This window comes from Spongiimicrobium salis (genome assembly GCF_043678055.1).
GTDB classification, from domain to species: domain Bacteria; phylum Bacteroidota; class Bacteroidia; order Flavobacteriales; family Flavobacteriaceae; genus Spongiimicrobium; species Spongiimicrobium salis.
Genome location: NZ_JBHEQA010000005.1, coordinates 115,344 through 173,014, shown reverse-complemented (window position 1 = coordinate 173,014; position 57,671 = coordinate 115,344). Strand labels below are relative to the sequence as shown.

Annotated in this window: 54 protein-coding genes (2 of these 54 cut by a window edge); 29 read left to right on the top strand and 25 right to left on the bottom strand. The window is 39.2% G+C overall.

What is annotated here, in order from left to right; translation table 11 throughout:
- The 6 genes from ACEXOE_RS19635 to ACEXOE_RS19610 form a co-directional block, all read left to right on the top strand.
- Positions 1-340, top strand: partial view of an amidase gene (locus ACEXOE_RS19635; RefSeq protein WP_394750561.1) — the 3' portion only. It extends 1,199 nt beyond the left edge of the window; only the last 340 of its 1,539 coding nucleotides appear in the window; its start codon lies off the left edge, out of view; it ends in the stop codon at positions 338-340.
- Positions 341-394: 54 nt separating this feature from the next.
- The gene (locus ACEXOE_RS19630) at positions 395-1,645 is read left to right on the top strand and encodes a metal-dependent hydrolase family protein (protein WP_394750560.1); all 1,251 of its coding nucleotides are present in this window, start codon (positions 395-397) and stop codon (positions 1,643-1,645) included.
- Positions 1,646-1,780: 135 nt separating this feature from the next.
- Positions 1,781-2,572, top strand: coding sequence for a LytTR family transcriptional regulator DNA-binding domain-containing protein (locus ACEXOE_RS19625; RefSeq protein ID WP_394750559.1), 792 nt, complete (start codon positions 1,781-1,783; stop codon positions 2,570-2,572).
- A gap of 61 nt (positions 2,573-2,633) precedes the next feature.
- Positions 2,634-3,707 (top strand): serine hydrolase domain-containing protein, encoded by a 1,074-nt coding sequence (locus tag ACEXOE_RS19620; RefSeq protein ID WP_394750558.1) that lies wholly within the window; start codon positions 2,634-2,636, stop codon positions 3,705-3,707.
- Between the two features lie 108 nt (positions 3,708-3,815).
- A complete protein-coding gene (locus tag ACEXOE_RS19615) occupies positions 3,816-4,622 on the top strand; it encodes a PhzF family phenazine biosynthesis protein (protein ID WP_394750557.1) in 807 nt (268 codons plus the stop codon).
- A gap of 6 nt (positions 4,623-4,628) precedes the next feature.
- Positions 4,629-7,355 carry a DEAD/DEAH box helicase family protein gene (locus tag ACEXOE_RS19610; RefSeq protein ID WP_394750556.1) on the top strand — a complete coding sequence of 909 codons (2,727 nt, stop codon included), beginning with the start codon at positions 4,629-4,631 and terminating at the stop codon, positions 7,353-7,355.
- Between the two features lie 40 nt (positions 7,356-7,395).
- Here ACEXOE_RS19610 and ACEXOE_RS19605 read toward each other — a convergent pair whose 3' ends face one another.
- Positions 7,396-7,848: a hypothetical protein gene (locus ACEXOE_RS19605; RefSeq protein ID WP_394750555.1), complete on the bottom strand. Its 453-nt coding sequence runs from the start codon at positions 7,846-7,848 to the stop codon at positions 7,396-7,398.
- 94 nt (positions 7,849-7,942) lie between these two features.
- Between ACEXOE_RS19605 and ACEXOE_RS19600 the strand changes: the two genes are divergently transcribed.
- From ACEXOE_RS19600 to ACEXOE_RS19590, 3 genes are all read left to right on the top strand, one after another.
- Positions 7,943-8,476 (top strand): hypothetical protein, encoded by a 534-nt coding sequence (locus tag ACEXOE_RS19600; protein ID WP_394750554.1) that lies wholly within the window; start codon positions 7,943-7,945, stop codon positions 8,474-8,476.
- Positions 8,473-9,069, top strand: coding sequence for a helix-turn-helix domain-containing protein (locus ACEXOE_RS19595; RefSeq protein WP_394750553.1), 597 nt, complete (start codon positions 8,473-8,475; stop codon positions 9,067-9,069). The genes ACEXOE_RS19600 and ACEXOE_RS19595 overlap by 4 nt, the downstream gene beginning before the upstream one ends.
- A gap of 87 nt (positions 9,070-9,156) precedes the next feature.
- Entirely contained in the window at positions 9,157-10,800 is a 1,644-nt protein-coding gene (locus tag ACEXOE_RS19590) for a serine hydrolase (RefSeq protein WP_394750552.1), read from the top strand.
- A 303-nt stretch (positions 10,801-11,103) separates the two neighbouring features.
- Here the strand turns inward: ACEXOE_RS19590 and ACEXOE_RS19585 are convergent, their stop codons facing one another.
- The 5 genes from ACEXOE_RS19585 to bla form a co-directional block, all read right to left on the bottom strand.
- Positions 11,104-14,346: a S41 family peptidase gene (locus tag ACEXOE_RS19585; RefSeq protein WP_394750551.1), complete on the bottom strand. Its 3,243-nt coding sequence runs from the start codon at positions 14,344-14,346 to the stop codon at positions 11,104-11,106.
- 110 nt (positions 14,347-14,456) lie between these two features.
- Positions 14,457-15,083 carry a CatA-like O-acetyltransferase gene (locus ACEXOE_RS19580; protein WP_394750550.1) on the bottom strand — a complete coding sequence of 209 codons (627 nt, stop codon included), beginning with the start codon at positions 15,081-15,083 and terminating at the stop codon, positions 14,457-14,459.
- A 13-nt stretch (positions 15,084-15,096) separates the two neighbouring features.
- On the bottom strand, positions 15,097-16,191 hold the full coding sequence (locus tag ACEXOE_RS19575) for a serine hydrolase domain-containing protein (RefSeq protein ID WP_394750549.1): 1,095 nt from the start codon (positions 16,189-16,191) through the stop codon (positions 15,097-15,099).
- A gap of 1 nt (position 16,192) precedes the next feature.
- On the bottom strand, positions 16,193-16,699 hold the full coding sequence (locus tag ACEXOE_RS19570) for a cupin domain-containing protein (RefSeq protein ID WP_394750548.1): 507 nt from the start codon (positions 16,697-16,699) through the stop codon (positions 16,193-16,195).
- 2 nt (positions 16,700-16,701) lie between these two features.
- A complete protein-coding gene (bla, locus tag ACEXOE_RS19565; RefSeq protein ID WP_394750547.1) occupies positions 16,702-17,436 on the bottom strand; it encodes a subclass B1 metallo-beta-lactamase in 735 nt (244 codons plus the stop codon).
- Between the two features lie 212 nt (positions 17,437-17,648).
- On the opposite strand from bla, the gene ACEXOE_RS19560 reads away from it, so the two are divergent.
- The 7 genes from ACEXOE_RS19560 (at position 17,649) to ACEXOE_RS19530 (ending at position 25,820) form a co-directional block, all read left to right on the top strand.
- On the top strand, positions 17,649-20,849 hold the full coding sequence (locus ACEXOE_RS19560) for a WD40/YVTN/BNR-like repeat-containing protein (protein WP_394750546.1): 3,201 nt from the start codon (positions 17,649-17,651) through the stop codon (positions 20,847-20,849).
- 159 nt (positions 20,850-21,008) lie between these two features.
- Entirely contained in the window at positions 21,009-21,722 is a 714-nt protein-coding gene (locus ACEXOE_RS19555) for a DUF2490 domain-containing protein (RefSeq protein ID WP_394750545.1), read from the top strand.
- Positions 21,723-21,791: 69 nt separating this feature from the next.
- Positions 21,792-23,006, top strand: a complete 1,215-nt coding sequence (locus ACEXOE_RS19550) for a bifunctional alpha/beta hydrolase/OsmC family protein (protein WP_394750544.1) — start codon at positions 21,792-21,794, stop codon at positions 23,004-23,006.
- Between the two features lie 70 nt (positions 23,007-23,076).
- The gene (locus tag ACEXOE_RS19545; RefSeq protein WP_394750543.1) at positions 23,077-23,562 is read left to right on the top strand and encodes a YdeI/OmpD-associated family protein; all 486 of its coding nucleotides are present in this window, start codon (positions 23,077-23,079) and stop codon (positions 23,560-23,562) included.
- Positions 23,563-23,622: 60 nt separating this feature from the next.
- Positions 23,623-24,144 carry a superoxide dismutase family protein gene (locus ACEXOE_RS19540; RefSeq protein ID WP_394750542.1) on the top strand — a complete coding sequence of 174 codons (522 nt, stop codon included), beginning with the start codon at positions 23,623-23,625 and terminating at the stop codon, positions 24,142-24,144.
- A gap of 328 nt (positions 24,145-24,472) precedes the next feature.
- Positions 24,473-25,003 (top strand): RNA polymerase sigma factor, encoded by a 531-nt coding sequence (locus tag ACEXOE_RS19535; protein ID WP_394750541.1) that lies wholly within the window; start codon positions 24,473-24,475, stop codon positions 25,001-25,003.
- Between the two features lies 1 nt (position 25,004).
- The gene (locus ACEXOE_RS19530; protein WP_394750540.1) at positions 25,005-25,820 is read left to right on the top strand and encodes an anti-sigma factor; all 816 of its coding nucleotides are present in this window, start codon (positions 25,005-25,007) and stop codon (positions 25,818-25,820) included.
- A gap of 822 nt (positions 25,821-26,642) precedes the next feature.
- Here ACEXOE_RS19530 and ACEXOE_RS19525 read toward each other — a convergent pair.
- The gene (locus tag ACEXOE_RS19525) at positions 26,643-27,941 is read right to left on the bottom strand and encodes a tetratricopeptide repeat protein (RefSeq protein WP_394750539.1); all 1,299 of its coding nucleotides are present in this window, start codon (positions 27,939-27,941) and stop codon (positions 26,643-26,645) included.
- Between the two features lie 349 nt (positions 27,942-28,290).
- Between ACEXOE_RS19525 and ACEXOE_RS19520 the strand changes: the two genes are divergently transcribed.
- On the top strand, positions 28,291-29,475 hold the full coding sequence (locus ACEXOE_RS19520) for an LETM1-related biofilm-associated protein (RefSeq protein ID WP_394750538.1): 1,185 nt from the start codon (positions 28,291-28,293) through the stop codon (positions 29,473-29,475).
- Between the two features lie 202 nt (positions 29,476-29,677).
- Here the strand turns inward: ACEXOE_RS19520 and ACEXOE_RS19515 are convergent, their stop codons facing one another.
- From ACEXOE_RS19515 to ACEXOE_RS19485, 7 genes are all read right to left on the bottom strand, one after another.
- Entirely contained in the window at positions 29,678-30,433 is a 756-nt protein-coding gene (locus tag ACEXOE_RS19515; RefSeq protein WP_394750537.1) for a LytR/AlgR family response regulator transcription factor, read from the bottom strand.
- 96 nt (positions 30,434-30,529) lie between these two features.
- Entirely contained in the window at positions 30,530-30,883 is a 354-nt protein-coding gene (locus ACEXOE_RS19510) for a 2TM domain-containing protein (protein WP_394750536.1), read from the bottom strand.
- Between the two features lie 28 nt (positions 30,884-30,911).
- On the bottom strand, positions 30,912-31,250 hold the full coding sequence (locus ACEXOE_RS19505; protein ID WP_394750535.1) for a 2TM domain-containing protein: 339 nt from the start codon (positions 31,248-31,250) through the stop codon (positions 30,912-30,914).
- A gap of 22 nt (positions 31,251-31,272) precedes the next feature.
- Positions 31,273-31,581: a 2TM domain-containing protein gene (locus ACEXOE_RS19500; protein ID WP_394750534.1), complete on the bottom strand. Its 309-nt coding sequence runs from the start codon at positions 31,579-31,581 to the stop codon at positions 31,273-31,275.
- Complete coding sequence (locus ACEXOE_RS19495; RefSeq protein ID WP_394750533.1) at positions 31,572-31,874, bottom strand: 2TM domain-containing protein; 303 nt, start codon at positions 31,872-31,874, stop codon at positions 31,572-31,574. Before ACEXOE_RS19495 ends, ACEXOE_RS19500 begins: the two co-directional genes overlap by 10 nt.
- 125 nt (positions 31,875-31,999) lie before the next feature.
- Positions 32,000-33,340, bottom strand: a complete 1,341-nt coding sequence (locus ACEXOE_RS19490) for a 2TM domain-containing protein (RefSeq protein ID WP_394750532.1) — start codon at positions 33,338-33,340, stop codon at positions 32,000-32,002.
- Between the two features lie 8 nt (positions 33,341-33,348).
- The gene (locus ACEXOE_RS19485; RefSeq protein ID WP_394750531.1) at positions 33,349-33,972 is read right to left on the bottom strand and encodes a hypothetical protein; all 624 of its coding nucleotides are present in this window, start codon (positions 33,970-33,972) and stop codon (positions 33,349-33,351) included.
- 286 nt (positions 33,973-34,258) lie between these two features.
- On the opposite strand from ACEXOE_RS19485, the gene aqpZ reads away from it, so the two are divergent.
- From aqpZ to ACEXOE_RS19470, 3 genes are all read left to right on the top strand, one after another.
- Entirely contained in the window at positions 34,259-34,948 is a 690-nt protein-coding gene (gene aqpZ / locus ACEXOE_RS19480; RefSeq protein WP_394750530.1) for an aquaporin Z, read from the top strand.
- A gap of 100 nt (positions 34,949-35,048) precedes the next feature.
- Positions 35,049-36,602 carry an NAD(P)/FAD-dependent oxidoreductase gene (locus ACEXOE_RS19475; RefSeq protein WP_394750529.1) on the top strand — a complete coding sequence of 518 codons (1,554 nt, stop codon included), beginning with the start codon at positions 35,049-35,051 and terminating at the stop codon, positions 36,600-36,602.
- 78 nt (positions 36,603-36,680) lie between these two features.
- Positions 36,681-37,103 carry a DoxX family protein gene (locus ACEXOE_RS19470; RefSeq protein ID WP_394750528.1) on the top strand — a complete coding sequence of 141 codons (423 nt, stop codon included), beginning with the start codon at positions 36,681-36,683 and terminating at the stop codon, positions 37,101-37,103.
- Positions 37,104-37,353: 250 nt separating this feature from the next.
- Here the strand turns inward: ACEXOE_RS19470 and ACEXOE_RS19465 are convergent, their stop codons facing one another.
- Both ACEXOE_RS19465 and ACEXOE_RS19460 read right to left on the bottom strand, forming a co-directional pair.
- Positions 37,354-37,848: an FAD binding domain-containing protein gene (locus ACEXOE_RS19465; protein ID WP_394750676.1), complete on the bottom strand. Its 495-nt coding sequence runs from the start codon at positions 37,846-37,848 to the stop codon at positions 37,354-37,356.
- A 151-nt stretch (positions 37,849-37,999) separates the two neighbouring features.
- Entirely contained in the window at positions 38,000-40,159 is a 2,160-nt protein-coding gene (locus tag ACEXOE_RS19460) for a TonB-dependent receptor (protein ID WP_394750527.1), read from the bottom strand.
- A 453-nt stretch (positions 40,160-40,612) separates the two neighbouring features.
- Between ACEXOE_RS19460 and ACEXOE_RS19455 the strand changes: the two genes are divergently transcribed.
- Both ACEXOE_RS19455 and ACEXOE_RS19450 read left to right on the top strand, forming a co-directional pair.
- Positions 40,613-41,920, top strand: a complete 1,308-nt coding sequence (locus ACEXOE_RS19455) for a hypothetical protein (protein ID WP_394750526.1) — start codon at positions 40,613-40,615, stop codon at positions 41,918-41,920.
- Between the two features lie 194 nt (positions 41,921-42,114).
- Positions 42,115-42,534 carry a DUF2141 domain-containing protein gene (locus tag ACEXOE_RS19450; protein ID WP_394750525.1) on the top strand — a complete coding sequence of 140 codons (420 nt, stop codon included), beginning with the start codon at positions 42,115-42,117 and terminating at the stop codon, positions 42,532-42,534.
- Positions 42,535-42,584: 50 nt separating this feature from the next.
- Here ACEXOE_RS19450 and ACEXOE_RS19445 read toward each other — a convergent pair whose 3' ends face one another.
- Together ACEXOE_RS19445 and ACEXOE_RS19440 are read right to left on the bottom strand one after the other, a co-directional pair.
- Entirely contained in the window at positions 42,585-42,932 is a 348-nt protein-coding gene (locus ACEXOE_RS19445) for a nuclear transport factor 2 family protein (protein WP_394750524.1), read from the bottom strand.
- Positions 42,933-42,947: 15 nt separating this feature from the next.
- Positions 42,948-44,375, bottom strand: coding sequence for an amidohydrolase family protein (locus tag ACEXOE_RS19440; protein ID WP_394750523.1), 1,428 nt, complete (start codon positions 44,373-44,375; stop codon positions 42,948-42,950).
- 274 nt (positions 44,376-44,649) lie between these two features.
- On the opposite strand from ACEXOE_RS19440, the gene ACEXOE_RS19435 reads away from it, so the two are divergent.
- Positions 44,650-45,588 (top strand): LysR substrate-binding domain-containing protein, encoded by a 939-nt coding sequence (locus tag ACEXOE_RS19435; protein WP_394750522.1) that lies wholly within the window; start codon positions 44,650-44,652, stop codon positions 45,586-45,588.
- Between the two features lie 73 nt (positions 45,589-45,661).
- Here ACEXOE_RS19435 and ACEXOE_RS19430 read toward each other — a convergent pair whose 3' ends face one another.
- Positions 45,662-45,859: a hypothetical protein gene (locus ACEXOE_RS19430; protein ID WP_394750521.1), complete on the bottom strand. Its 198-nt coding sequence runs from the start codon at positions 45,857-45,859 to the stop codon at positions 45,662-45,664.
- Between the two features lie 88 nt (positions 45,860-45,947).
- Between ACEXOE_RS19430 and ACEXOE_RS19425 the strand changes: the two genes are divergently transcribed.
- Entirely contained in the window at positions 45,948-47,282 is a 1,335-nt protein-coding gene (locus ACEXOE_RS19425) for a D-alanyl-D-alanine carboxypeptidase (protein WP_394750520.1), read from the top strand.
- Positions 47,283-47,389: 107 nt separating this feature from the next.
- On the opposite strand, the gene ACEXOE_RS19420 is transcribed toward ACEXOE_RS19425, so the two are convergent.
- The 5 genes from ACEXOE_RS19420 to ACEXOE_RS19400 all read right to left on the bottom strand — a co-directional run bounded on the left by ACEXOE_RS19420 (position 47,390) and on the right by ACEXOE_RS19400 (position 52,314).
- Positions 47,390-48,847 (bottom strand): lactonase family protein, encoded by a 1,458-nt coding sequence (locus tag ACEXOE_RS19420; RefSeq protein ID WP_394750519.1) that lies wholly within the window; start codon positions 48,845-48,847, stop codon positions 47,390-47,392.
- A 478-nt stretch (positions 48,848-49,325) separates the two neighbouring features.
- The gene (locus tag ACEXOE_RS19415) at positions 49,326-49,979 is read right to left on the bottom strand and encodes a DUF2461 domain-containing protein (RefSeq protein WP_394750518.1); all 654 of its coding nucleotides are present in this window, start codon (positions 49,977-49,979) and stop codon (positions 49,326-49,328) included.
- A gap of 56 nt (positions 49,980-50,035) precedes the next feature.
- Entirely contained in the window at positions 50,036-50,827 is a 792-nt protein-coding gene (locus ACEXOE_RS19410) for a TIGR00266 family protein (RefSeq protein WP_394750517.1), read from the bottom strand.
- A 165-nt stretch (positions 50,828-50,992) separates the two neighbouring features.
- Entirely contained in the window at positions 50,993-51,736 is a 744-nt protein-coding gene (locus ACEXOE_RS19405; RefSeq protein ID WP_394750516.1) for a DUF2927 domain-containing protein, read from the bottom strand.
- Between the two features lie 122 nt (positions 51,737-51,858).
- The gene (locus ACEXOE_RS19400; protein ID WP_394750515.1) at positions 51,859-52,314 is read right to left on the bottom strand and encodes a DUF4442 domain-containing protein; all 456 of its coding nucleotides are present in this window, start codon (positions 52,312-52,314) and stop codon (positions 51,859-51,861) included.
- Positions 52,315-52,547: 233 nt separating this feature from the next.
- Here ACEXOE_RS19400 and ACEXOE_RS19395 point away from each other — a divergent pair, with 233 nt between their 5' ends.
- From ACEXOE_RS19395 to ACEXOE_RS19375, 5 genes are all read left to right on the top strand, one after another.
- On the top strand, positions 52,548-53,030 hold the full coding sequence (locus tag ACEXOE_RS19395; RefSeq protein WP_394750514.1) for a DUF4870 domain-containing protein: 483 nt from the start codon (positions 52,548-52,550) through the stop codon (positions 53,028-53,030).
- Between the two features lie 195 nt (positions 53,031-53,225).
- The gene (locus tag ACEXOE_RS19390; protein WP_394750675.1) at positions 53,226-53,561 is read left to right on the top strand and encodes a PadR family transcriptional regulator; all 336 of its coding nucleotides are present in this window, start codon (positions 53,226-53,228) and stop codon (positions 53,559-53,561) included.
- A gap of 2 nt (positions 53,562-53,563) precedes the next feature.
- On the top strand, positions 53,564-55,294 hold the full coding sequence (locus tag ACEXOE_RS19385) for a PspC domain-containing protein (protein WP_394750513.1): 1,731 nt from the start codon (positions 53,564-53,566) through the stop codon (positions 55,292-55,294).
- 99 nt (positions 55,295-55,393) lie between these two features.
- Positions 55,394-56,116, top strand: coding sequence for a head GIN domain-containing protein (locus ACEXOE_RS19380; protein ID WP_394750512.1), 723 nt, complete (start codon positions 55,394-55,396; stop codon positions 56,114-56,116).
- Positions 56,117-56,841: 725 nt separating this feature from the next.
- The gene (locus ACEXOE_RS19375) at positions 56,842-57,288 is read left to right on the top strand and encodes a hypothetical protein (RefSeq protein WP_394750511.1); all 447 of its coding nucleotides are present in this window, start codon (positions 56,842-56,844) and stop codon (positions 57,286-57,288) included.
- 67 nt (positions 57,289-57,355) lie between these two features.
- On the opposite strand, the gene trxB is transcribed toward ACEXOE_RS19375, so the two are convergent.
- On the bottom strand, positions 57,356-57,671 hold the 3' portion of the coding sequence (gene trxB / locus ACEXOE_RS19370) for a thioredoxin-disulfide reductase (RefSeq protein ID WP_394750510.1). It continues 650 nt past the right edge of the window; only the last 316 of its 966 coding nucleotides appear in the window; its start codon lies off the right edge, out of view — the gene reads right to left on this strand; its stop codon occupies positions 57,356-57,358.

Here is a 57,671-nt window from a genome sequence, read left to right as displayed (position 1 = left end):
GCCTTGTGGTAATCTGTATGAAGATGCAAAAAGCATTGCTTTGAGAGAAGCTATTGAAAACACTATGGACAAATTACAGTTAGATGCCATTGTATACCCTTCTTGGAACAATAAACCAGCAAGGATTGCTCATTTTAGGGAGGAATATAAAGGCGATAATAGTCAGATCATTGCGCCTCATACGGGGCAACCAGCCTTTAGTGTGCCCATGGGTTTCACTTCAGGAAACCTTCCTGCCGGCCTCCAATTTTTAGGACGCATGTTCAGTGAACCCACGCTTATTAAATTAACCTATGCCTATGAGCAGGGAACCCAACATAGAAAACAACCCGATATCTAATCCAAAGAATAGTAGTTTGCAAAAAAATAAAATAGAAACTAGAAATAAAAACTGATGAGAACTGTATTGACCATTTTTGCTTTATGCGTTTTTTCCATAGGAACTGCCCAAACCTTGCTGCGGCCGGATCGTGTTTTCGATGGCATGGAACTACATGAGGATTGGGCCGTTTTAGTTGAAGGAAACCAGATTAGTGCCGTTGGCCCTATAGCAAGTATCAAAACCCCTAGGAGGACCAAAGAAATTATTTTAAAAGGAACAACACTTATGCCCGGACTTATTGAAGGACATTCGCACGTATTGTTGCATCCCTATAACGAAGCCAATTGGAACGATCAGGTTTTAAAAGAATCTCCGGTAGAACGGGCAGTACGGGCTACAGTCCATGTAAAAAACTCCTTAATGGCAGGAGTAACTACCTTGCGCGACTTGGGTGCCGAGGGTGCGGGGTATACTGATGTATATTTGAAAAAGACCATTGAAGACGGCATTATTCCAGGGCCTCGAATGTTGGTGGCAGGGCCAGCCATCGTAGCCACAGGAGCATATGGTCCGAAGGGGTTTCACGATGGCGTAATAGTACCCTTAGGAGCCGAACCGGCCAGTGGTGTTCCCGAAGTCATTAAAACGGTAAGAAGACAATTGGGGAATGGGGCCGATTTTATAAAAATCTATGCGGATTATCGCTGGAGCAGCGGTGCTCCTTCCCAACCTACTTTTTTACAGGAGGAAATTGATAAAATGGTAGAAACCGCTACCAGTGCCGGGAAGTATGTAGTAGCCCATGCCAGTACTCCAGAAGGAATGCGAAGAGCCATAAATGGTGGTGTAGAGACCATAGAGCACGGGGACGGGGGTACCTTGGAAATATTTAAATTAATGAAGGAAAAAGGAGTTGCCCTATGTCCTACCCTAGCAGCAGGCGACGCCATTACACAATATGGGGGTTGGAAAAAAGGGATTGATCCAATGCCTAGCCGTATCAAAAATAAAAGAGCTTCTTTTAAATTGGCTTTAGAGTCTGGTGTAGATATCGTTTTTGGTGGGGATGTAGGTGTTTTTACCCATGGTGAAAATTATAGGGAATTGGAATTAATGGTAGACTATGGCATGTCTTCCCTAGATGCACTTCGAGCTGCGACTGCTGTGAATGCACGAGTATTTCATTTGGATACCTTAGGAAAGCTCCAAAAAGGTTTTTTAGCCGATATCATCGCGGTAGAGGGAAATCCTATAAAAGATATTTCGGCTATGCGCAATGTACGATTTGTGATGAAGGACGGCATTATCCATAAAGTGGAATAGTTTTCAGTTATATTTTGCAAGTTTACTTCATGCCTTAATCGCTTGGAGCTAATCTTAGGATACCAAAACTAACAAAAGATATCTTAAATTTACGGAGACCATCATGAAACGTACCCTAAGAATCAAGTATCACCAATGCCGTCATTGCAGCTAAATACTTCATATAAACATCATATTGCCGTTGGCTTGATTACCGGAATATGGCTTGTTGTGTTTTTAGTACTGATCGCTCCCTTTGACATTGCCGAATTGCCTTTTGAAATACGCCTACAAATTCTACCTCCATACGGAGCAATTTCACTACTGGGTTACCTAATGGTCATTCCATTTCAAAATGGCTTATTAAAAAAGTATGCTCATTGGACCATAGGATTGGAAGCTGTGGTTATTGTACTATTCAACCTCCTTGTCTTGGCTGGTAGTTATGCGTATTACAAATCTTCAATCATCAATGGGGATTATGATTTTGCAAAATTTACACTACAAGTCTATTATCCTATCTTTTTTGTACAACTTCCGGTTATCATTTTTGCCCGATGGTTTCTAAATAGAACCGCTTCAAAACAGGAATTGGGAAAAATTGTACTTACCGGAGAGAACAAATTTGACATCTTGCATATCAAGGAATCCGATTTAATTTGTATTTCCAGTGCCGATAATTATGTTGAAATAGCCTATTTAATACACCAAGTACTTCATAAAAAATTATTGCGAACCACTTTAAAAAAAATACATCTGCAGCATCCTAGCCTACTCAAAGTGCATCGTTCGCATCTTATTAACCCAACTCATTTTATGTCTTGGAAAGATGCAAATACCATCCTATTGACGCAATTGGAAGTTCCAGTTTCAAAAAACTACAAACATGAAATCTTGGCCTTGGATCATTCACCCCTAAAATCAAAGGGTTTATCCCAAACCCCTTAAAACATGGTGTTTCAATATCGGATGTGCTTACTTTTGAGAAAACTTTTAACATCCAAGAGGTATGAAAAATTATATGGTTTTACTCATTGTATTAAATGTATTCCTTAGCTTTTCTCAAAATCAGAATGCGGAAGCCCAGAAACTCCTTACCAGCCTTATTACTAAAAATAACATCGTAGGAGCTTCAGCCGGTTATTCCATTAATGATAGCATCATATGGCAATCTGCTGCTGGCTATGCTGATAAAAAGTCGAATACAAAGTTCACTTTAGAGACCAAAGTAAGGATTGCTTCCATTGCAAAATCCATGACTGCTCTAGCTGTAATGCAATTGGTGGAGCAAGATCTAATAGCTATTGATGTCCCCATTCAAACCTATATTCCAGAATATCCCAAGCAAGGAACAAATCCGATAACTACCCGACATTTATTATCCCATACTTCGGGGATTTCAGGATATAAAGACGGAAAGGAAGCTGAGACCAAAATCAATTATCCCAACTTGACCGCAGCTTTGGATATCTTTAAGAACAGGGAGCTTAAGTTTACACCGGGAACACAGTTCCATTATACCACTTATGGATATACGGTACTAGGTGTTATTATTGAACGCGTATCTGGTCTAAGTTTCGAGGAATATATGCAACAGCATATCTGGGACAAGGCCGGGATGTCTCATACCGGAGTTGAAAAATTTGAAACTACAATAGATCATCGCTCCAGGCTGTATCATCAAAATAGAAAGGGAAAGACCAAAGAAGGCAAAGAAAACAATCTGAGCAATCGTATCCCTGGCGGAGGAATGTACTCTACCCTTGGAGATATGTTAAAATTTGGAAATGCTGTTCTGAACCATGTCTTTGTGCAAGAAAGCACATTAGATCTTATGCGGGAACACCATAGTCTGGAAAAAGAAGCCAACGCTTACGGTTTTGGATGGTTCTTGTACAACCCCAAGCCTAACGAAGGAGCCATTATAGGTCACAATGGGGAGCAAACGGGAGCCTGTAGTCAATTGGTTATTGTTCCAAGCCTTGGGATAGTGACCGTGCTTCTTTCCAATACTTCGGGGACGTATAAATATGTGACACCTGCCACATTCAACTTATTTGCTCTGGCACAAAAAGAAAAATAGTAGATGGTTCCCCAAGATAGGCCATTGGTATGCAGAAAGTATATTCCATAGTACCTGAAGACTACAATAAGGCGTATCTTAGACAGAAATTAAAGATCCCTAGTTGCCATGGAAACCTATCTTGTAGATTCCTTTACCGACACTCTTTTTAAGGGTAACCCTGCAGGCGTTTGTATCTTGAAACGTGCGATTACTGACGAACAAATGCTTGCTATTGCGCAAGAATTGGGTTTATCCGAAACCGCTTTTATAAAGGCTACTGGTCAGGAAAACACCTTTAGCATTCGCTTTTTTTCCCCTAAAATGGAAATTCCACTTTGCGGACACGCTACCTTGGCTGCCGCTAAAATACTTTTTGAAAAAAATAGTAGTATAGATCATATCCATTTCACCAATATTCAGCATCTTGATCTAAAGATTGAAAAAAAAGCGGATAAAATCAAAATGCTATTTCCCATATATACCACAGTGCCGATGCTTGCTTCAAAAAGCTTATTGCGAGCCTTAGGCCTATCGGAAATTTTGCATAGTGCATACAACAAAGAAACCAAAATACTATTACTTGAAATTAGCGATAATCAAGTATTACGGAATATGACACCCAATTTTGAGGCGCTGGTACGTTCTCATGATGCTTTAAATGGGGTTTTGGTCACTACAAAATCGGATCAAAAAGAATATGATTTTGAGTCAAGATATTTCTGGCCCTGGAGTGGCACCCCAGAAGACCCGGTTACGGGGGCAACGCACACTTTTCTGGCTCCATATTGGGCCAAAAGACTCCATAAAAGCAAAATGAAATCGTTTCAATGTTCTGAAAGAACAGGTTTTATGGATGTGGAACTGAAAGACGATACCACCTTAATCATTTCCGGCACAGCTAAGATTGTGTTGGAAGGAACATTAAATCTATAATTCTTTTTGAGACAATTTCCACCCAACATCATATTCAAATTTCCCTGGCGTAGTTATCAAAAGAGAGTGCTAGAGGAGTTGGCAGCGCATTTAGAGGATGATCATTTGCACATTATTGCCCCTCCCGGTTCCGGCAAAACGGTATTGGGCTTGGAAGTCGCCCTTCAATTGAACAAACCTACTCTGGTTTTTGCCCCTAGTATTGCTATACGTAACCAATGGATACAGCGCTTTTGCGAATTGTTTTTACAGGTAACAGAAACACCGGATTGGATTTCCCGGGACATCAAAAATCCCAAATTTCTAACAGTATCTACCTATCAGGCCTTGCATGCCGTCTGTTCTGGAGACGTGGAAGAGGAAGATGGGGAATGGGAAGAAGAATTGGAAAATGATCCTGTTGAAAAGTCCGTTTCCAATACAAGAACGGAGGTACTCATTGCGCAATTGCAGGCTATTAATATCGGAACTATTGTCGTTGATGAAGCACATCATCTCAAAAATGCATGGTGGCAATCATTGACTACCATTAAGAAAGCTTTAAATCCAACAGTGGTAGGACTTACCGCAACTCCCCCCTATGACGTTTCCGCATTGGAATGGCAACGCTATACCCAGCTCAACGGCCCCGTGGATACTGAAATATCCATTCCAGAACTGGTGGTTGAAGGGGATCTTTGCCCCCATCAGGATTATGTCTTTTTTTCCCATCCAACAGCCAAGGAAAAGAAGACCATAGGTCACCATCGTCAACGTATTGATCGCTTGTTCGAGGAAATTAAAACGGATGATATGCTAATTAAGGGATTCTTGCAGCATCCAACCTTTACCACTCCTTTAGAAAATATAGAATGGATTTATTCAAATCTAGAATACTATTCGGCCATGCTCATTTTTCTTCATGCCATTGGAGAAGAAATTACAGCAACACATTTAGAAGTAATTGGCGATGCCCACTTTAAAATTCCAAAACTCAATTACGATTGGATCGAAACACTTTTGACATTTTATCTCTATAAAGATCCTGACAATTTTAAGGGGTTTGAAGCCCATCAGGAAAAATTGAGCCATCAATTAAAGCGAAATGGTGCCATAGAGCGTCGGGCCATCAATTTTAAACATCATCGGAAAATCAATCGATCCTTAAGCTCTAGTATCAGCAAATTAAAAAGTATTGAACGTATTGTATCTTTTGAACATGGTCAGCTCAACGAAGCATTACGAATGGTAATTTTAACCGATTATATCCGTAAGGAATTTTTAATTCATGAAACATCCAACACCTTGGAATTGGATAAAATTGGGGTACTCCCTATTTTTGAACAACTCCGAAGAAATAATACCCAAAATCTTCGAATGGGGGTATTGACAGGTTCCCTGATCATTATTCCAGTTATGGCCCTTTCAGCTTTTAACGCCATTGCGGCTACCTATGGTCTTCATGAGGTGTCTAACACTAGGCTCCCCTTTGATCAAAGTTATGTCATTATCCATCCAAATGAACAGATCAAACACGATATTGTACATATCATTACCCAAATATTCCAAACAGGACATATCCAAGTTTTGATAGGAACAAAATCCTTATTGGGAGAAGGTTGGGACGCTCCTTCGATCAATGCTTTGATATTGGCCAGTTTTGTGGGTTCCTACGTACTTTCCAATCAAATGCGGGGACGTGCCATTAGAACAGCACGTCAGAACAAAGAAAAGACCGGAAATATATGGCATTTGGTATGCGTGGACCCCTCGGCTGCAGATGGTGGGGATGACATTCGATTATTAAAAAGACGATTTAAAGCTTTTGTTGGAGTGTCCCTAAAAAAAGAAGCCCGTATAGAAAATGGGGTGGATCGTTTAGGTATTCCCGAACAATTGCATACCCGCGAACATATTCAGGAAATCAATACCAAAATGTTTTTAAAAGCGGGGCAACGAGAACATTTAAAAGCGCGTTGGCAAGATGCTTTAACTCATGGGGTATCCTTAGTAGAGGAAATCAAAATTGCGACGCCTAAAGAAATTAATTATACACAAAATAAATCCCTATACTACAAAAAAACGATTGGCTACCTCGTTGGCACTTTGACCTCTTTACTATTCAGTCTTTTTATTTTCCTATACGGAGGATTACTACTATCGGCCGATTTGGTTAGTAATGGCGAAGCACTGTCGTCCTGGATGATCGGGATTGGAATGGTAGCATTTTTGCTTTTTGGAAGAACTTTATATAAAGTCGCCAACATCTATATAAAATACAGGGATATTGCAGCGGACATTGAAAATATAGGAAAGGCACTCCTAGCCACTTTATTAAAAATTGGTGTGATCCATACGGAACACCAGCAATTGAAGGTTATCGCTCATTTAGATGAGTCTGGCGCCATTTATTGCCACCTCAAAGGAGGAACTACCTATGAAAAATCAGTATTCATTGGTGCTTTACAGGAAACCATAGGTGCTGTAGATAATCCTAGGTATATTATTATCCGTAAGAGTTTTTATCTGAAAATGTTTTCACAAAAAGATTATCATTCCGTGCCTGATACTATTGGTAAAAAAAAGGCATACGCCCTATATTTCGACAAGCAATGGCGACGTACCGTAGGGGCCTGTGAATTGGTCTATACCAGAACCCTTGAAGGTCGAAAGTTATTGCTAAAATCCAGAATTCAATCTTTAGCAGCAACTTTGGGCGAAGAAAATGCCGAAAGAATAAATAGATGGCGCTAAATGAGGGGTTGTTGTTTTTAATCACCCGGCATAGCATTGATCAAACTCGACTCCTATTTCTAAGTTCGATCAAAGTTTGTTCGGCATCTTTATTTTCAAAAGACAGCAATGCCCTAGAATTGAGAATAAGATATTTTTCCAAAGTACCGTCTCCATTCTTCATTTCAACCGTGATGTATCTTGTGGTCTTTAACTGAAATGAAGTGGGATAACCAATGGCATCAAAAGTATATTTCTTCTCAGGTCTAAATTTTTTCTTTAAAACTAATACATCCCCTATAAGCTGTGCATTACAGACATAAAGGAATTGATAGATAACACCGCCAAGGAGTACCATTAATATAATTGGTGCGATAAGCATTCCCATATGCAATTCCTGGTTTTTCCAAACCAGCCATAATAAAGGAATGCTTAGGATACATAATAAGGCTGTACCATATAAACTTATATTGGTCCATTGGGAAGATAGGGTGATGGTCTTATTTGTACTCATAAAAGCAGGATTCGGTCTGTTGTGAACTAGAAAACGAAAAAAAAACTTTTATTATTTGATGCGAACCGCATAAGAGTGTTCTTCTGCAAAAAGCATGAATAAAATTGTACATTTGGCAGGATACAGTTACCTTATGAATGGCATATTTAAGGAAATTCAATACTTTAGACAATGGTGGTTATGGCTTATTTTACTGGGCATAGGAATCATCCCCACCTTAGGGATCTACAAACAATTCGTTCTTGGTGAAACCTTTGGGTCTCATCCCATGTCTAATATAGGACTTTTGGTTTTTGCGTGCATTGTATATGGTTTTATAGGTTTATTTTGGTGTATGCGATTGCGGACAGAAATCAATAGTTCCGGTATCCACTTTGAATTTCTTCCTTTTGTCCGTAAAAGCATTTTATGGGAACACGTAGAAAAGGCCGAGCTTATTGATTATGGTTTTGTAGGAGGTTGGGGGATTCGATGGCCTACGGCATATGGCACGGTATACAATGTTAAAGGAAGAAAGGGGCTTGCCATTCAGTTAAAAACAGGAAAAAAGATGGTCATCGGCACACAAAAAGAAAAAGAACTTCTTGTTTTTATGGAACATTTCTATAGCAATACATTAAACAAATGAAAAATATCAATCAAAAAATCTTAGCAGAAAAAATAAAAGAGGCCCGACTGAATAAGGCCTTATCCCAAGAATCATTAGCTGAAATTTCACACATTTCCTTGAGAACCATACAGCGTATTGAAAAAGAAAATGTGGTCCCGCGACTGTATACCTTACAGACGCTGGCCAAGGTTCTGGACCTCAAGCTTACTGATTTCGCTTCCGACGCTACAGAAAGGGCTCAGATGCCTCGGGAAAAAAGGATATTGAATAAAATGAACTTGTTCATATTACTTACCCTTGTTATTCCTTTGGGCAATATTCTTTTGCCTTTCGCCTTATGGAAACGAAACCAAAAATCTGAAATTGTAAAACGGCTCGGAGGAAAAATCATCAGTTTTCAGATTCTATGGACAATATTTTCCATGATGCTCTTTTTCTTATCCATTGCCTTAAACAACCTCTTCTCCGGGGATGCTGGAAACGCGCTTTATGTGGCTATGATCGTCTATGTTTTTTGCTTAATTTTTAATTTGATCATGGTCTCCAAAAACACATTACAATTAAACCAGGGAGATAAGAATACTTTGGCTTTTGTACCCAACTTTTTCTAGAATGACATAAGAATGCCGCAAGGATGGCACCCTTAATCTTGGGGTCGGTACATACATTTGTGCTATTCATCATAAAATAGAACAATCATGATTTATCGCCTTAGTAAACCGGCCTGGAAGCTAATCTTTCTTCTTAGTATATCCCTTATCTTAAGCTCTTGCAGTAATGAACCTATACCTATTTCCGATATCATGGAAGAATGGGCAAAAAATGGACGACGAGAAATTGGTAGCCCTTTCAATGGAGCGGTACTGATTGCAAAAAACGGTCAAGTCCATTTTAAAAATGCCTATGGTTTTAAGCATCGTGAATCGGAGACCCCAAATAATGTGCAGACCAAATTTCCCATTGGATCGATCACCAAACAATTTACGGCCATGTTGATCATGCAAATGGTAGAAGAAGGAACTTTAAGTTTAGAGGCGAGTATTGATACTTATTTGCCTTATTTTCCCCAAGAGCTCGGAAAAGAACTCACCCTACACAGGTTATTATCCCATACTTCGGGCTTGCCACATTATGAAGGCTTGCTGCGAAATGGTTTGGATGAGGCTACTTTTTCTTCTTCATCCTACACTCCACAAGAATTGGCAGTGTTGGTCAGTAAGGTATCTTTGGCTCATCAACCTGGGACGCGATACCATTACAGTAGTTTGGGCTACATGCTTCTGGGAGCACTGCTGGAAGAAGTTTCCGGAAAGTCGTATGCTATCTTATTGAAAAATCGCATTACAGAACCCCTGGGCCTCAAACATACAGGTTTTGCCGACAATACTTTCATCAAGCAACATACTGCTCCAGGATATGCTTTTATAGAAGACGAAAGTTTCCGTATGCTGTTTAGGGCTTATGGAGGTGATTTTAAAGCGGTTCCTTTTAGAGATCAATCCAATAAATTTAGCACTGGCGGAATGCATTCTACGGTTGAAGACCTTTTTATTTGGAGCGAAGCCTTACGGAATCATAAACTTTTATCCCCTAGTGCCACGAAAAAAATGTGGACTCCCAATAAAGAGGGCTATTGTTATGGATGGATCAGGAACTGGGATGATTTGGTGGAACGGAATGTCAACGTCAGAATGTATACCCATGGAGGAGCATTACGTGGACACCGTTCATCCATTACATTATTTGATGACGGTACCACCATTATTTTTTTAGCGAATGTGAATCCTATAAAAGACCCCAATTTGATACATCAGCTCTATTTGACGACCCATGGTCTTGAAGATGACTATGGCATCCAGGGATATCCCGATCGGAGTTCTTTGAAAGAATTTGAAAGTGAAGGAGGCATCAAAGCCCTACAACGTTATTTTGACAAATTATCCGATGCCTGTGGTTATGAGGTATTGCCCTCCGATAGTTCCATTGCCCGTATCATGTACTTATACTATGAGGAAGGGAATACAAAAATTGGCGATAGCCTAAAAGAAGCGTACTTCAACTTGTATGCGCCTTCAGAAAATGCCATAAACCGCATTGGATACAATCTATTAAAAGACAATTGTGAGGCTGCGATTGCCTTATTTAAGGAAAACACTGAAAGACATCCACAATCTGCCAATGCTTGGGACAGTTTAGGGGAAGGCTATTTGGGTTGTAAGAATGCAGCGCAAGCAATACCTTGCTTTACAAGAGCTGTGGAAATCGCAAAAGCAGACCAGGATTCCAACCTAGCCCTATTCCAACAGCACCTTCAACGGGCAAAGACCACAAAAAATCCTTAGCTTTTTTCATGGAAACTTAGGTTTCAAAGCAATATTTCATACCGTTTCTAAATTGTATCTTTGAATGCTAAGAGAATTTATTTTTTATGGTTATACGGGCTTTAGTCCTTCTGCTCGTCGTAGGAGGCATCTATTATTTGTATCAGAAATCCCAGGATAAATCCCCTTTTATAAAATGTGGAAAATGCGAGGGCAAAGGATATTGGATTGCCATGCGCGGAGGGAAAGATAAATGTGATAATTGTGGAGGTTCCGGAAAAGTAGCGCGTTAGTCTTTTCCGGATTACTAGCAATTATTCTAAATTATTCCACTTCTTTGAGCAATTCTTCAATGGAACGTTCTAATTGTTCGTCCCGCCCTTTGTCAATTATATTGGGCGTGTTTTTTACTTGAATCATGGGATCGGTTTCATTGTTTTCTAGCCATTCCCCTGCCTTATTCTTGGCGCTAACGGGAACAACACCCCAAACAATACCATTGGGAAGACGTTCCCAACCTGCAAAACTGCAGGTTCCCGGTACCGGCATCCCCACGGTCTTCCCTATTTTCAGGTCTGTATATCCACTGGCGAAACAGGAACCATCACTATACATAGATTCATTGAACATGGCCAAAGTAGGTTTGGTCCAACGCGATGTAGGCTCTCCTCCTACTTTCCGCGCCTCCGTTTCATAGGATAAAAATGGGATTCCTGTAAAGAACATGGCCAAATCGGCCACTAAATCGCCCCCTCCATTAAATCGGGTATCTACGATTACCGCTTTTTTGTCGTTGAATTTCCCCATCATGCGTTCATATATAGAACGGTATGGTCCATCACTCATACCAGGTATATGAACATAACCTAAAGTGCCTTTGCTCTTTTCGGCAACTTCTTTTTCATTTTGCTTTACCCATCGCGTGTATAATAAGCCATTCTCTTCTCCCAAAGAAATTGGTTTTACCGTAATTTGCTTGCGATTTCCTTTTTCATCCACGATATCCAATAAGGTAAAAGTATTGGCTATTCTATTCAAGTAGGTAGCTACATCCCTATCCGGGGAAACAAGGGTTCCATTGATTTTTTCAATAATCATTCCGGCTTTCAACTTATACGAAGCTTTATCCAAAGGACCTCCTTTTATCACCTCAGCGATTTTAATACCGTTTCCCTCATGGCCATAATCCATAAAAATACCCAAAGAGGCCGTGGCATCACCATTGGGCATAAATCCCCGGTAGCGTCCCCCGGCATGGGAAACATTTAATTCCCCAAGGAGTTCAGAGGCCATTTCAGCAAATTCGTGGGAATTTCCAATATGGGGCAAATACTTCTCATATTCCTTGCGCATGGCTTTCCAATCAATGCCGTGAAAATTGGAATGATAAAAAATGGCATTGGTCCGCAACCATATATGATCAAACATATACGCGCGTTCCGCCTCGGTATCCAAACGCATTTCAGATTGAATTTTTACTGGCTTTTGTTTGGCTCCGGCAAGATTAATTTTTGAAATCCTCCCATCGCTCAATAGAAAAAGATTTTCCTGTTTGGAATCCCATTGCAAACTTCCTGAACGGGCCCCTAAAGAAATTAGTTTTTTGGTATTCTTCGTTCTCAATTCCGTTTCCCATAAGTTCAAATCTTTTTCGAATCGGGCGAGATAATACAATTTTTCACCATCTTTGGACAACACGGCATCGCCCAAAAAGGAGGAGTGAATGGTCAATCGTGATTTTCGTGTTTGGAGGTCCTCCCAATCAAAAGTCAAGGCTTTAGGGGTCGCTTTTTTATCAGCATCGGCTTCCTTTTTCCCTTTCTTTCCTTTTTTCTTCGAATCTTCTTCCTTTTTTGGTTTTTCTTGTGTTTTTTCTATTTGTTTCATCAAGTCATAATCCTCTTTGGACATATTGAACTTGTCCCAACTATCTTTGGTGAAGAACATACTGTACACATCGGATTCCGAACGTCCACTGGTTGCATAACTTTTTAGACCGTTTCGATTACTAAACCACAACATTTGTTTTCCACCATTGACCCATTTTGGAGCGTAATCATAATATCCACTTTCATTGAGATTGACTCTTTTGGACCCATCCGCCTTCAACAACAACACATCGCTATTGCTCAAAGACACTCCCCAATCGACCAACAACCACTTGCTATCCGGACTCCATTTAAAATACTGATCTCCATCCTGAAAATGATACAGATCATCTGGTGTCAATAGTGTCGTAACCGCTTTGGTTTTAAGATTCAATACCTTTAAGGTCCTTCTCCCTGCTATAAACGCCATAAAATTTCCATCTGGTGAAAACTCGGGCAAGTAATTGTCTTCCGTATTGGACAACAACACCTCTTCTTTTAAGGTGGTAGCCGCAAAGAAAAAGGGTTCTTCACTGCGTATTTTTTTGGTTTGATAAATGTTCCATTTCCCCTCCCGTTCACTGGCATAAGCTACTGCCTTGCCATCGTGGGTAAACTTTACAAAACGCTCTTGTTCCGGAGTATTCGTCAATCGTTTCGTCAGCGCTCCTTCTACAGAAGTCACAAAGACCTCCCCTCTAGAAATAAAGGCAATCTGTTTTCCATCGGGAGAAATATCCATTTCCCGTACCCCCCCGTTCACAGAAACAAAACTATCCGAATTGCTTCCTTGCTGTGTTCTAATGACAATGGGGATTTTTTCGGCAGAACCACCCTCCTTTAGCGTATATAGCTCTCCGTCATAACTAAAAGACAAGATGCCGTTCCCAATACTCAAGGAACGAATAGGGTGTGTCTTAAAAGTGGTGAGTTGTTCCTTATTATTAGAATCGCCCAAGTTCATTTTATGAATATTGAAAGAACCGCTTTCCTCACTTAAATAGTACATGGATTGTTGATCCTGGGAATATACAGGATTACGATCTTCTCCGGCAAAACGGGTCAGCATGGTATGTGTATCCGTAGCTACATCATATTTCCATATGTCCCGAGCAATGGCCGATACATGGTGCTTTCTAAATTCATCTTCATATCCTTTTCTATCATGATAGAGTATCTGAGTTCCGGTGGCATTGAATTGCGCATCTTCAGCAGGAACCGTAAGAATTTGTCCAATACGCCCTCCTTTTAACGGTACTTTATATAGTTCTGGTTGAGTGCCCGTAGGATATTGACGGTGCAATACATCATCTTGACGACTAGCCCCAAAAACTACATCCTTCCCATCTGCCGAAAAACTAAAAGGTCGTTCATCAGTGCTATGGAAGGTCAATCGTGTTGCGGGTCCGCCTTTAGCATCCATGGTATAGACATCAAAATTCCCATAACGATTGGAGGCAAAAGCCAAGGTTTTCCCATCCTTACTCCAAACAGCCCTAAAATCGTGCGCTTCATGAAATGTTAATTGTGTAGCATTACCGCCGCGAACAGGGACGCTGTACAAATTGCCTTTATAGGTAAAAGCAATGATACTCCCATCTGGAGAAATAGCCGGATATCTTGCCCATTTAGGATTAACTTGACCATAAACGGTCAAAGAAAAAAGCAATAGTACTGCAATAAGGTGTCTGGTTTTCATTTTAATGGTTTTCAGCATATTAAAAAGTGTGGAAAGATAGGAAAAGTAAGAGAGTTTTTTAAGATTTTCTCACAAAATAATACGCCTAGAAAAAATATAATATCTGCTATTTAATACCGATTCAAAAATTCCTGAAAAGCGGTAATAAACTGTCCTACATGATACCCGTCCATTAATGCATGATGTACGTGAATGGACACGGGCATTTTTCTTTTTCCATCTTCTTCCTGCAGCATTCCAAAGGAGATTTTTGGACAACTATCCTTAAAGGAAAAACTCCTGGCATGCGATATCGCCGTAAACTTGATCCAAGGTAAAGAAGAGTAATGAATTACATTTTCTCCAGATACTGCCGGGGCAAGGCCCGTACTATTGCGAACGCGTGTTATTTCTTTGTTGACATTCTTTTGGAACTCAGAAAAATCTTCGGAAAAATCAATATAGGAAAATCCAAAAGTGCCATTTGGCCTATTAATGGTGGCGGAAGCATGGACCTGATCATAGATCCAAACCCTATTATTTTGAATACGATAACGAAAGGGAGTAACTTTATTTGCGGCCATTAGGGAGCAATACAAATAGTATTGAAAAAAGGAATATCCATTCTTCTTGGAATAACTATAGGCTTTGGTCACCTCTATGTCTACAGTAACTCCAAAAAAAGGCTCTTCAAAAGTGCCAAAAAACTCAAAATGTTCTTTTCGCTCCCATTGTGCTATATCCAGTTCTTTCCTCATCTGTATGTATACATTACTTATTTTTAGCGAATACAGGTAGAAAAATGTTGTTGGTAATGGCAAAAGGGACTTTGTCCTGTTCAGAATTGTATGCGCCTCCCGTAAAGACAACAACAAGGTCCCAGTCCTCAAAAATCATAATATATTGTCCGCCATTCCCTGTCGCCACGGTTCCATGGATCTTCTTTCCGTTCATCGAAAAGGGAATTTTCCACCATAAAAAGCCATATTCCAAATTACTCAATTTAGTTTGGGACATTGTTGCCTTGGCTATCCATTCTTTAGATATTACGGTTTTCCCGTTCCAGATTCCTCCTTTTGCTACCAATTGCCCTATTTTAGCCATATCTCTAGAGGTCATATACAATCTTTTTGCCGATGGAACAATGGGTTTTCCAGTAGTGGTATGTCCCCAATTGACATTGGTAATGCCCAAAGGTTGAAAGAGGTATTTTTCCGCAAAGACATCAATGGGGAATCCAGAAGCTTTACTTACAATTTCTGCGGCCAGAACCGTGCCCATAGAGCAATAGGAGGTGGTTTTCCCAGGAGAATCTACCATGGGTAAATCCAAAGTATACTGTATCCAATCTCTTTTTCGAAACACTTTATCTTCTTGTCCACGCGATTTCTTGTTCCAGTCGTTACATTCCAAACCTGAGCTCATGGTCAATAAATGTCTTATGCTTATGTTCTCTTTGTCAGCACTCTTATTTTTTTCGGGCACTTTATCTTTCAAATAGATATTCATGGGATCATCTACACTGGCTATAAACCCTTTGTCCAAGGCAATGCCTACCAACAAGGAAATGACGCTTTTCGTAGCTGATCGTATATCATACCTGCTCTCCCTGGTATTCCCATTAAAGTATTCCTCTACCACGATCTTCCCCTCCTTTATTACCAAAGTGCTATGAATTTTATGCTTCTGTTGGAATAATTGGGTAAACAAGGTGTCTATCAATATCGTATCCAAACCCATTTCTTGCAATGATCGTGTTTCCCATCCGTCTGCTCTAGTTTCAGGCCTGGCATAGCTATAGGATTGTCCATAACCCGATGCCATTAGCATGGATATCACAAAAAATGCCTGTATTTGTTTCTTCATCCTATTCATCCCTTGTGAATGCAGTGATCAGGCTTTTATGTTGTGGAAACATCCTCAACATTTCTGAACGGGTGGGAAGTTCAAAATCATCAAAATCAAATCCAGGAGCAACAGTGCATCCAACCAGGGCATAGTTATCCTCTCCCAATACTTCAGCCGCGAACCAATACCCGCCAGGCACTACTAACTGGGGTACCTCTCCTTTGGCAAAATCACGGCCAATAGAAAACGTTTCATGCTGACCAGAGGGTGACAATGTGTGCAGACGAATGGGAGATCCATCATAAAAATGCCAAATCTCATCTTGATTGATCCTATGAAATGCCGAGAAATGGGAAGATGTCAATAAAAAATAAATACAGGTGGCATAATTTCTTTCCCCTGTATATTGTGTATTCAGACTATTTGAATGAACAACACCGGTACTCCTATAGGTTTCCCTGTAATACCCTCCTTCAGGATGTGGTTGCAGTTTTAATGTGCTAATAATTTCCTTGAGGTCTTTCATCCTTATTTCTTTTCTTCGAACATGTTCTTGGTATATTCCAAAAGCTCGGTCCCGCCCTTTTTTCCATGTCCGGGAATTACAATTTCTACCTGGGGAAGTTCTTTTTGGATCCGCGCTATGGTTTTAGGCCATGCTTTGACATCGGCATCGGCCAGATTTCCTTTTCCAGCGCGTATACCTTTGACCAAACATCCTCCAAAGATGGCCCTCTCACTTGGAATATATGCTATTACATTATCACGGGTATGCCCCGCTCCATAATAGGCCACAGTTGTAGATTGCTCTCCAAGGTTGATTTCCATCTGTTTATTAAAACTATTTTGAGGCAATATCCCATTATTTTCTTTGGCATAGGTTATGGTGAGTTCATTGGCATAAGACGGAATTCCGTTCTCATGAAATTGCTGTAGTCCCCCTAGGCAATCGATATGAAAATGTGTTGCAACAACTGCCTTAATCTTTTTCTTTAAGGTGTTTTGTATCCATAGGATCAATTCTGCTGAAGCCTTATTATTGGTCGGTGCATCAAAAACAACGGCTTCGTTTTCATTAATATACACCGCCCCATTACAGGGAACTTTTCCATAATCCTCCGTACTCAAATAAGAAATGTGTACAAATAAATTTGTAGTAATGGCCTCTACTTTCAGGTTTTCAGAAGTATAATCCATAGCAGATTGCCCGCTCATACACCAAGAAAGGGCAAAAAGAATATATAGGAGGAACGTTGATTTCATTATTCAGGTATCAATTTTGTGCAAGCCTTCATTTTGTTCAAGAACTAAAATACACAATCTTATCTCCACTTATGGCTAATCTTGGAATTTAACTCCCTCTAATTATGAACATTTGCTTATTGATAAAAGCTATGATCCCTTAACATCTCTTTAAGAATTCAGAGTAAAGTTTTCTGTACCTTGTGGGCGACTAATTAACTACATAAAGCTTGATGAAAAAATTACTTTCCCTAGCGATGCTATTGGCATCCCTATCCCTAGTTGCACAAGAATTTAATATGGATCTTGTTCAAGATCTAAAACCTAGAAATATTGGCCCTGGAGGTATGAGTGGCCGTGTTACCGCTATTGATGTGGTTACGGATAATCCCGATGTGATGTACGTAGGTACGGCTTCCGGTGGTTTATGGAAATCTACCTCTGGTGGAATTAAATGGGATCCCATCTTTAATAAAGAGATTACCGCTTCCGTTGGAGCTGTAGCGATCCAACAATCCAATCCTTCCGTGATATGGGTCGGTACTGGAGAAGGAAACCCTAGAAACAGTCTTAATGGAGGATATGGTATCTACAAGTCCCTGGATGGTGGCAAAAATTGGATTGCCATGGGGCTTGAAAAAACCAGACATATCCATAAAATTATCATAGATCCCTCAGATCCAAATACCGTATATGTCGGTGCCATTGGATCTCCATGGGGAGAACACCCGGAACGCGGCGTTTTTAAAACAACCGATGGAGGACAGACTTGGAATAAGGTCCTTTTTGTAAACAACAAAACGGGAGTGGCCGATTTGGTTATGGACCCTACCAACCCCAATAAGTTAATTGCTGCCATGTGGGAACATAAACGTGACCCATGGTTCTTTAAGTCCGGAGGAAAAGGAAGCGGACTTCACATGACGCATGATGGGGGTAAGAACTGGAAAAAAATAACGGATAAAGAAGGCCTGCCCAAAGGAGAGCTAGGGCGTATTGGTCTGGCCATTGCCCCTGGTAAACCCGATGTGGTCTATGCTTTGGTAGAGGCGAAGAAAAATGCACTTTACAAATCAGTGGATGGTGGATTTAAATGGAAAAAAATAAATGATAAAAGTGATATTGGCAATCGTCCCTTTTATTATTCTGATATTTTCGTAGATCCCCAAAATGAAAACCGCGTATATTCCGTGTTTACCTATGTGAATGTATCCGAGGATGGCGGTAAAAATTTCACCCAACTCATGCCCGCCTATAGAGCAAACAATGGAGTACACCCCGATCATCACGCTTGGTGGATCCATCCCAACAATGGAAAGTTTATGATCGATGGAAATGATGGGGGAATGAACATTACGAGAGATGGAGGTGCTTCCTGGCGTTTTATTGGGAACTTGCCTGTAGCGCAATTCTATCACATTAATGTAGATAATGAATACCCTTATAATGTATATGGCGGAATGCAAGACAATGGTTCCTGGAGGGGACCTGCCTATGTCTGGCGAGCACAAGGGATACGAAATAGTTATTGGCAGGAAATAGCCTTTGGTGATGGTTTTGATGTGGTTCCGGACAGGGATGATTCCCAATTTGGATATGCCATGAGCCAGCAGGGGTTTGTTTCGCGTTACGATTGGAAAACAGGAAATAACTACTCGGTTCGCCCTACCCCTCCGGATGCGGACACTAGGTTGCGCTTTAACTGGAATGCCGGAATCGGACAAGACCCCTACGATAACAGTACCGTGTATTTTGGAAGTCAGTTTGTACATAAAAGTACCGATAAAGGCTTAACCTGGACGGTTATTTCTCCAGATTTGACTACCAATGATCCCGAAAAACAAAAACAAAGTGAAAGTGGCGGACTTACCTTAGATGCGACTGGAGCAGAAAATCACTGTACCATTTTGGTCATTGAGCCTTCCGCGGTTGAAAAAGATATGCTTTGGGTAGGAACCGATGATGGGAGAGTACATTTTACACAAAACGGCGGAGCTAGCTGGAACGAGGTCACCAAGAATATCAAAGGCCTTCCCAAGGGAAGTTGGATTCCACAGATAAAGGCCTCCAACAAAAATAAGGGGGAAGCGCTTTTAGTAGCCAATGATTATCGTCGTTTTAATTATACTCCTTATATATATCGCACCAAGAATTATGGAAAAACATGGGAGCGTATCGTTGATGAAAATGATGTAAAGAGTTACGCATTATCTATTGTTGAAGATCCTGAAAATTCCGACCTGCTATTTTTAGGAACGGATGATGGTCTATATGTTTCCTTTGATGCCGGTATAAAATGGCAAAAATGGACTGAAGGTTTCCCTACGGTTTCCACCAAAGATTTGGTCATCCATCCTAGAGAACACGATTTAATCATAGGCACTTTTGGTCGTGCTGCCTGGATCATGGACGATATTCGTCCGTTAAGAGCGGTTGCAGCAAACAAGGCGCTATTACAACAAGATATTGCCTTATTTACTCCCCCAGCGGCGTATCAAGCAGCATACCAACAACCTACAGGAAGTAGATTTGGAGCCGATGCCTTATACAATGCGGAGAACAAACGCGGGGGGGCTATGATTACGTATTACCTTAAAAAAGGAAATGCCAAAGCAGAAAAAAAGAAAAAGAAAGACGGTGCCGAGAAAGAGGTAGAAGAAGTTAAAGAGAAAAAGACAACGAAAGATTCTATCCGATTTGAATTCTTTGATGGCGACCGATTAATGCGCACTTTAAAGTATAAAACGCCTAAAAAAGCTGGTTTTCACAGAATTTATTGGGGAATGGATGAAAAAGGTCCAAACAGGCCCTCACGAACGATTCGCAAACAAACACGCGAACCTGGAGGACTTAGCGTAAAGCCTGGAACCTATACCGTAAAGATGTATTATGGTGATGCGGTGGAAGAAACAAAAGTAACCGTGAAATCCGATCCGCGCCTGAAGGTATCCACTTCCAATATCAACGAAGTGTACTCTGCTGTTAAGCAATTGAACGAATATACGCAGACTGCTGCGGATGCGGTAAAACAATTGGTAGAAAGTAAGAACACGGCTAAAAAGTATCAAAAAGAATTGAATACTTTGGATAAAAAGAAATACAAAGATCAGATCAAGGCCTCCAAGGATGTGGTAAAAGAAATTGATAGTCTTATTGCCATTTATATTGGCAAAGAGGATAAAAGACAGGGGATTACAAGAAATCCCGAGGTAACCGTGATGCAACGCATTGGAACGGCCAGTGGTTATAGTAGAAGTAGAAAAACGGGCATTACCGCCACAGAGCGACGATTGATCCAGTTTGCAGAAGAGGATTTAAAAAAGGCATTGGACAAGACCAATACTTTTTTTACCGGTAAGTGGAGTACCTATAGATCTGCGATGGAAGCTTTGGAAACCTCTATATTTAAAGAAGTAAAGACATTTGGCTTATAAACTAAAGTAAAATTGAAATATAATCCCATCCCTTAATTGAATAAATAACATAAAAATCCCTAAAGATTTCATAACGTGAAAACTTGGGGGTTTTTATTAGTTTTAGAAACGAATATCGCAATGAAAGAGAAATTTAAAAACACCTACAAATCACTACCCATGAAAAGAGTTTATTGCCTTTGTATTGCATTATGCACGATGTTTTATAGCCAAGCCCAAGATAATGGGGAAGATGATTTAGGTGCTTGGTATATGTATTTTGGAACCAATAAAATTTCGGATAACTTAAGTATCCATTCCGAGGCTCAATTTAGATTTTATGAAACTTTGAGCAATTTCAATCAATTGCTATTGCGTACGGGACTCAATTATCATTTGGATGCCAATAATATTGTCACCTTGGGTTATGGTTATATTGATACCGATCCCACTTTTGAAGATAATGGGGCCGTAGGCATTCCCTTTACCAATACCATTACCGAGCACCGTATTTTTGAGCAGTTCATTCAAAAAAGCAAGTCTGGAAAATTTAGCTTTGAGCATCGTTACCGGCTCGAACAACGTTTCATCAACAATAAAGATTTATCTGTAACCGATACACAGCATAGGGCAAGATATCGTCTGCAACTGACCTACCCTTTATCTAAAACTGTATTTCTCAATGCTTATGATGAAGTATTCTTGAACTTGCAGGACAACGTATTTGGTCAAAACAGGCTGTATTTTGCCTTGGGATTCCATCTTAATGCGATAACCAGTATCCAACTAGGTTATCTTAAAAATCATTTTAATACTGCAAATTTTGATCGCTTACAGCTAGGAATCTTCTTTAATCCCGACCTAAGAAAGAAAAACAAGACAACAGCCAATTAAAAAGACGAATCCTTTTTGGATCTTGGCACTTTAATCTCGTTTCAACCACATTTTAAATACCCTATTCGCATGAAATTACAAAAAGTAACGTTCAAGAATTCAGAAGGACAGACCCTTGTGGGGCGCTTGGAAACCCCTACGAATAGACATCCTCATAATTTTGCCATTTTTGCCCATTGCTTTACCTGCACAAAAAATCTTAGTGCTGTTAAAAATATAAGTAGAGGATTGAGCAATGCTGGTTTTGGAGTACTTCGATTTGATTTTACCGGCCTTGGGGAAAGTGAAGGAGATTTTGCAGATACCAACTTCTCGGGAAATGTGGCCGACTTAGTGGCGGCGGCAGATTATTTGTCCCAAAATTATGATGCCCCCAGTATTTTGATTGGTCATTCATTAGGTGGAGCAGCCGTAATTTTTGCTGGATTGGAAATCCCATCGATCAAAGCAGTGGCCACTGTAGGAGCTCCATCGAATCCGGTACATGTGCAGCATCTGTTAAAAAGCGGTATAGAGGAAATAGAACGAAATGGAAAGGCAGTTGTAAATCTCAGTGGTCGTGATTTTACCATCAAAAAGCAGTTTTTGGATGACCTAAAAACGAAATCTTTGGCCGAAACCGCAAAAAGTTTGCGTAAGCCCTTATTAATTATGCATTCCCCCCAAGATGATACCGTAGGAATTAAAAATGCCGAAGAAATTTATTTCGCCGCGCATCATCCCAAAAGTTTTGTATCCCTAGATGGAGCGGATCACTTGCTCATGAATAAAAAAGATTCCATTTATGTAGGCGATGTGATTTCCGGATGGGCCAAGCGTTATGTTACTATTCCCGATGAAGATGCCTTACGCACCAAACATCAGGTCATGGCCAGTCTAAACGATGAAGATAGTTTTACTACCGCCATGAAAATGGGAAGTCATTATAGTACTGCAGATGAACCTGTGGAAGTAGGTGGTCATAATTTTGGCCCCTCTCCCTACGAATTGGTCTCTGGTGGATTATCTGCTTGTACTGCCATGACCATTCAAATGTACGCTAGGCGTAAAGGTTGGAAGGTGGACAATGTAGAAGTGCACACCTCCTATGGAAAGACGCATGCAGTGGACTGTGAAGACTGTGAATCGCCTTCCTCCAAAATCGACACTTTTCATCGCGAAATCAGGTTGAGTGGTGATTTGGATGAAAAACAAAGAGAACGTATTTTGCAAATTGCCAATAAATGTCCCGTGCATAGGACTTTACACAATGAAGTACAGGTAATCAGCAAACTAATTCCATAAGATATGCCTTCTGGGATATGGGGTCGACTAATGAAGCTAGTTGCATTACAACTATTAAAGCTGGGTCATTATGTTAAAAAGTGAGCCTTTTGAAGTATGCATCACAAATACCAATTTGTTGATGCTTCCTGAAACTCCTATTCGCAACTTTGTGCAGCAGGAACATAAACGCGTTCGGGTAGTGGCTCAATTCGAAAAAAAAGTATTGCCCTTTTATGGTAGTTTACGAAAAAAGGGAACACAATATTTTATACTCTTCGGCAAGAGCAATCAAAAAAAATTAGGCGTATTTCCCAATGACTATTTTCAAATACAGCTTTTTGAAGATATTTCGGAATACGGTGTGGAAATGCCAGAAGAGTTACAAGCGGTGTTACAGGACGATGTAGAAGCGCAATCGATTTTTAATACCTTCACCCCTGGAAAAAAAAGAAGCATCATTTATATGATATCCAGATACCGTACTTCACAGACCCGGATAGATAAATCTATTTTGATTTGCAAAAATCTGAAATTAGGTATTCGGGATCAGCGCGAACTCCTAAAAACATTTTAGCATTCTATTGCTCCCCCTAAAATATTATGTAACTTTAAGTCATAATTAAAATAATTGACCATGAAAAAAATAAAGATTTTGACCCTTGGTGTGCTTTTCATCATTTCTTACAGTTGTAAACAAACCAACGAGGAAGTCATTAAATTCTCCATGGAATCAAAAAGTGACAGCAATGTTACCGGAGAAGTAACTTTTACTGAAAAAGATGGAGAAGTACAAATGGTAGCGATGCTGACCGGACTTACGGAAGGAGAACACGCTATTCATATCCATGAAAAAGCAGATTGCTCGTCCGCTGATGGAAAATCCACTGGAGGTCATTGGAACCCTACATTCCAACCTCACGCCAAATGGGGTGCCCAAGGAGGATACCATAAAGGGGATATCGGGAATTTTACTGCCGATGCCGATGGCAATGCAAAAATTGAATTTTCCACTGATGAATGGTGCATCAGTTGTGAGGATGAAACCAAAAATATTGTGGGCAAAGGAGTTATTGTTCACCAAGGCGTGGATGACTTTACTTCCCAACCTAGTGGAGCGGCAGGAAAAAGAGTCAGCTGCACCGGAATCATAAAATAAAACAACTACCAACCTCTATTATATTTGGCCAATGCAACCTCTATTTTGCATTGGCCTTTTCATTTTAAAGTCTTTTTCTTCACTTTTAGGTTATTTCAAGGTGATATCATCGTATTAATCATCCCTTTTAACCTTTTAAATTCCTTTTTAAAGAAAATTAGGGAATTCCACAGGGGATATAATTCACTTTTAAGGCCAAAATTTCCCTTTCAACATCTTTTATGAATCAATAAAGGCATAGAATACCGTGATTTGCTCTCGAAAATGAATAAGAAAACTGTTTTAGACAGACTCTTACTTAGAGAGAACAACAAATAAAATTATTGTCATGGAATTAGATCTATTAATACAACGCTTTCAGAAAAAAGATGCTATTGCTTTTGAAAGATTGTACAATATGTATTCAGAAAACATTTTAGGTGTTATCAATACTATAGTAAAAAACTCAGAATTGTCCGAAGAGATTGCACAGGATGTATTTGTGAAAATTTGGAACAATGCTGAAAAATACAACGCATCCAAGGGGCGATTTTTCACTTGGATATTGAATATTGCAAGGAATGCTGCCATTGATGCTGTACGCTCTAAATCGTATAAGGACAGCCAAAAAAACCTCTCTGCCGATTTTTTCGTAAATATATTGGAAGACAATGATAGTCTTGATAATAGGGTGGATGCCATTGGCATTAAGAACCTATTAAAAAATATGAAGGAAAAATGCGTACAGACCATAGACATGCTCTATTTTAAAGGATATACGCAAAAGGAAGCTGCCGAAGAACTCGGTATTCCTATAGGAACCATAAAAACTAGAAACAGAAACTGTATTCTAGAGTTGAGGGAACTTGTTAACGTATAATATGAATGTAAAAGAATATATAACTTCAGGTATTTTAGAACTTTATGTAGCTGGAGCGCTTTCTGAAAAAGGGAATTTAGAGGTGCATGAATTGTCCAATGAACATCCCGAAATACATAAAGAAATTCAGGAGATAGAAACTACGATATTAGAGCTTTCTAAAATTGCCGCTCCTGTGGTATACCAACCAGATAAGAATCTTGACGCCATCATGGACCGTATAGACGTGTCTTGGGACGACAATACCAAACAATTACCAATACCCAATACGGACTGGAAAATTTATATGGGCTGGGCTGCAAGCGTTGTACTGCTTATAGCCATTACCTGGTTATACAATCAAAATACCGTACTTAGTTCCAAAATTTCTATTGCAGACCAAGAAAATGGGATTTTGGAAAAACAACTTAATGCCTCTTCTACCGCATTAAAGGAATCACAGCATATTTTATTACAGTTAAGAGATAAGAATATTACTTCCATTACTACCTTAAATGGTCAGGATGCATCTCCAGAGGCCTTTGCCAAGGTCTATTGGAACCATCAGGAAAAAAAGGTCTATATAGATGCATTAGGGTTACCAGAGCCGCCAGAAGGCATGGTTTACCAAGTATGGTCTATCACCAATTTAAATCCCCTTACTCCTTCAAGTATAGGACTCATTGATGATTTTGAAGCCGTAGAGAATAAAGTATTTGTTTTTGAAAACAAAGGATTGCAATCTGTTGCTTATGGAATCACCTTGGAACCTATAGGAGGTAGTGAAACGCCTACCCTAGAACAGCTTTATACCTTTGGGGTAGCTGCTTCATCCTAATTTCAAAAAAGCAATACGAACTCTAAGGACCAGTATTATTCATTAAGGGCATTCCTTGGAATGGCAGGCCCATCAAAAAACTCCTACAGGAGTCTTCCCTATTCACATGGCATAAAACGAGAATAGCATACACCCTGTTTTCCCTAATATGGGTTTCATGCTATATGCTATTCCTGTAAGCCGTTTACAAGTTGGCGGATACCGTATTACAGAACACCTCTAGGTTTCCAGAATAGGATATCATATCTAAGTGTAATGCCATATAGGCCTACAATACACTTTAGTTTCCGCAATAAAAAGGCTTAAAAAATCCAGTACGTCCATAAATACGACTACAAGAGGAAAGTATTGGGGAACTTTACCAAGTCTATTTACTTTAATGTTGTTCTAGCGTAAAATCTAATCAATAGGCGTTGTTTTTGAAAATTGCGCTTTTACCCACTTTCAAAAAACGTTTTAACGACATGTAGGCTGAAATTACCTTAAGAACTGAAAACAACATCACTGAAATCCAAAGAGAAAAAAGAATGTATTCCATAACTTAATTTAGATTTAGGGTTAATCAATAGGTCAAAAAATTACTTTTGGTTTCATTATTATTCGTAACACTTGGGGCATCAAGAATAATTCAAATATTACATTTGAACGGTAATAATAGTCATTTCGACTGACATTTCCTAAATAAAAGTTAAAAAAAACCAAATAAATAGACGAAAAGCACCAAGAAAACAAGTTCAAGGTGCTTTTACAAACAACAACAACAAACAAAATAAAACCAATTTATTTCTATATTATCCGTAGTACTCGTACTATATATACTACTTATAACTTGGCTACTTTTATCTTCATGGAAGGCTGCAGTACAAAGACTCCTTCCAACAACTCTTTTTTCAATTGTGCCACTTTATCGGTATCTCCAATGGCTTTATATATTTCTGCTTTATGATATAATATTGAAGGCTCATGGGTAACTCCCGATACATGTTCTTCCAAAACCTCCAGGGCTTTATCAATATCACCGTTTTTAAAATGACTATACGCAAGTAGATCATACGATTTTAGGCTAGGCCTGTATATGACTTCATTTTTTGCAAGAGCTATAGCCTTTATGTATTGTTTTGTCTTATTTAAATGGAAATCGCTTTTATCCGGGTGCTGCATGCTCCCATAATCCGGATTTTGCACCGATTGGTAGTAATAATCAATATTGGCATAAACTTCTGTACTGTCTTTCTGAGCACTGGCAATCTCAGCCTTCAATAAATAGTAATCCGAGGTATTGTGAATACTGGAAATTGCCTCTAAAATCCGCATAGCCTCATTGGCATTCCTTTCATGGAAATACACGATTTTGGCTATTCCTTTTTTAGCATGCATATTATAGGAATCCAGGGTCAGGACCTTCAAGAAGTAATCGTATGCTTTTTTGGGTACTGCCGCTTCATAATAATAAGCCGCCAATTCCTGATACGATTGTAAAATTTCTTTTTTATTACCTTCATCTTCAGCTTTTAATCTGGCTTGCTCCATGAGCTTTAAGGTGGCCTGAACATCACCTTTGTAATCCTTCCAATGGGCCAAACGCCGCATATACTCAAAAGTTGTTGTATTCTTTATACTATCTAAGTACATTTTGGCTTTCTGGTAATTTCCAAGTTCCATATGCATATCAAATAGCAGGTTCTTGGATCTGTTAATATCAACATCCAACTGCTCCACGGTATCTGCAATCTGTAATGCATCTTCATACCGATGTTGGGCCATATAGTTCCTGGATAAAGCCGTATAATGCATGCCGCTATTTTTGGTATTCTGCTGTATTATTTTTTTCAAGGCTTGTTCTGCCTTCTTTAAATATTGAATATTCCCGGTAGACTGAAAGTAGGAGTTATAGAGTTCCACAATGATTTCCAAGCCCTCAGTGGTCGTACTATCAGATTGTATTTCCACATCCCATAATTCAAAAAAGCGTGCGCTATCAGAAGGTGTAATATCTAAATAACTATTGTAATCCCCACTGTTGGTCAGCACTGTTGCCAACATTTTATCTTGCACTACATAGGCCATCATTCCAAAGAGTAGAAGTAGGAGTAGCCATAAAGAAGATAAATAAGATTTCATTATTTGCGTTTTTAAACTATTGGGCAACATTGTTTTACTGAAGAGTGTTTCTGCCATTCACTCCGGTGTCTGTCATATTGTTGTTTTTAGCGTTGTTGTCGTATTGTACGCCGTTAAACCCTGATGCACTAAGCTTCAGGGATTACGACCTCAAGGAGAAGAATTCTTTTCTTTTTCATAGCAATTCTCTTCTTACCCTCAACTTTACCTACGAAACTTTCAATTTATGGGTTTTATCCATGTTTGTTAAAGTAATGTTAAGGAAATGATTGGCTGTTATAAAAATTAGGCGTTTTGAAGAAATGTCCCATCTTTTTCTTTATTTTGACAGTTCAAATTCCCAAACGAAATGAACCCTTCGGCAACAGGTTGGATCGATAAATTTGGATTCTTATTGCAAGAGCAGTTAGGGGCATATCCTAATTTTGATGTCTTATACAATGACCTTAAATCCTGCGGTTTCATTTATGGTATTAATACTACAACCACCAATCTCATTCAAACGGAGCATTCCTTATCGGAAGATGAAAATGCCAAAATAAACCTCCTAACGGCCCTGTATTTTACCTATTCCTTTAAAAATAAGGAAATGGATTTTGAAGTTTTTTTGGATTGTATTTTTGAATTCTATCAGCGTTTGGAGGTTGGGAAAATTTCTTTTTTCAACAAAATTCTCAGCGGGAACAAAACCTCTTCCCAGTTGGAAAAACTCATTGACTCCCGCGTTTATTTGGATGACAATGTTATCAGTAAGACCTTTAATAGCATCATTACAAACTCGTTATTGTTTATAGATGTGCTCACCTTTAAAGAATATTTAGAAGGCAAGTCCGACATTAAAAAACATGCTGGGAATTTAGAATATATCACCATCAATATTACCTACCATGCTATAAATTCTAAGGAGAAGAATAAAAACGACGAGAAATTGGCACAACTATTTGCGTCTTCCCTGAGCTTTATAGATAGCGAACAGGAAACTTTTGATGGTTCTTACCGAGAAAAATTAATAAAAAACTCTTCTTGTGAAAATCAATATTTTCTTGATGTGGCCTGCTTAACGGTATGGGAAGATCAATCTCTGGACTACAAAGAATCTAATTTTATTTTTGGAATCGGTTCCGATTTGGGAATTCCCGAAAATAGAATAAGTGCATCATTAGAAGAGGTGGCGCTATTTTTTCAATTAAATTCAAATAGAATTCCACATTTACAAAACAATTCCATGGCCGTGCAGTTTTACGATAGCATGTCTAAAATTGTAAATAAACTTATTCTAAGAAACAGAAAACGTCTTCAAAAAGAATTAGAGGAGAGTAAAGAGTTGGTAGGATTGCTTACCCAATCTACACTGCGTGACCTAAATGCAGAAGAAAAAAAGAAAGTTCAAAATCAGCTGATCGACATTTTCAAGAGTATTCCTTCCCTTGCTATTTTCATGCTTCCAGGAGGCGCCGTGCTATTGCCCATTTTTATAAAACTAATTCCCAAACTTCTCCCATCTTCTTTTGATGAAAATAGAATAGAAAAATAAATTTTACACCTATTCCACTAAAGAGGATTGTATTAAACAGAATTCCCTCATATTTCTGATAGCTGCAGGACCAAGGTTTTAGTATAACCGAAATCTGGAATGAGAAAGGAAGAAAAATTCTTATCAAAACTCGACATAGATAAAATCTATTATTTCCTCCTAAACATATACTATATTTTGAAAATCAATTTATTGAGTTCACTTATTCCAACCATAACTTGAAGTCTTTAACACGCTCTCTACTAACGATAATATCTTGCTCCTTAAAACGATTGAGTTTTATCTGCAGTCTGGAATTAGTATAAGAAATAATATCTTTAATGTGGTTAATGTTCACATAGAATTTACGGCTCACCCTAAAAAACTGTTTGGGCTCCAGTTCGGGTTCCAGGTTCTCCAAAGTGATATCCAAAAGATAATTTCTCCCGTCCGATGTGGCTATGTATGTCCCCTTATTTTCACTATAAAAACACTCAATATCATCGGCATTGATAATTTTGATATGTTGCCCCACCTTTACGGTAAATCGTTTTTTGAATTCGCGTTCCAACGGATTCACCAATAGTTTTTTGATATCGTCAAAATCGAGAGCCAATTTTTGATTGGTTGGTTTTAATGCCCGATACTTCTTCACAGCTTTTTCCAATTCCTCGTCATCAATTGGTTTTAAAAGATAGTCAATGCTGTTTAATTTAAAAGCTTGCAATGCATATTCGTCATAGGCTGTGGTAAAGATAATGGCACTATGTACTTCTATGACATCAAAAATTTCAAAGGAAAGGCCATCGGATAATTGAATATCCAAAAATATTAAATCGGGATGTGCGTTGTTTTGAAACCACTCTACGGCTTCTTCAACAGAATGAAGCATCACAGATACCTCTACACCCAAGTCTGCCAATAATCTATGAAGTCGTCGTGCGGCTGGTTTTTCGTCTTCTATAATGATCGTTTTCATAATATGGTGCGTTGTTGGTTGAATTCAAATCCAAAAAAAAGTAAAATTGTGCTAAAAGCATGGCGATTTCCAAACAATTTTCAAAAATACTTTTGTCTAGCTTTTATCGTCTTCCTTTAAGTACTTTTGAATTTGTCGTTCCTCCCAATTCCTCATCCCCTTAGACATTAAGGATTTTATGGTAAAACCGGGGTATCTAAACACTAAAAGACCATGGATAAACAATCCTATGCCCCAAAAAATTGGCGTTAGTAGCATATTCAGCTTAAACCAATCATAAAAGCCCTGATCCGTAATACCTTCATCCATAAAAAAGCGCCACGCAATTCCCTTTATCAAAAGAATTATGATGTTAACGGAAACATAAACCATAAGATGTTTATAAAACCGTTTAATGCGGTTTACTCTGGTTCGGGCCTTTGCGAAGTGTTCAGAAGGCATTTCTTTCATCGGTATGATTTTAAAAATTTGCTATTGTTCATCTATATTTTCGAGAAGCTTTCTCATCCTCCTCTATATATTTTTGAATCTGACGTTCTTCCCACGCCTTATTAAAAAAAGGATTGTAAGAGAATACATTTAGTCCATGGATCAATAAACCAATACCCCAGAAAAACCATACGGCACCAGTACCAAAATCCCAAAACGCTTCTATAAAACTTTCTCCGTCCTGAATATTATTGACTATTTTACTTATGGAGATAAAGCTGTTTACCAAAATATATACAAGGGCATGGATATAAAACCCCTTTAGTTCGTCCACACGTTTTTTTGCTCTCTGTTTTTTATCTAATTCTGATGTATTGTTATAGTCCATTTGTTCGCTTATTTAATGATTCTTAATTCCACTTTCCCCGTTCATCTTCTTCTTCCATAAATTCTCTTAACTTTCGTTGCTCCCAATCTTTTCCCAGAAAGGGGTTGACTCCAAAGATGCACAGTCCATGAATCAATAGGCCTAAACTCCACCCTAGAAGTGGATAGATAAACCAAAGTGGTTCCCACCCGGTGGTCATATAGTTTAAAAAGGCCAAAAAAGGGTTTACCAAAACAAAAACCAGTGCGTGGATATAAAATCCTTTTAATTCCTCTACGCGATTTTTAGCGCGTTCTCTTTTCTCTTCCTCTATTGTTGTCATTAGTTCCATCGTTGTTGTTTTTGATCTTTATCCATAAATTCTTTGATTTTGCGTTCTTCCCAATCCCGACCCATAAAAACATTTGTTCCAAAAACTTTTACGGCCTTAACTACGATACCTATACCCCATCCAAATGCTGCCCAAAGGAACCACATATACTCCCATTGATTAGTGTAGTAATTTAAAGCACCCAAGAGGGTGATAAACACGATATAAGAAAACAAGCTGGAATAGAATTTCTTAATGGCCTCTACCCGTTCCTTCGCTCTAAGGTATTTACTTTCTTTATCTAAATTTTCCATTTGTTTTTATTGTTCGTTGATTATCTTGCTGTTAAATTTCGACAAATTGCTTCACCCTATAAAAAGTTCCATTCCCAATTGTCAATTTCAACCGATGAATTGTAGGTAGCAGTACCTATTTGGATTCAAAAAGTATCGTCATCCATAAATTCCCTCATTTTTCGTTCTTCCCATTGTTTCCCAAAAAGAGGATTATACCCAAAAGCCTCCAAACCATGGGCCGTTACTCCAAATCCCCACCCTAGGGCTGGAAAAATAGCCCAAGGAAAATCGGTAGTTCTATAGTTTACCACAATAAGTATGGGTATTACAATGCAATAGGCCAATAGATTTCCATAAAATCCTTTAATCGCCTCTACTTTCTCCTTTGCTTTTTGATAGCGTTTATCACTAATATAACTTTGTTGTGTTTCCATTTTTGCAATTTGTTTTCTCAGCATCGGGAGTTTAACCTGAAACTCCTTTGCGCTTTTATGAATCTGTACTTGTTTGTCTGTAAGGATGCCATAGCGCTGCTGTATATTTCTCAAGCCTACTCCACTACTCTTCTTTACTACTTGTTTTTCCTGCAAATTGTTGCTCACCACTAGCATACCTTCTGTTTCAAACACCTTAATATGCAAAGGCCGTGTTGCCGTAACTACGTTGTGTTTTACTGCGTTTTCCAAGAGCAATTGCAGGGATAAAGGAATGATTTTAGCCTCAGGATCGGTACTTTGTTCCGGAATCTCAAAAACAATACTGTCTTCAAATCGCATTTTAAGGAGACGTACATAGGTTCGTGCAAATTGCAATTCTTCATCTACAGTTACCAAATCTTTGTTTTTTTGCTCCAATACATAGCGATATACTTTGGATAAGGATGTTGTAAATTTCTGTGCTTGATAGGGATCTTCTTCAATAAGACTGGTCAATACATTTAGACTATTGAATAAAAAATGAGGGTCCAATTGATTTTTAAGGGCATCGAATTTGGCCGAGGCCGTTCCCGCTATTATTTTTTGTTCCTTAACTTTAGTTTCCTGTTTGTGTTTATAGAACCAGACACTATAGAATATCAAGGAAATGATGGTGGCCAAAGTGGTTGAAGAGGTATATTCCCCTATATTTTCCCTTGTCAAAAAGTCCATCCACGGACGGCCTTGAATACCAACGAGCAATACAAACCTGGCTATGAATACCCCGATAACCGATAACACAATATTACCGCATATGGCCAAGGCGAACATCTTTATTTTAAAAAGTTCATTCTTTTTGTAATTGGTCAAAAGATATTGCAGCCAATAGGCATTGATCAAGTAAAGGATGATGGAAAAGGTCATGTTCTGATAAAACACCTTCCAAAGGCTGGCGAAATCCCATCCATCCTGATAATTCCCCAGTATGTATGAAATTACGATGAGAACAATGGAAATAACAGTTCCCAATGCAATAGCGTTAAATAGATGTTTTAGAAAATGTCGCATGCCTTTTTTTATTTTTCGCAGTTTTTAGAAACCATCTCTGCTCTCTCTTTGCCCCAATTGGGGTGAAAAGCGCTTTCTGGTTTAAATTTAGCAAAAAGTTCCAAGGAACGTTTCACCTCGCTACAATAAGGTGCTGTATCCTGACCAAAGTATGCTGCCGAACCCATACCCCATTCTGCATTGGAAAATACTACACGTGGATTTTCCGGTGCCATTTTAAGCGCCTTTTGATAGAGGGCCACTACCTTTCCGCCCAAAGTGGGGCCGTAGGTAGCACCATCATAAGCCACCCAGGCGGTGTGTATCATGGCTTGTTGCACCATAATTTCGACGTTATTGGGAGATATCCCCTTGGCTATATCTAAAAACTCTTGAGCTTTCTCTAGCTTTTGAGCCAATTTTTTCTCTTCTTTTTCCCCAAAAGCTACCATGGTATTTATTTGAGCTACATAATAGTAAGGCAACCAATTATCCAATTCGGCCGTTGCGATCCGTTCAAACATATTGGAAGCTTCTGTGGTCTTTTGAGCTTTCCATAGTTCAAATGCCTTTTGCATTCCTTTCTCGTATTTGTCTTGGGCCACTCCAATGGAAGTCATCAAAACGGCCAAAATGGTCATTGTTAATTTCATGATGTTGTTTTTATTGATTTCTACTACAAATTTGAAGGAAGGTGGTCAATACAGGAAATAACACTTACCGAATTGTATGCTTTATAGGATGAATTGTAGGGTTCAAGAGAACTTAACGAATCTGGCCACAGGATTCTTGATTTTAACAGGGGATCTCACTGACCCCAATGTCCTTAAATTATAGATTCAATAGGATTTATCCGAACTTCAACTCCCTAAAAATCAGGAGATATTCTTTTTTCTTATCTTTCACCTACACTCTAATCATTAACTATATTTAAAACAAATGAAAAAATTAGTAGCAGAATTTATCGGTACCCTATGGTTGGTACTGGGAGGTTGTGGAAGTGCTGTTTTGGCAGCAGGTTTTCCAGAATTAGGAATTGGATTTGCAGGAGTATCCCTTGCATTTGGACTTACTGTGGTCACCATGGCCTATGCCATAGGACACATATCGGGTTGTCATTTAAACCCGGCAGTATCCATAGGTTTATGGGTAGGAGGACGTTTTAGCGCCAAAGAACTTGTCCCCTATATTATTGCCCAAGTATTGGGTGGTATCGCGGGAGCCGGCATCCTATACCTCATTGTGAGTGGCAAAGCAGATTTTGAATTGGGTGGATTTGCCGCCAATGGTTACGGCGAACATTCTCCCGGAGGATTCAACATGACCGCAGCACTTATCACTGAAATCGTAATGACCTTCATGTTTTTGGTCATCATATTGGGTGCCACTCATTCCAAGGCACCAAAAGGAATGGCCGGACTGGCAATCGGTCTAGGGCTCACACTGATTCATTTGATCAGCATTCCAGTTACCAATACCTCTGTGAACCCTGCAAGGAGTACCAGTCAGGCGCTGTTTGCTGGAGGTTGGGCAATGGAACAGCTTTGGTTATTTTGGGTAGCCCCCATAATAGGAGCAATTATTGCAGGACTGCTCTACAAAATGTTGTCCCCAGAAAATGAAGGATAATAAAATTTAGAAAATGCAGCACAGGGCCACGTTGAGTGGCCTTGTTTATTTTAATCAGCTCCTTCATTTAATTCCTTAAAATTCCTGTAATTTTGCCCTCATGATCCGAAACATTCAACTTCGCGTTCCGCTGAAGGAAGTATCCCTAGAAGGTATTCTTTTGAAAAAAGCTGCGCAATACTTAGGGGAATCAGAACAAAATTTAGTCATCAAAGTACTGCGAAAGTCTATTGATGCCCGGAAACCTACCATATATTTTAATTATAAAGTCACTGTTTACATCGGAGAACAATCTCGGGAAGAAGACCAGTATTCCTTTACTTACAAAGACGTATCTAAGGCCAAACCCATACATATCATAGGTTTTGGACCTGCGGGGATGTGGGCAGCCTTACGTTGTTTGGAGTTGGGGTTTAAGCCCATTGTTCTTGAACGCGGTAAAAATGTACAAGACAGACGCCGGGATTTAAAAGCAATCAATAGGGATCATATCGTGGGAGAAGATTCCAACTATTGCTTTGGCGAAGGTGGAGCAGGAACGTATTCCGATGGAAAACTATACACCCGAAGTCTTAAAAGGGGGGACGTCCGACGTGTTTTTGAAAGTTTGGTCCATCACGGCGCAACGCCTCAAATCCTTATTGATGCACATCCACATATTGGCACAAACAAACTGCCAAAAATTGTACAAAATATAAGGGAAACCATCTTAAAATACGGTGGAGAAGTACATTTTGAATCCCGTGTAACAGACCTCCTGATAAAAGATAATGTCGTAAAGGCCATTCAACTGCTGGATGGAAGAGAATTACCTACGGAACGTATTATTCTAGCCACCGGACATTCCGCTCGGGATATCTTCTATCTCTTACACAAAAAGAATATTGGGCTACAGGCAAAATCCTTTGCCATGGGCGTGCGTGTGGAACATCCCCAACATATTATTGACGGTATACAATATCACTGCAATGGAGCACGCAACGAACATCTACCGGCAGCTTCCTATAGTTTGGTGCAACAGGTCAAGGAAAGAGGAGTTTATTCCTTCTGTATGTGCCCTGGAGGTTTCATTGTTCCTGCTGCAACGGCCAATGGTGAAGTCGTAGTAAATGGCATGTCCCCCTCTAAACGAAATAGTGTTTATGCCAATTCCGGTATTGTTGTGGAAATTAATGTGGATCGTGATATTCGGAAATACGAACATTTTGGCGTTTTAAAGGGTTTGGAATATCAGAAAGACTTGGAACGTTTGGCTTTTACCGCAGGCGGGCGTTGCCAGACAGCTCCTGCACAGAGATTGACCGATTTTGTTGAGGGTAACTTTTCCACAGTTCTCAATCCCACATCCTATCAGCCCGGCCTTAAGTCTGCCCCCTTACATTCCCTCTTACCAAAGATTATCGGAAGTAGACTGCGAGCAGGCTTTGCTGCATTTGGACAAAAAATGAAGGGATATTATACCGAAGAAGCCAATATTGTAGGCGTAGAATCCCGTACTTCCTCTCCCATCAACATCCCTAGAAAAGAAAATTTGGAACATCCGCAAATTCAAGGCCTTTTCCCTTGTGGAGAAGGCGGTGGTTATGCCGGAGGTATCATTTCTGCGGCTATGGATGGAGAGCGTTGTGCCGAAGCGGCTGCTCAAGGCCTGTAGGGCGCCATACAGTTAAAATTTGTGTATATCACTAATAATGAGTATTTTATAAGATATACAATCTTAATTTCATCCGTTATGGCAACAATAAAATCTTTGAACAAATGGGCAAATGCCCATACGTATTATCCTTTGGATATTGTACGTATTGGGTTGGGAGTTTTTCTTCTCATTAAGGGTATAAACTTTATGCAGAGTAGCGAAATATTAATGGAACTTATAAAACCTTTCCAAAGCCTAGCCGGAGGTATGATTCTTATTCATTACCTAGTGCCAGCGCATTTCATTGGAGGAATCTTAATTATTTTTGGGTTATTGACGCGTTATGCCATACTGGCTCAGATTCCCATTCTAATTGGAGCGGTATTGATTAATTTTATTGGAGCAATGAATACCACAAATTTAATTTTATCTGCCTCCGTACTCTTGCTTTCTATTTTTTTCCTATTCTATGGTTCTGGAAAACACTCCATGGATTATTATTTAAAAATGGAAAAATAAGTTCTTAGGATATGCATACCTCCATCACCAATGCAATAAGGTATTTTGTACCAATATGAATCGCTGGATTACATTACGGAAAGTTCGTTTCTATTTTACAAAAAACCCTTGATGTTATCATCAAGGGTTTAATGGTTTGTGCATAGTTTTGGGACCTCTTATGCTTCCAGTCCTTTTTTTACAAAAACTTTTGCCAAATGGGAACGGTACTCCTGATCGGCAAAATGATCGCTCATTACATCCACATTATCTACGGCAAGCGAAGCAACATCACTACTTCCCGTATATGCCTCTTCCACCGCCGTGGCCCTATAGGGGTATCTGCAACTCCGGTAACACCCACTTTAACCGCGTTTCCTTCCTTGACCACAGCAACACCAACAACGGCAAAGCGGGAAGCCGATTGAAAAAACTTTTGATAGTTGCCCTGTGTTCCTTTGGAAAAACGCACTTCGGTGATTATTTCAGCTTCTCCCAAGGCTGTTGTAAAAATGCCCAAGAAAAAGTCGGTAGCTGCAATGGTTCTGCTTCCATTTTTCCCGGTGGCTACAATCTTAGCATCACAGGCCAAAACTGTTGCCGGATAATCGGATGAAGGATCTGCATGGGCCAAACTGCCTCCTATAGTCCCGCGGTTTCTCACTTGGATATCTCCAATACACTTTGCCGTCTGGACCAGAATATTGACATGTTCGGCAAGCAGATCGGAATGGACAATGGAGCTATGCGTACAATTTGCGCCTATAACAATTTCATTAAGTACAATTCCAAAGTTACGTATTTATAGAAAGTGCAATGGTTATTCTTTTTTCCAGATAAAAATCAAAATTTACATCCCACAAAGGTATACGATGTGGAATGGTGAAAAAGAATGCATTCCCCTATATAAAAATTCATTATAAATTATCCAGTTGATTGCTTTTCTTGTCCGTGCTGATGGTCCAAAAGAATCCCACAAAGAAGAAACTATCAGCGGGCGGGCGTATCGCTTGCCGGTCAAATACCCCATTGGCATTAGGTGAGTTGCTATAATTGTAGCCACTGATATTATTAAAACCCAGTACGTTATTTACCGAAAAGTACAGGATTTTTTGAGGAGAGACCAAATACGCCCAATTGAGGCTTATATTGTTAAAAGAACGCGTTTTTTCTGCCAAAAAAGCAGTAGTATTTGGGTTGTCATAAGGCCTGCCCGAGGCAAAATTATAAGATAAGCCCACTTGAGACCGCAAGCTATTGATCCAATACTTAGTCACTATGGAAAAATTGTGTTTTGCTGCAAAATTAGGTGTGGCACGTTCTCTAAAATTTCTAAAGTCGCGCTCCGTATCCAAATACGAATACGAAATCCAATAGTCCAAATCCTTAATTCCTTTATTATCTCGCCAAAAAAGATCAAGCCCCGAGGCATAACCATCCCCTTCATTATTGAAATCCGAATCAAATTGTGGGGTAGCCGTATCAAACTTTATGAAGTCCTCATAGTCTTTATAAAAAGCCTCGGCCCTAAAGGTTTTACCGTTGCCCAAATATTGGTAATTGAAGATGTAATGGGTAGCCCGCTCAGGGTTCAACTCTTGACTGAACCGTAAACTTTCCGATAATGGATTTTGATAAAAATTGCCATAGGCCAAAGAAAACTGCCCTTTTTCGCTGCTTTTGTAGGCCAGGGATGCCCTAGGCGAAACCCTAAATGCTTGAAGGATACTGGAGTACTCAGCTCTTGCTCCAAGTTTCACAGCCAATTGATTACTAAAAAAGACATCTGTTTCTGTAAAAAAAGCACTCAAACCATCTGTATATTGACTATTCTGAGGCTCTATATTTGGCGCTTGAAAACGATCTTCATAATCCAAATTAAAATACTCTCCTCCAAAAAAAGTTTGCACTTTATTACTAAATCTCTTAGCTACTTTTGCTTTTACATGCGATGCCGTTTCCTTAATAGTAACGTTATTGTTGTCTATTCCAATAGCATTAGTGTCATAGGAAATGCTAGCTCCAGTAGTGAGGGTCCAGTCCTGTTCAAAAAAGTATTTAAAAGAGCTGTTGAAATAGAGGTTGTTATTGCGCAATTGAAATTGAACGGGTTCAACAGTATTGATATCTTCTTGATCAATATCGAGATTGGTACGTGTAAAACCGGTATACATTTTTAAAATGCTCCGGTCTGCTTTACTTCTAAACACCCCTTCCCCGGAAATAGATTCAAATGGACTATTCCAACGTACGCCCTGATCTGAAGGCAACAAAGCCTCATATGGAGCAAGGTTAATGTAAGACGTATTGACACTTAAAGACTGATTGCCCCAGATTTCGGTGTGTCCCAGTCCTCCTCCTACACTCATGATCGAAATATCTGTTTTTTCCTGATCGGGAACATCGGTAGTATTCAATAGCAACACGCTGGATAACGCCTGCCCGTATTCCGCAGAGTACCCTCCGGTACTAAACGTAATCCCTTTAAAAAGAAAAGGTGAAAACCGCCCTCTTGTAGGTACATTGTTCGCCGTAGCGCTAAAAGGCTGAAAAACACGTAAACCGTCTATAAAAACCTGAGTCTCCCCGGCAGCGCCCCCTCTTACAAATAAGCGACCATCTTCATTAACCGTGGAAGTTCCCGGTAGCGTCTGTAACGCAGCTACAAAATCGCCCACTGCTCCTGCAGTGGTCACAATATCCAAAGGCTTTAAGACCGATACTTTACTGTTATCCCCAGCCTCAAATGTCCCAGCCGTTAATGTTACCCCTGAAAGTGAATTAATGGCATCTTGAAGGGTAATGGATATATGGGCAAAGAATTTCACATCCCCAGCAAGGACATAAGTCTCATAGGCTATGGCGGAAACGGTTAATGTCTGTGTCCCTTCTTCATGGGTCTGGAAAGTGAATTTCCCATTTTCATCCGTGGAAGCTCCATCATAGGTACCTTCTAAATATACATTAGCTCCTATTACTGGAGCTTTATCTTTATCCATTACGACTCCTGAAATCGTATTTTGCCCCATACAAAAGGGAGTACATAAAAAAATAAAGAAAGAGAAAAATTGTTTCATCGCTGTTCGTTTTTTGATGAAACAAATTTGAAGCATCCCCTATGCAATACATAAATAAACCGACCGAACTGTTGTTTTTAAATGACAAGCTGCAGCCTTTACAAGAATTCACGGAATACAAAAACCTCATGGAAAAGACCCTCCTTAAATACATGTCAAACATCACAGAAAAATCACAACAATACACGTTTTGATCACCTTTTTAGCGAAAAAATATGACGAAAATACTTACAATTTTTTTAAGCTTTTTTTAACGTGTTAAAAAAAACCGCACAAAAGTCTGCCTACCAGAGATTTAAATAAAAAGATCAATAAAACCCCACTTTTTATCGGTTAGTTTCATCCTTTATCCTTGTCTGACCTACTGTAGTTTCATGATAGCAGGCCAGCCTATTGAAAACATAAGATGAAAAGCATTAAAACATTAAAATTCAAAAAAAAATGAAAAATAAAATGAAAAAGTTAAGCATGATGTACGCGTCGGCACTGCTGATCGGTGCGGCATTGGTAAGTTGTGAGAACGACTTTGAAATCAACGATGCCAATGTAGACATCAATAACCCAGTAATCAACATAGATAACGATGGTAACGGTGTTCCCGATAATGATGAGCCTGCCGGGGAAATGACTCCCGAGCAAGAAGCCACATTGATTACTTCTTTAGGAGCCAGTGAAGCAGGAAGAACGCTTGAGGATTTCAATGGATCCAATAGAGGTTTTGATGCAGAATTGAACGTTTTCTTACCTAGTGCCATTGCAGTGGCCGATTTAAGGGACAATCGTCAGGCCAACACTACACTTCCCATATATGAAGGAATAGGGCCTAACGGGCAGCCTACATATTTTATCATTACAGAGTCTTCTACTCCTGAAACTGCTGAAATTTACGGAGCTATTCTTTCTCCTAAATTGCGCTATGGAGCACTTCCCGGTGCCGCTGATGCTGCCATGCGTGTTACGGTGAACGCTAATGGTAGAATTGTTCTTCCTGGTGATGTGGATTTCTCTCCTGTACGAAGCATTACACCAGGTGAAGCGCCTAATTTCTTCCCTCCAGCAGCTGTACAGCCAGGTGCCGTAGGTGATAATCAGTATTCTTCCCTAGTAGTACTTCCTTCTGGAACAGTAATCAATCTTCAGGTAATTGCAAATGCAACGGGTACGCATGACAGAATCCGTGAAATCAACATCGACCAAAGATGGGTAAACTTTGAGTTGTTGGATGGATGGCAAGGTGGTGACAACTACTACTACCACTTGGTAACAGATTCATCCGATCCAGGACCAGCTACCATTGAATTGGGCGTATACGCACCAAGAATGGCCAATCTTCCTGTTTTTGGACAGTCTGAATTGGACGGTGAAACTGTACTTTTAGGATTCTCTCCCAACACCAATGGTATTACCTTGACCGAAGGAGGTTCTGAAGTAAATAGACAAGGACTTGGTTCTTCTGTAGTAGATCCAGGCTTCCCTGATCCTATCAATATTTTCCCTTTTGATCCTGACAACAGTGATCCCAACAATAACTATTCTCCAATGTGGGATGCCCACTTGAACCAATGGACCGATGCTGCCATCGATGCAGGATTGAGAAGACCGATTACAAGCTTCGAAGATCTTTCTGCTTTGATCGATGCTGGTTCCATTGAAAGCTTCTTCGGAAGCCCTGGAATTGAGAACGATTTTGTTTTTGGACTTAGAGCTACAAATGCAGTGATTAACTGCCCAGTTATCTGCCAGCCTTTTGAAGGCCAATAAGATACTATACCTTATACCGATCAACTGTCCCTATGCCCCGTGCATGAGGACAGTTGTTTTATTACGCTTTTCCCAGTGAAATCCTTAGATTGACATTTCGGTAGGGAATTTCTACAGTTCAGCCTTTTCCATTTTCAAAATTGTTGTCGATACTGCAATTTTACAGCATCATTAACACTTAAAACAAACTACAAATGAAAACATTAGGACTTTTTTTAAGCATACTTTTTACAGGATTCATGGCAACTGCACAAGATACTACAGGAAACGACATCAAAGTTGTTATAGATAATGTCTTAAGTGACGAGGGCAAAGTGATTGTTTCTCTTCATAATGACACTACCTTCATGAAAGGTGCCGGGATTCAAAATTTAGAAAGTACCATTAAAGATGGAAAAGTAACCTTCACTTTTAAAAATGTTCCTCCAGGAACTTACGCCATTATGGCCATGCACGACGTGAATGAAAATAACAGAATGGATTTTGAAGCCAATGGAATGCCCAAAGAAAGTTATGGAATGTCCGGAAATGCAATGAGTATGGGACCTCCAACTTTTGAAGATGCCAAATTTACCCTAGCGGATAAGGAAATGGAGTTTATCATCAAATTTTAATTACGAACAATCATAAAAGACAGGGCAATTATTGGCAATAATTGTCCTTTTTATTTTCTTAAAATCGTCATTCTGACAATCTTTTCTTCCGTAACTTCATATATCATTACAATTTCAAAAGCCTCTGTCATTCCTTGACGCCCTGTAATACGCTCATGATCCATTACGGTATTCCCAAATACAATTCTTTTTAATACCGTAGAATGAAGCTCTGGGGAATCTCGAAACAATTTATCGTAAAATGCTCGGAAATCGTCCCATCCAATAATTAAGGGTTTTGTCCCATGAAAGGCATACAATTCAATATCTTTACTAAAAGAAGACATATAGGCTTCAATATCTCTCCTATTGTAACTCTCTAAATTTTCTTGAACAACAGTTTCTACAGTCTTCATCATATACTATGCTTAATTTTAGTTAAGTCCTACCTGTCCTTTGACCGAATCAAATAGTTTTTGAGAATCAAAACCTTGGCCATCCTTAAATACAAGTTCCATATTTCTTATATGTTTTATATTCTCTTTCAGATTTCCCTTGATCAAAATAAGGTCTGCCTTTTTACCTGCTTCCACCGTCCCCACTTCTTTTTCCCTACCTAAAAACAAGGCACCGTTATACGTACTGATTTTAATAGCTTCCTCAACAGTGAATCCCGCTTCCACGAAAATTTCTATGGTGCGTTGGTTGGCATATCCTGCTACCGTTCTACCCGCTCCTGTAGGATCGGTTCCCGCCACCAGCAAACCTCCCTTTTCATAAAACCGCTTCAGCCACTGCAAATTCTTATTGAACAAACGCTTAGCGGCAGCATCCCTATTTTGACTTGCCTTATACCCTTTTTGCACGCGTTCCAGTATTTGTGGAGCGAGAGCATCGGCTCCACCGCCAGGGATAAGTTCATGATCCGTATATGGTTCAAAAACAACAGGAGTAGCCGTAATGGCCGTTTTATTCTTGATTAAAGTAGCCATGAGTTCATTTATGTGGTCACCATGGAGTTCTTCCTTGGCCAGACCTGTCCTAGCAGCAAAGGGATCACAAATATTTTCTTGCTTGTCCATAGCAAAATCACTCGAAGCCATAAACCCATGTTCCAAATTATCAATACCAATATTTGAAGCTTCTTCATAGGTCAGTGAGCAGAGGTGCCCGGTAACCTTCAGTCCTCTTTTATGGGCTTCGGCTACGCAAATCTCTAAATCTTCTTTGGTGATATTATTGTATACCTTAAACGATGTGACGCCTTTATCTGCCCAATAATTCACAATTTTAGCAACTTCATCCGTATTCCCTAGAAATCCCAATTCTGGGACTCTCGGTCCTTCCCGTTCAATAAAGGGGCCAGTAACATCCATCTTGGGGCCGGTCATTTTTCCTTCATTGATCCACTTTTTCACATTGAGGTCGGTCTGGGGCTGTATACTTCCTCCCGTTCTCATGGTAGTGACACCACCCGCCAGATATAGTCTAGGAAAGGTAAAAGTCATTTGTCCTACACTGAACCAATTTTCAAAAGGTTTTGTATAAAATAAATGTTCGTGCAACATGACCAAGCCCGGAATAACAGTTTTTCCGGTACCGTCTATGCGCTGTGCGCTTTCCGGGACTTTAATTTTTGATGTTTCCCCTATAGCAATGATGCGACCGTTTTCCAATACAATGGTCTGATTGGTTTTTAAGGGTGCTCCAGTTCCATCAATAAGATGCACATTGGTAATTGCAATTTGTTCGGAATCCACACGAACAAAACGCTTTACTTGCGGCGATAACTCCTGTCCCTTGGTTCCTAAGAATCCTCCCAGGATAAAAAGTATTAATAGTATCACATTTAGTTGTTTCATAGCCTATCATTTATTGTCTAAAGATACGGTTATCCCTTAGGAATTGTTTTTTTTAGTATTGAATTTGGCATATTGTGTTCGCGTTTCTCCCAAAAGACAAGAATGTCCAAAAATCTACTTAGCGAAACTTAAAGATATCTTGTTGACACACAGTTTCTTTGATGTTTTTAGGGTTTGGCCTCAAAATTTCTTCGCACTTCTTGGCACGAAAATCAGTTATTTCTATAAGTTTTATTGATAGTTTTTTTATTTTTATAGTTCAAAATTATACCTAATGACAATTACACAACTACAATATGTCCTTGCTGTGGCAGAATATCGGAATTTTACCCTAGCTGCCCAAAAAAGTCACGTTACACAACCCACACTAAGTATGCAAGTACAGAAATTGGAAGAAGAACTATCTATACAGATTTTTGACCGGGGGCAAAAGCCTATCAATATCACGGAAGTGGGAAAAAAGATTGTCGCCCAAGCCAAAAACATCGTCAACGAAGCAGAGCGCATTAAGGATATTGTAGATCAGGATAAAGGGTATATTGGAGGAGAATATACTTTAGGAATTATTCCTACGGTAATGCCTACCCTCCTGCCGATGTTTCTAAAGACCTTCATTAAGAAATATCCCAAGGTAAATCTTATTATCCGAGAACAAAGCACTGAAAATTTAATCCGGAATATTCAAGATGGGCATTTGGATGCTGCCATTGCGGCAACACCTTTAGAAATTGAATTCATTAAAGAACGGCCATTGTACTATGAGCCCTTTGTTGGATATGTTCCCAAAAATCACAGACTAAGTGATAAGGAAAAATTAAGTCCCGGTGACTTGGATATTGATGATATTCTTTTATTGAAAGATGGGCATTGTTTTAGAGATGGTATTATCAACTTGTGCAATGTTCCCAAAAATTATGCGACCGATCATTTTAGACTGCAGAGTGGAAGTTTTGAAACTCTGGTAAACCTATCCAATGAAGGGATGGGCATGACCTTATTGCCCTATCTAAATACGTTGGAGCTGGATACACAAAAAAAGCATAATCTCCGTCATTTTCACTCTCCATCCCCAGCAAGGGAGGTAAGTTTGATTTACCATAAAAGTGAATTAAAAATTCAGATTACAGAAGCGCTAAAGAATGTTATCTCTGGTATTGTCCGTGGAGCAATAGCTTTTCAGGATGTAAATATTATCAGTCCAATTGGCAAATAAAAACACTTCCAAGGGATACGATCAATTTGTAAGATAGAGCGCATAAAAAAGCCACTTTAAAAGTGGCTTTTTTTTATTCTTTTAGGTAGAGAAGACATTGGTTCAATTCCGGTTTGTCCGTTAAGAACTGCTTTAACCAATATTTTAATTCTTCTACTTCATTTGGCAATAATCTGGAAACTGCTTTTTCCACTTCTTTACAAAATAACTTCGTATCGAAGCTCACTTTTTGGAGAACCGTTTTATAGTACTCCAACATTAATCTAGCCATATTTTAAAATATTTTAATTAGATTGTTCTTCCTAAAGTTAACTAAAAAAAATAATCTAACGTATTTTAAGTACGTTAAAATAATAATAATGTCATTCATAAAGGTCCCTTTTCTTTGTTCAAAAAAAGGTTTAGAGCCACTTAGAGCTTCTATAAAGTTTAGTATTTATTTACTTATCTTAAGTCTTTTAAGTTCCTGTATATCAACCAAAAAAAACATTTCAAAACACCAAAGACCTTCCCTTGAGCTTTCTAAAAAGTTTGATACGCATTTTAGTGGACTATTAATTGTTGACCCCATTACCAAGGATACCTTATTTTCAAAAAATGCTCAAAAATATTTTACCCCAGCAAGTACCACTAAAATTTTCACCCTATATACAGCCTTAAAACTACTTCCCAATAATGTCCCTTCACTGACGTATCGTTACGAGGGTGATACCATTTTTGTAGCAGGAACGGGAGACCCTTCAGCATTACATCCGTATTTCCAAGATAGTACGGCCCTAAATTTCTTAAAAAAGCAAACCGTCCCCATTGCCATGGACTTCAACAATTATCCGGAACCCGCTTTTGGACCTGGATGGGCTTGGGAAGATTATGATACTTATTTTTCTCCTGAAAGAAGCAGTTTTCCGTTGTACGGCAATACGGTTCAAATTTCAAAAGCTAAGAGCCTACAGGTAATACCGGCATTGCTCAGAAAACAGGTCAGTACTAAAAAGTCGTCCAAAAACAGGGAATTACGGAAAAATCGTTTCTATGTAGATACGCTTTTAACAGATACAATTGCCATTCCTTTCATTACCTCTGTTGATTTAACACAGTCCTTGTTGGAGAGCCTATTGGCAAAAAAAGTATCCCCCGTACAGATGATGCCCAGCGGTAAGCGGAAAACCTTGTTTGGGATTCCGACCGATTCCCTGTACCGGCGTATGATGTACGAAAGCGACAATTTTATTGCAGAACAGCTTCTGATTCTGGCTTCATCCCGATTATCCGATACCTTGAGCAGCACTTCCCCAAGAAAACATATGCTACAGCATTATTTATCCGATATGAAGCAAGTTCCCCGATGGGTAGATGGATCTGGTCTTTCCAGATATAATTTGTTTTCTCCTGAATCTATGGTTCAAGTCTTACATAAACTCTATACCGAGCTTCCGCAAAAAAAATTATTGACCTTGTTTCCTGCGGGAGGAGTGTCTGGTACGCTAAAGGATTCTTTTTCTGGAGGAGGCACTCCTTATATCTATGCAAAATCGGGAAGTTTAGGAAATAACTATGCCTTATGCGGTTACCTCATCACAAATTCCAACCGTTTGTTATTGTTTAGCTTTATGAACAACCATTTTAGGCGCGCTAGCAAGGATATCCGTCTAGACATGGAACATTTCTTAAAACAAGTCCGGGATGCCTACTAATATCCAAAGTATTTGTTTTTGGTCTTCGAAAAAAAAGTCGGAACCCTATTGCTAAGGTCCCGACAATTAAAAAGAAGAATAATGGTACTAAAAACAAACAACTATTGTTATATGGCAACAATCCCTTGCGTATTGGTATCTGGAAGATTACCAGATTCCCTACCCACAAATTCTAGGGATTGTCCATTTATTCTGTATATTCCGATGGTTCCATCCAATCCAAATAATTGATATAGGAATTGTCCATCATCCGAAATCCAAAGATCTATCCAACCTTCTGTATTGGCAAAAGCCTCTGGGCCATTATCTGCACCACCAGTGCCTACGCCCTGAGCCGCAGCTTGATCAATTAAAGTCACTACACCATTATTGAAGCTATAGGAAGCCAAACCAGCTTCTATGGCATTGGAAACAAAGAAGGTATTGCCATCCAAGGTAAAATCTAGCCAACAAGCGGTCCTTCCTGTGTTATTTTCCCCGGAACGAACATCCATACTAATTCTGCGTAGGCCGCCATCTGCCTGTATCTGCCATGTAGAAACCGATCCGTCCTGTAATCCAGGAAATACAGGGGGTTCCCCATTGGGCTGGAATTCACGAGCTTCGGTGACCACAACATAATTCTCACCAACAATTTGAAAACCAATTGCGGAGGGTAAATTCCTTCCTTCTTCATTTAAAACCCATGTTGAAGTATCTCCTGAAATTCTTTGCGTCAAGGTTCCATCTGCATTTACTCCAAAAACGGTAATCTCATCTTCGGTTCTAGATGCTAAACCAGCAGCTCCTCCGTTTATTGAAGATACCACCAACCATCTACCGTCTGGAGAGAATTGAACGGCTGAAGGTCTATTCAGTAGATCTCTGGTAGAACCACTAATTGGGCTCAAAGTTCCGTCTTCCAACAACCAAAATCCGGTTACGGTTCCCTGATGGGCGGGTTCTCCCCCATCCAAAAATTCTGCGCGGGTAATATTGGAAACATACACCATTCCTTTTACGCCATCAGAAGGATTTGCCAAATAGGCAATACTGTTAGGTCCAATAGCTCCTGTTGGCTGAGGGGAACCAGCAGCTTCCAGCGAAAAATCATCCAGAATATTAAAGGACGTTATGGTATTGCTTCCTGCATTTACGGCCAATAAATTTCTATTATCATCCGTTTTGGTCAGTGCATATGCCGAAATTAAGGGGTCTAGACCTTCCCCTCCATCAAAGTCTCCACCATTTCCACCCGTTTGGAAGGGTCCGATAGGGGTTAAAGTACCATCTTCATTTCTGCCATAGGCTACGATTACATTAGGTCCTTGAACAACAGTTCCTGCTATTTGTCCGTCTCCGTTGGTCATGGCATAGACTGCTCCAGCAAAAGTGGTTCCATCACCAGGTGTTTCTCCGGACGGATCTTCACCGGCATTGGGATCGTCCGTACCATTCGGATCACCAACATTTACGGTCGGATCATTGATCTCTATATTTGCGTCGTTAATAATGAAGTCATTTTCACAGGACGTAAATACAAAAACTCCCATCAATACAAATAAGGGTAATTTTAGATTTTTCATTTTCTAGTTTTTAGGTGTTATTTTAATTTGTTGTCTGGATCAACAATGCACTGTCCTATTGCATAAAATTATATAGGATTTTCTCAAAAGTGATGCAACTCCGTTCACTTGTGTGCAGACAAATTTCATGCATTGACCGACCTTGTTTATTTAATCGAAGGTATTTTTATTGCTTACAGCCTAAAAAGTTGGGTGTTATTGTTTTAAAGTAGGGAGTTAAAAACAAAGAACTATATAAAAATCTAATACACAAATAGTTATAATCTATAGTGATTAAGAAAGCCTATTGTTTTTTTAACTTTTTTTAGATAAAAATTAACAAATTGCGTGCTTTTAGCCACTACTAACTCGCTAAAATGTGATGGTTTCGTGATAAATAAAGAATGAAAAAGCAATTGGTCCATTATACTTTTTTTGTAGCATTTCAATAGAAAACTATCGGCCACAAAAAATATAATTTTCCAAAGCTTTTTTTGTTTTAAACGGTAACGGCCCTATTGAGATATCTTCTAAAAGGAAGCATTTCTTTATAGGTTGCAATAAGTCTTTCGTTAAAGTTTTTTTGAAGTACTTCTTCTTGGGTAAGGTTTTGAACCACAGCAAAGGTCTTATGTTTCAGTATCTCAATATGCGGATGATCTGCAGGAAAGCCTTTTGGGGCATTCTTCAATTTTTGATCTTCGTATAATGCCCCAAACGTGTCTACAAAGGATTTTTTATGAATGATCTCCATAAATTCATCGCCATCATAATCAATGGCTTCCCGTATACTTTTCAATGTTTTGGAATCAGGTCGCCAATACCCGCCTGCGAAAAGACATTGCTTTAGACCAATCTCAATATAGAAATCAGCCGAACCAGGAGCCTTATCCACCCCTGCTCCAAAATGATCTTTATAAATGGGCTTATTTGGGTGGAACATAAGGTTGTTATTGATACGATTGATCCCTTTTTTCCCTGGGGTATCGTAATAGTCCGGATCTATATCGGCCAGGGTATCATTTATATGATCTAACCATTGGATGTGGCTATTACGAATCCGTGTATACCATTTGCGATTGGCATCCATCCATTCTTTAGTGTTGTGTTTTTCTAACTGGTATAGGAAATCAAAAAGTTCGGTAAAGTTCATTTTGCGCTAAGGTTGTAATCCTAGCCACAAAATTAACCATTACTAAGGAATATTTGTTAATTATCTCCGTCCAATAAATCACCTAAACCTCCTAAAATACTACCTTCCCCTTTACTTTTTCCTCCCCTTGGAACGGAGGCCAGTACTCTTCCAGCCAATCTACTAAAGGGCAGGGATTGTATGTATACCGTGCCAGGCCCTCTTAGACTTGCAAAAAACAAGCCTTCTCCTCCAAAAATAGTGTTCTTTATACCACCAACAAATTCAATATCATAGTCCACATCCTTGGTAAAACCAATGATGCATCCCGTATCTACTTTGAGCACTTCTCCCGGAGCCAAAACTTTTTTTGCCATGGTACCTCCGGCATGTACAAAAGCCAAACCATCGCCCTCTAATTTTTGCATAATGAAGCCTTCTCCTCCAAATAATCCCCTTCCCAGGCGTTTTGAAAATTCTACGCCTACGGAAACCCCTTTGGCCGCACACAGGAAGGCATCCTTTTGACAGATAAACTTTCCTTGATTTTCCGAAAGATCAATGGGAATTATCTTTCCGGGGTAAGGCGAGGCAAAGCTCACTTGTTTTTTCCCGTGTCCAATATTTAGAAATGCAGTCATAAAAAGACTCTCTCCTGTAAGAAGTCTTTTTCCCGCAGAAAACAGTTTCCCCAAAACCCCGGTATCTTGATTGGATCCGTCTCCAAAAATGGTGTCCATTTTAATATCGGTATCCATCATCATAAAACTACCGGCTTCCGCCACCACGGCTTCCTGAGGGTCCAATTCTATTTCTACATATTGCATTTCTTCACCATAGATATGGTAGTCAATTTCGTGTGCGTTCATTTTTTTATCGTTTTTTGTTGATAACCGTTAGTTGATGATTTTGATCGTTTGTTACAAAGTGACCGCATAAAAACATTACGGCCTATCTTATTTTGGAAGGTATTTTAATAAATTAGAATTATTTATATAAGGTATGATCCATTTAAAAATATTCTTATGGTATCATTAGAAAAAATCGGAAGCAATTTCCCCTAAAATAGGTCGTACCCGGGATTCATTGAGGCCCGTATCCATCCTTGGGTCATACAAAAATTGAATAATCAGTTCATCCAATTCTGAATACGAAGTGGCGGATCCATTGCGCGAGGAAGTTTCAAAAAAGATACTATCCGGAAAGCGTCCAGAGTCTTTGCCCAACCCTAAAATTTGTGTAAGCTCTTCACGCAAGGTATGTTTTACCCTGGACAAAGAAGGTAAGGTCGTATTTACAAATATTAAAGCTTGTATGATAACTTCTTCGGAATCAACATTCACTGAAAACCCTCCAATCCTATTACTTAAGGGTACAAAATTGGAAAATTCTTCTGCAGATCCCAGATACATGGTCACATTTGCAAAGGCAGCCGAGGGAGCAAGGTTTACTTCAATACCTGAGGAGGAAAGGAGTCTATTAAGGTCGTTGATAATACTATCCAATTCCTCTAAGACCTCCGGGGCGGGGTTCCCCACCACATGAATTGCGATATCCTCCTTCCATTTCCTTGTAACTTCTGTCGCAGTGCCAAATTCAAAACCTAAAGCAATATCTATAAAATAGGAAGTTGCTATTGAAGGCGTAATGGTTTTTAGGGTATCACTACCAGTACTTATAGGACTTTCATCAACATTGGACGAAGAAATCCCATTTTTGGTACAAGAAACGCATACCCAAAAAACAAGGCATAAAAAAAGAAACAAACGCTTTATCATAAACTTATTTCGAGAAGATTAGATAACCTCTAAGGGAAAGATACCGATTTTTTGGTTAAGCATACTACATATATAAAGCTATAAAAAAGGTGTTTTCAAGCAAATCCGTAAGGATATCCCGTTTAGTCTTTCACTTTAATGGTCCATTCAAAATTAAAGGTAGATACAATGATACCATCTGTGTTTACACCAATGGATTTCATCCAAAAGGTCTGTCCTTCCCCACTGGAAATTGCTTTTTCTATAGCATCGGCAATCAAATGTCCGTCTTCGCAGGTAAACGTTATCCTTCCCGTAGCTTTTTTGGAAAAATTGGCGGTGTTGTTTGCCACCAACATGGATATTTTCCGTCCACTTTTCTGAATTTTTGTGGTTACCATAATCCCGGTACTCAATTCTGCGGCCATTCCTTGTACCGCCCAAAACATGGAATTGAAGGGGTTCTGGTTAAACCAACGGTGTTTTACGGTGACCACCGCTTTTTTATCATCCATATAGCGCAAACGGACACCACACCACCAAGCTGAAGGAAGTTTTAAAAAAGTAAAAAGGTTGATTTTTCTAGTGTTTTCGGCCATTATCTTTTGTTTGTGGAGCTTAAAAGTATGGAAAAAAAAGAGATAAACCTTGTTGATTAATAAGGAATGTTAGCAATCACAAATGTTAATATTGTGTTAATTTTAAGTACTATGTTTTGCATAATACCTTTTTTTAGCCATATATTTGCATAGAAAGATATTATGTTATTCATTTTATCTCTCAAAAAAAATAATCATCAATCAAAAAAAGTCGTTTCAATAAACCAATAGTCATGACAGAATCACTGAGCAAACACGAAAGGAATTTATCGGCCATCATACACGCCTCCACATTTTCCAAATATTTTATTCCTTTTGGTAATTTCATTCTCCCCCTTATTCTTTGGACCGCAAATAAGAAAAACTATGAGTTTGTGGATTACAATGGGAAGCAGGCGCTGAATTTTCAAATCAGTTTGGCCTTATATAGAATCATTTTAGGATTAATAAGCATTCCCTTCTTTATTGGTTTTTTACCTGATTTCTTTGACGGGGGGATTTTAACTTTTCCAAATTTTCATGACTTCAATGGTTTTTCCTTCAATTGGGATAGCGACAATTTTAGATTCAACAACTTTTTCTGGCCCGTAGGGGTAAGTGGCCTATTGCATGGAGCCTTGTTTATCATCAACATTGTCTATACCATATTGGCCACCATACGTACCAATGAAGGAGAAACATTTAAATACCCGATTACCATTAAGTTTATAAAATAACCCCTTTGCATTGCAATGACGGTACTCATCACACCGGCAATTTGTAAAGGTATTCATCAAACAAAAAATGGAGTTTATTCATCAATTTGCTTATCAGCAAACTAAATCAAAGAACCGATGCAAGAAAAAATCAGACATCCTGAAAAAAAAGCGGCATCAAAAAAACGAACAGCTAATTTAATAGACCATGGAACTATGAATATAGAAAATACGAAAGCGCAAATGCGCAAAGGGGTCTTGGAGTACTGTATCCTATCCATTTTAAATGGGGAGGACAAGTATGCCTCAGAAATCCTAAATACGCTAAAAGATGCCAAAATGCTCGTTGTTGAAGGAACTATTTATCCTTTACTTACCAGACTTAAAAATGCTGGATTGCTCAATTATCGTTGGGAAGAATCTACTTCTGGACCTCCGCGTAAATACTATACGCTCACAGAAACTGGAAAATTATTCCTCAAAGAGTTGAATGCTACCTGGGACGAACTCAGAAATGCCGTTAATTTGGTAACCAACACTAAAAGCAACTAACAATGAACAAGACTGTAAATATAAATCTCGCCAATATCTTCTTCCACATTGATGAAGAAGCCTTTAATAAATTAAGACGCTATCTAGAATCTGTAAAAAGATCATTTGCCAATACTTCAGGAAGTGATGAAATCATTGCAGATATTGAAGCTAGGATAGCAGAACTCTTCCATGAAAAAATGGAAAATGACAGACAGGTCATTACGCAAAAAGAAGTAGACGAAGTTATTACGATAATGGGGCAACCCGAAGATTATATGGTAGACGAAGACATCTTTGAAGATGCCCCCAAGGCCAAAACTTCTTCAAAGTCCTCTTCCCAAAGAAAAGCCAAAAAGCTCTATCGGGATATAGATACCAAATATATTGGAGGGGTGTGTTCTGGCTTAGAGCATTACTTGGGCTTTGATGCCTTATGGATTCGTTTGATCTTTGTGTTTCTGGCTCTGTTCACCGGATTTGGATTTATTGCCTATATCCTCTTGTGGATTTTGGTACCCGAAGCCGCTTCTACCGCCCAAAAATTGGATATGTCGGGGGAAGCTATCAACATCAGCAATATTGAGCGAAAGGTAAAGGAAGGTATTGATGATGTTACCGAAAAAGTAAAAAACGTAGATTATGAAGGAATAGGAAATAAGGTAAAAAAAAGTGGCAGCAGCTTTTTTGACACCTTAGGGGATATCATTATGTTCCTATTCAAGGTCTTTGGAAAATTCATTGGAATTATACTGATCATCGTTGGAGCAGCCTCTCTTATTGGTATGTTCATAGGCATGTTCACCGTGGGCATTTTTGATGCAGTTCATTTACCCGGTGTTGATTTCTATGATATGATCAATTCCACAGACTCTCCTGTCTGGCTTATTGCCTTACTGGCCTTCTTTGCCTTTGGAATTCCTTTCTTTTTCACCCTTTATTTAGGATTGAAGATTTTAGTAACGAATTTAAAGTCTATAGGGAATATTGCCAAGTTTTCGCTCTTGGGATTGTGGTTGCTCTCTATCATTGGCTTCATTATCTTGGCCGTAAAGCAGGCTTCGGCCCATGCCTATACCGGAAGTGTTTCCGAGAAACAAGAACTGCTTTTCGATACTAATTTGGATACGCTAAGGATTCAAATGACGGATACGGATGCCTATGACTATCAAGAAAATGTGCGTATCAATGGAATGACCTTCACGGCAAATGATGACGACGAGTTGTTATTGATCTCTAGGGATGTTCGGTTTACCATTCAAAGTTCCAAGGACAGTACGGCCCAGTTAAAAATCAGAAAAGATGCCGATGGAAGCAGCTATAAGGATGCAAGAAGCAGGGCCAGTAAGATAGATTATGAGTATACGATTGCCGGAAATACGCTCACATTAAATCAATTTTTAACCACCGCAACAGAGAATAAAGCCCGGGATCAGGAAGTACGAATGACGTTGTACGTCCCAGAAGGCACTGTTGTTTTATTGGATGATACCTCGGGAAGATACCTTGGAATAGGTACGAGACGTGACCGAGATGTCTATACGAGGAATATGCCCGATTATAGCTGGAAAATGGGAGCCAACAATACCTTAATATGTCTGGATTGCCCGGCAGAAGACATCGAAGAGGAAGAACCCAATAGGGTGATTATAGATGAAGATGGCGTAGACATCAACCTTCAGGATAATGGAGAATCCTTAAAAGTAAAAATAGATGAAGACGGGCTCCAGATAGATGCTAAGGAGGGGAATTGATTTTTACGATCTATCCTCAAAAAATAACAGTTGAGTAAAATATATCCTAAGGATACATCACTTATTAAATACATTTAAACAATCTTAAAAACAACAATCATGACAACATTAGTAAAAATCACAGTTACCCTGCTTATGGGCCTTTTACTATCCTCTTGCGTTTTTGAAATGGACCTTGGGAAAGGTAAAAGAGGAAATGGTAAAATTGTGGAAGACCAAAGAGAAGTTTCCGAAGATTTCACATCCGTATTGGCCACAGAAGGTATAGATGTGTTCATCATGCAAGGAGCAGATTTTAATATTGAAGTAGAAGCGGACGAAAATATCATTGACCTGATCGGAACGGATATCAAGGATGGTAGACTTAAAGTCCATGCTATTGAAAATATTGGAAGAGCTACAAAAAAGGTATATGTCACACTACCAGAAATTACGGCATTGTCCAGTTCAAGCGGAGCTGATCTTATTGCCAAAAACAAAATCGAAACCGACAAAATAAGATTAAGTGCCAGCAGTGGATCAGATTTAAAAGTAGAAATCAGTGCTGAAGAAATAGAGGCAGATGCCAGCAGTGGAGCTGATATCAGAATTTCTGGAGACACCAATACCCTATATGCCGATGCCAGTAGCGGATCAGATATTAGAGCTAGGGACTTATTGGCCAAAACGTGCAGGGCCGGTGCTAGTAGTGGCGCAGACATCCGGGTAAACGTATCTGAATCTTTGATAGCCAATGCCAGTAGTGGTGCCGATATTTCATATACGGGAAATGCCAGCGTGCAAAAGAAGAAATCCGTTTCGGGAAGTGTTCGCAAATATTAAAAAACCAAACTTTTTACAATAACCAACAAAAACCAGATCACCAATCTAACTCAAGAAAGCCGGTTGCATTGTCAACCGGCTTTTTTTATGCTACCCTCCGCGTAAAGCATTACCAAAATAGTTCCTTGATTAAAAAAAGTGATTTTCTACAAGTACAAATCTTCACTTTTAAAGCTCATATTTCCCTTTCATCATACTTTATAGGGGCATAACCGAATAAAATGCGGTGATTTGTATCAAGTTTATGAGAAACCTTATATCAATCGCATTGCTATGAAAAAGAAAAGTTGATTGTTGTTTTTCAAAAACGAATTGCTAAAAAGAAGAATTGAGTATTAAAAAAATTGTTGCTAAAAGAAGTGTTATTTAAAATACTGCAAGGTAATTTTTGGGATTCACTTAAAATATCCCATTAGCAGTATTAAAATTTATCTTGTTCATCTAAAACAGGATATGTTAGTTTGGTTTGTTTGGTTTTGTTTGAAGTAAAGAGCCCTGATGTCTTTGTCAGGGCTTTTTCTATGATGATACCCTAAAAATGACGGGGCAAAAGCTTTCGTCCCGCTAACAATACAGAAATGGCATGCTAAGCTATAGTTGGCACAGCTCCGGAAACGGAATTTCCCCTATTTTAAATTTAAATATTTCCATCCTACAAAAATTGTCAAATATTTTTTGTAACTTTTTGATAATTAACTGTTTATTAACCTTAAAAATTAAAGATCATGAAAAAATTTATTGGCTTGGCTTTTCTGATATTTTTTTTGGTTGCGGCCTCAACAGTAACTTCTTCAAAACCTCAGGAAGCACCTTCATTAGAAGGAACATGGGAACTTGTGAGTCATTATAACTACGATGGCGTTTCCATATCGGATACCATCCCAAATGCAGATGGATATCGACAAATTAAAATGTATGCCAATGGCAAAGTAATGTGGACGCGTTATGTCCCAAAAGATTCTGTGGAGTGGTTTGGTTATGGTTCCTATGAAAATACCGAAAATGCTTTGGTAGAGACCTTGGAATATGGCTCCGCCTCTATGATGAAAATTATAGATGAAATGCGTGTCTTTCGTTTTGAATTGAGCTTGGAACAAAACAATTTTTCCCAAACCACTATCGATGAAGAGGGGAACAAGGTGTTTTCTGAAAATTATGTGCGGATCAAATAATAAAAAAAGGGAAGAACGTAATACTACCTTCCTCCCTTTCCTATGACATCATAGGTTGTATTTTGTGTTATGCTATGGTCTCAGCGGTTTCCACTGTTGCCAAATAACGCTCTGCATCCAAAGCGGCCATACATCCCGTTCCTGCAGCTGTAATGGCCTGTCTATACTCTTTATCCTGTACATCTCCGCTTGCAAAAACACCAGGCTTTGAAGTTTTGGTGGATTTCCCTTCGGTAATCAAATACCCGGTTTCATCCATTTCCAACTGTCCTTTGAAGATATCCGTGTTGGGTTTGTGTCCTATGGCCACAAAAAGCCCTGTAATAGCGATATCCTCTTTTTCATTGGTCTGGTTGTTCACCATTCGAAGTCCTTCGACTACC

What these genes read in the sequence shown, in the direction of transcription:
- ACEXOE_RS19630 (WP_394750560.1), top strand. Translation starts at nt 395, where the DNA reads ATGAGAACTGTATTGACCATTTTTGCTTTATGCGTTTTTTCCATAGGA.
- ACEXOE_RS19625 (WP_394750559.1), top strand. Translation starts at nt 1,781, where the DNA reads ATGCCGTCATTGCAGCTAAATACTTCATATAAACATCATATTGCCGTT.
- ACEXOE_RS19620 (WP_394750558.1), top strand. Translation starts at nt 2,634, where the DNA reads ATGAAAAATTATATGGTTTTACTCATTGTATTAAATGTATTCCTTAGC.
- ACEXOE_RS19615 (WP_394750557.1), top strand. Translation starts at nt 3,816, where the DNA reads ATGGAAACCTATCTTGTAGATTCCTTTACCGACACTCTTTTTAAGGGT.
- ACEXOE_RS19605 (WP_394750555.1), bottom strand. Translation starts at nt 7,848, where the DNA reads ATGAGTACAAATAAGACCATCACCCTATCTTCCCAATGGACCAATATA.
- ACEXOE_RS19600 (WP_394750554.1), top strand. Translation starts at nt 7,943, where the DNA reads ATGAATAAAATTGTACATTTGGCAGGATACAGTTACCTTATGAATGGC.
- ACEXOE_RS19595 (WP_394750553.1), top strand. Translation starts at nt 8,473, where the DNA reads ATGAAAAATATCAATCAAAAAATCTTAGCAGAAAAAATAAAAGAGGCC.
- ACEXOE_RS19590 (WP_394750552.1), top strand. Translation starts at nt 9,157, where the DNA reads ATGATTTATCGCCTTAGTAAACCGGCCTGGAAGCTAATCTTTCTTCTT.
- ACEXOE_RS19585 (WP_394750551.1), bottom strand. Translation starts at nt 14,346, where the DNA reads ATGAAAACCAGACACCTTATTGCAGTACTATTGCTTTTTTCTTTGACC.
- ACEXOE_RS19580 (WP_394750550.1), bottom strand. Translation starts at nt 15,083, where the DNA reads ATGAGGAAAGAACTGGATATAGCACAATGGGAGCGAAAAGAACATTTT.
- ACEXOE_RS19575 (WP_394750549.1), bottom strand. Translation starts at nt 16,191, where the DNA reads ATGAAGAAACAAATACAGGCATTTTTTGTGATATCCATGCTAATGGCA.
- ACEXOE_RS19570 (WP_394750548.1), bottom strand. Translation starts at nt 16,699, where the DNA reads ATGAAAGACCTCAAGGAAATTATTAGCACATTAAAACTGCAACCACAT.
- bla (WP_394750547.1), bottom strand. Translation starts at nt 17,436, where the DNA reads ATGAAATCAACGTTCCTCCTATATATTCTTTTTGCCCTTTCTTGGTGT.
- ACEXOE_RS19560 (WP_394750546.1), top strand. Translation starts at nt 17,649, where the DNA reads ATGAAAAAATTACTTTCCCTAGCGATGCTATTGGCATCCCTATCCCTA.
- ACEXOE_RS19555 (WP_394750545.1), top strand. Translation starts at nt 21,009, where the DNA reads ATGAAAAGAGTTTATTGCCTTTGTATTGCATTATGCACGATGTTTTAT.
- ACEXOE_RS19550 (WP_394750544.1), top strand. Translation starts at nt 21,792, where the DNA reads ATGAAATTACAAAAAGTAACGTTCAAGAATTCAGAAGGACAGACCCTT.
- ACEXOE_RS19545 (WP_394750543.1), top strand. Translation starts at nt 23,077, where the DNA reads ATGTTAAAAAGTGAGCCTTTTGAAGTATGCATCACAAATACCAATTTG.
- ACEXOE_RS19540 (WP_394750542.1), top strand. Translation starts at nt 23,623, where the DNA reads ATGAAAAAAATAAAGATTTTGACCCTTGGTGTGCTTTTCATCATTTCT.
- ACEXOE_RS19535 (WP_394750541.1), top strand. Translation starts at nt 24,473, where the DNA reads ATGGAATTAGATCTATTAATACAACGCTTTCAGAAAAAAGATGCTATT.
- ACEXOE_RS19530 (WP_394750540.1), top strand. Translation starts at nt 25,005, where the DNA reads ATGAATGTAAAAGAATATATAACTTCAGGTATTTTAGAACTTTATGTA.
- ACEXOE_RS19525 (WP_394750539.1), bottom strand. Translation starts at nt 27,941, where the DNA reads ATGAAATCTTATTTATCTTCTTTATGGCTACTCCTACTTCTACTCTTT.
- ACEXOE_RS19520 (WP_394750538.1), top strand. Translation starts at nt 28,291, where the DNA reads ATGAACCCTTCGGCAACAGGTTGGATCGATAAATTTGGATTCTTATTG.
- ACEXOE_RS19515 (WP_394750537.1), bottom strand. Translation starts at nt 30,433, where the DNA reads ATGAAAACGATCATTATAGAAGACGAAAAACCAGCCGCACGACGACTT.
- ACEXOE_RS19510 (WP_394750536.1), bottom strand. Translation starts at nt 30,883, where the DNA reads ATGAAAGAAATGCCTTCTGAACACTTCGCAAAGGCCCGAACCAGAGTA.
- ACEXOE_RS19505 (WP_394750535.1), bottom strand. Translation starts at nt 31,250, where the DNA reads ATGGACTATAACAATACATCAGAATTAGATAAAAAACAGAGAGCAAAA.
- ACEXOE_RS19500 (WP_394750534.1), bottom strand. Translation starts at nt 31,581, where the DNA reads ATGGAACTAATGACAACAATAGAGGAAGAGAAAAGAGAACGCGCTAAA.
- ACEXOE_RS19495 (WP_394750533.1), bottom strand. Translation starts at nt 31,874, where the DNA reads ATGGAAAATTTAGATAAAGAAAGTAAATACCTTAGAGCGAAGGAACGG.
- ACEXOE_RS19490 (WP_394750532.1), bottom strand. Translation starts at nt 33,340, where the DNA reads ATGCGACATTTTCTAAAACATCTATTTAACGCTATTGCATTGGGAACT.
- ACEXOE_RS19485 (WP_394750531.1), bottom strand. Translation starts at nt 33,972, where the DNA reads ATGAAATTAACAATGACCATTTTGGCCGTTTTGATGACTTCCATTGGA.
- aqpZ (WP_394750530.1), top strand. Translation starts at nt 34,259, where the DNA reads ATGAAAAAATTAGTAGCAGAATTTATCGGTACCCTATGGTTGGTACTG.
- ACEXOE_RS19475 (WP_394750529.1), top strand. Translation starts at nt 35,049, where the DNA reads ATGATCCGAAACATTCAACTTCGCGTTCCGCTGAAGGAAGTATCCCTA.
- ACEXOE_RS19470 (WP_394750528.1), top strand. Translation starts at nt 36,681, where the DNA reads ATGGCAACAATAAAATCTTTGAACAAATGGGCAAATGCCCATACGTAT.
- ACEXOE_RS19460 (WP_394750527.1), bottom strand. Translation starts at nt 40,159, where the DNA reads ATGAAACAATTTTTCTCTTTCTTTATTTTTTTATGTACTCCCTTTTGT.
- ACEXOE_RS19455 (WP_394750526.1), top strand. Translation starts at nt 40,613, where the DNA reads ATGAAAAAGTTAAGCATGATGTACGCGTCGGCACTGCTGATCGGTGCG.
- ACEXOE_RS19450 (WP_394750525.1), top strand. Translation starts at nt 42,115, where the DNA reads ATGAAAACATTAGGACTTTTTTTAAGCATACTTTTTACAGGATTCATG.
- ACEXOE_RS19445 (WP_394750524.1), bottom strand. Translation starts at nt 42,932, where the DNA reads ATGATGAAGACTGTAGAAACTGTTGTTCAAGAAAATTTAGAGAGTTAC.
- ACEXOE_RS19440 (WP_394750523.1), bottom strand. Translation starts at nt 44,375, where the DNA reads ATGAAACAACTAAATGTGATACTATTAATACTTTTTATCCTGGGAGGA.
- ACEXOE_RS19435 (WP_394750522.1), top strand. Translation starts at nt 44,650, where the DNA reads ATGACAATTACACAACTACAATATGTCCTTGCTGTGGCAGAATATCGG.
- ACEXOE_RS19430 (WP_394750521.1), bottom strand. Translation starts at nt 45,859, where the DNA reads ATGGCTAGATTAATGTTGGAGTACTATAAAACGGTTCTCCAAAAAGTG.
- ACEXOE_RS19425 (WP_394750520.1), top strand. Translation starts at nt 45,948, where the DNA reads ATGTCATTCATAAAGGTCCCTTTTCTTTGTTCAAAAAAAGGTTTAGAG.
- ACEXOE_RS19420 (WP_394750519.1), bottom strand. Translation starts at nt 48,847, where the DNA reads ATGAAAAATCTAAAATTACCCTTATTTGTATTGATGGGAGTTTTTGTA.
- ACEXOE_RS19415 (WP_394750518.1), bottom strand. Translation starts at nt 49,979, where the DNA reads ATGAACTTTACCGAACTTTTTGATTTCCTATACCAGTTAGAAAAACAC.
- ACEXOE_RS19410 (WP_394750517.1), bottom strand. Translation starts at nt 50,827, where the DNA reads ATGAACGCACACGAAATTGACTACCATATCTATGGTGAAGAAATGCAA.
- ACEXOE_RS19405 (WP_394750516.1), bottom strand. Translation starts at nt 51,736, where the DNA reads ATGATAAAGCGTTTGTTTCTTTTTTTATGCCTTGTTTTTTGGGTATGC.
- ACEXOE_RS19400 (WP_394750515.1), bottom strand. Translation starts at nt 52,314, where the DNA reads ATGGCCGAAAACACTAGAAAAATCAACCTTTTTACTTTTTTAAAACTT.
- ACEXOE_RS19395 (WP_394750514.1), top strand. Translation starts at nt 52,548, where the DNA reads ATGACAGAATCACTGAGCAAACACGAAAGGAATTTATCGGCCATCATA.
- ACEXOE_RS19390 (WP_394750675.1), top strand. Translation starts at nt 53,226, where the DNA reads ATGAATATAGAAAATACGAAAGCGCAAATGCGCAAAGGGGTCTTGGAG.
- ACEXOE_RS19385 (WP_394750513.1), top strand. Translation starts at nt 53,564, where the DNA reads ATGAACAAGACTGTAAATATAAATCTCGCCAATATCTTCTTCCACATT.
- ACEXOE_RS19380 (WP_394750512.1), top strand. Translation starts at nt 55,394, where the DNA reads ATGACAACATTAGTAAAAATCACAGTTACCCTGCTTATGGGCCTTTTA.
- ACEXOE_RS19375 (WP_394750511.1), top strand. Translation starts at nt 56,842, where the DNA reads ATGAAAAAATTTATTGGCTTGGCTTTTCTGATATTTTTTTTGGTTGCG.